47 protein-coding genes, 2 pseudogenes and 3 CRISPR repeat arrays (1 of these 52 running past the window's edge) are annotated in these 57671 nt (G+C 69.7%); of the genes and pseudogenes, 18 read left to right on the top strand and 31 right to left on the bottom strand.

What is annotated here, in order from left to right; translation table 11 throughout:
• Window positions 1-247 precede the first annotated feature (247 nt).
• Window positions 248-886: a CRISPR direct-repeat array (repeat unit 29 nt; unit sequence GGGACCATCCCCGCGGGTGCGGGGAGCAG).
• Between the two features lie 343 nt (window positions 887-1229).
• Together KUM03_RS11180 and KUM03_RS11185 are read right to left on the bottom strand one after the other, a co-directional pair.
• Window positions 1230-1940, bottom strand: a complete 711-nt coding sequence (locus KUM03_RS11180; protein WP_217246885.1) for a hypothetical protein — start codon at window positions 1938-1940, stop codon at window positions 1230-1232.
• A gap of 78 nt (window positions 1941-2018) precedes the next feature.
• A complete protein-coding gene (locus KUM03_RS11185) occupies window positions 2019-4322 on the bottom strand; it encodes a fibronectin type III domain-containing protein (protein ID WP_217246886.1) in 2304 nt (767 codons plus the stop codon).
• A 242-nt stretch (window positions 4323-4564) separates the two neighbouring features.
• A CRISPR array of direct repeats spans window positions 4565-5204; the repeat unit is 29 nt; unit sequence GGGACCATCCCCGCGGGTGCGGGGAGCAG.
• Between the two features lie 394 nt (window positions 5205-5598).
• On the opposite strand from KUM03_RS11185, the gene KUM03_RS11190 reads away from it, so the two are divergent.
• The 3 genes from KUM03_RS11190 to KUM03_RS11200 all read left to right on the top strand — a co-directional run bounded on the left by KUM03_RS11190 (window position 5599) and on the right by KUM03_RS11200 (window position 7973).
• Window positions 5599-5946: a hypothetical protein gene (locus KUM03_RS11190; RefSeq protein WP_217246887.1), complete on the top strand. Its 348-nt coding sequence runs from the start codon at window positions 5599-5601 to the stop codon at window positions 5944-5946.
• Between the two features lie 2 nt (window positions 5947-5948).
• Window positions 5949-7622 (top strand): hypothetical protein, encoded by a 1674-nt coding sequence (locus KUM03_RS11195; RefSeq protein WP_217246888.1) that lies wholly within the window; start codon window positions 5949-5951, stop codon window positions 7620-7622.
• 153 nt (window positions 7623-7775) lie between these two features.
• Complete coding sequence (locus tag KUM03_RS11200) at window positions 7776-7973, top strand: DUF397 domain-containing protein (RefSeq protein ID WP_217246889.1); 198 nt, start codon at window positions 7776-7778, stop codon at window positions 7971-7973.
• A 53-nt stretch (window positions 7974-8026) separates the two neighbouring features.
• Here the strand turns inward: KUM03_RS11200 and KUM03_RS39005 are convergent, their stop codons facing one another.
• Genes KUM03_RS39005 through KUM03_RS11240 form a run of 8 tightly spaced genes read right to left on the bottom strand, consistent with a single transcriptional unit; the run spans window position 8027 to window position 16534 of the window.
• Entirely contained in the window at window positions 8027-8626 is a 600-nt protein-coding gene (locus KUM03_RS39005; protein WP_217246890.1) for a DUF4913 domain-containing protein, read from the bottom strand.
• Window positions 8616-10355 (bottom strand): type IV secretory system conjugative DNA transfer family protein, encoded by a 1740-nt coding sequence (locus KUM03_RS11210; RefSeq protein ID WP_217246891.1) that lies wholly within the window; start codon window positions 10353-10355, stop codon window positions 8616-8618. The genes KUM03_RS39005 and KUM03_RS11210 overlap by 11 nt, the downstream gene beginning before the upstream one ends.
• The gene (locus tag KUM03_RS11215; protein ID WP_308406298.1) at window positions 10352-11914 is read right to left on the bottom strand and encodes an ATP-binding protein; all 1563 of its coding nucleotides are present in this window, start codon (window positions 11912-11914) and stop codon (window positions 10352-10354) included. Before KUM03_RS11215 ends, KUM03_RS11210 begins: the two co-directional genes overlap by 4 nt.
• Window positions 11915-11946: 32 nt before the next feature.
• Window positions 11947-13401 (bottom strand): SCO6880 family protein, encoded by a 1455-nt coding sequence (locus tag KUM03_RS11220; protein ID WP_308406299.1) that lies wholly within the window; start codon window positions 13399-13401, stop codon window positions 11947-11949.
• The gene (locus KUM03_RS11225) at window positions 13398-14975 is read right to left on the bottom strand and encodes a hypothetical protein (protein WP_217246893.1); all 1578 of its coding nucleotides are present in this window, start codon (window positions 14973-14975) and stop codon (window positions 13398-13400) included. Before KUM03_RS11225 ends, KUM03_RS11220 begins: the two co-directional genes overlap by 4 nt.
• Entirely contained in the window at window positions 14948-15751 is an 804-nt protein-coding gene (locus tag KUM03_RS11230; RefSeq protein ID WP_217246894.1) for a hypothetical protein, read from the bottom strand. Before KUM03_RS11230 ends, KUM03_RS11225 begins: the two co-directional genes overlap by 28 nt.
• Window positions 15752-15761: 10 nt before the next feature.
• A complete protein-coding gene (locus KUM03_RS11235; RefSeq protein ID WP_217246895.1) occupies window positions 15762-16055 on the bottom strand; it encodes a hypothetical protein in 294 nt (97 codons plus the stop codon).
• 5 nt (window positions 16056-16060) lie between these two features.
• Window positions 16061-16534, bottom strand: a complete 474-nt coding sequence (locus tag KUM03_RS11240) for a hypothetical protein (RefSeq protein ID WP_217246896.1) — start codon at window positions 16532-16534, stop codon at window positions 16061-16063.
• Between the two features lie 503 nt (window positions 16535-17037).
• Here KUM03_RS11240 and KUM03_RS11245 point away from each other — a divergent pair.
• Window positions 17038-18105, top strand: a complete 1068-nt coding sequence (locus KUM03_RS11245) for an NlpC/P60 family protein (protein WP_217246897.1) — start codon at window positions 17038-17040, stop codon at window positions 18103-18105.
• A gap of 96 nt (window positions 18106-18201) precedes the next feature.
• The gene (locus tag KUM03_RS11250) at window positions 18202-18771 is read left to right on the top strand and encodes a hypothetical protein (protein WP_217246898.1); all 570 of its coding nucleotides are present in this window, start codon (window positions 18202-18204) and stop codon (window positions 18769-18771) included.
• Between the two features lie 22 nt (window positions 18772-18793).
• Here the strand turns inward: KUM03_RS11250 and KUM03_RS11255 are convergent, their stop codons facing one another.
• The 5 genes from KUM03_RS11255 to KUM03_RS11275 form a co-directional block, all read right to left on the bottom strand.
• Window positions 18794-19372, bottom strand: a complete 579-nt coding sequence (locus KUM03_RS11255) for a hypothetical protein (RefSeq protein ID WP_217246899.1) — start codon at window positions 19370-19372, stop codon at window positions 18794-18796.
• Window positions 19369-19605, bottom strand: a complete 237-nt coding sequence (locus KUM03_RS11260; RefSeq protein ID WP_217246900.1) for a hypothetical protein — start codon at window positions 19603-19605, stop codon at window positions 19369-19371. Before KUM03_RS11260 ends, KUM03_RS11255 begins: the two co-directional genes overlap by 4 nt.
• Before the next feature lie 206 nt (window positions 19606-19811).
• Entirely contained in the window at window positions 19812-20972 is a 1161-nt protein-coding gene (locus tag KUM03_RS11265; RefSeq protein ID WP_217246901.1) for a hypothetical protein, read from the bottom strand.
• Window positions 20973-20987: 15 nt separating this feature from the next.
• Window positions 20988-22775, bottom strand: a complete 1788-nt coding sequence (locus KUM03_RS11270; protein ID WP_374225297.1) for a relaxase/mobilization nuclease domain-containing protein — start codon at window positions 22773-22775, stop codon at window positions 20988-20990.
• Window positions 22775-23116 (bottom strand): hypothetical protein, encoded by a 342-nt coding sequence (locus tag KUM03_RS11275; RefSeq protein WP_217246903.1) that lies wholly within the window; start codon window positions 23114-23116, stop codon window positions 22775-22777. Before KUM03_RS11275 ends, KUM03_RS11270 begins: the two co-directional genes overlap by 1 nt.
• 366 nt (window positions 23117-23482) lie before the next feature.
• Here KUM03_RS11275 and KUM03_RS11280 point away from each other — a divergent pair, with 366 nt between their 5' ends.
• The 7 genes from KUM03_RS11280 (at window position 23483) to KUM03_RS11310 (ending at window position 33136) form a co-directional block, all read left to right on the top strand.
• Entirely contained in the window at window positions 23483-23833 is a 351-nt protein-coding gene (locus tag KUM03_RS11280) for a hypothetical protein (protein ID WP_217246904.1), read from the top strand.
• Window positions 23834-25225: 1392 nt separating this feature from the next.
• Window positions 25226-25498, top strand: coding sequence for a hypothetical protein (locus KUM03_RS11285; RefSeq protein ID WP_308406300.1), 273 nt, complete (start codon window positions 25226-25228; stop codon window positions 25496-25498).
• Window positions 25498-26286, top strand: coding sequence for a type I-E CRISPR-associated protein Cas6/Cse3/CasE (gene cas6e / locus KUM03_RS11290; protein ID WP_217246905.1), 789 nt, complete (start codon window positions 25498-25500; stop codon window positions 26284-26286). Before KUM03_RS11285 ends, cas6e begins: the two co-directional genes overlap by 1 nt.
• The gene (cas1e, locus tag KUM03_RS11295) at window positions 26283-27251 is read left to right on the top strand and encodes a type I-E CRISPR-associated endonuclease Cas1e (protein WP_217246906.1); all 969 of its coding nucleotides are present in this window, start codon (window positions 26283-26285) and stop codon (window positions 27249-27251) included. The genes cas6e and cas1e overlap by 4 nt, the downstream gene beginning before the upstream one ends.
• Window positions 27248-27610: a type I-E CRISPR-associated endoribonuclease Cas2e gene (cas2e, locus tag KUM03_RS11300; RefSeq protein WP_217246907.1), complete on the top strand. Its 363-nt coding sequence runs from the start codon at window positions 27248-27250 to the stop codon at window positions 27608-27610. The genes cas1e and cas2e overlap by 4 nt, the downstream gene beginning before the upstream one ends.
• Window positions 27611-27702: 92 nt before the next feature.
• Window positions 27703-28828: direct repeats of the CRISPR family, unit length 29 nt; unit sequence CTGCTCCCCGCACCCGCGGGGATGGTCCC.
• A 352-nt stretch (window positions 28829-29180) separates the two neighbouring features.
• Window positions 29181-32786: a DNA polymerase III subunit alpha gene (dnaE, locus tag KUM03_RS11305; protein ID WP_217246908.1), complete on the top strand. Its 3606-nt coding sequence runs from the start codon at window positions 29181-29183 to the stop codon at window positions 32784-32786.
• Window positions 32783-33136 carry a DUF6300 family protein gene (locus KUM03_RS11310; RefSeq protein ID WP_217246909.1) on the top strand — a complete coding sequence of 118 codons (354 nt, stop codon included), beginning with the start codon at window positions 32783-32785 and terminating at the stop codon, window positions 33134-33136. The genes dnaE and KUM03_RS11310 overlap by 4 nt, the downstream gene beginning before the upstream one ends.
• 20 nt (window positions 33137-33156) lie before the next feature.
• Here KUM03_RS11310 and KUM03_RS11315 read toward each other — a convergent pair whose 3' ends face one another.
• The 4 genes from KUM03_RS11315 to KUM03_RS11330 form a co-directional block, all read right to left on the bottom strand.
• Window positions 33157-37455, bottom strand: a complete 4299-nt coding sequence (locus tag KUM03_RS11315) for a trypsin-like peptidase domain-containing protein (RefSeq protein WP_217246910.1) — start codon at window positions 37453-37455, stop codon at window positions 33157-33159.
• Entirely contained in the window at window positions 37452-37778 is a 327-nt protein-coding gene (locus KUM03_RS11320; protein WP_217246911.1) for a CU044_2847 family protein, read from the bottom strand. Before KUM03_RS11320 ends, KUM03_RS11315 begins: the two co-directional genes overlap by 4 nt.
• Window positions 37779-37986: 208 nt before the next feature.
• Window positions 37987-39144 (bottom strand): ParB/RepB/Spo0J family partition protein, encoded by a 1158-nt coding sequence (locus KUM03_RS11325; RefSeq protein WP_217246912.1) that lies wholly within the window; start codon window positions 39142-39144, stop codon window positions 37987-37989.
• A complete protein-coding gene (locus tag KUM03_RS11330; RefSeq protein ID WP_217246913.1) occupies window positions 39141-40304 on the bottom strand; it encodes a ParA family protein in 1164 nt (387 codons plus the stop codon). Before KUM03_RS11330 ends, KUM03_RS11325 begins: the two co-directional genes overlap by 4 nt.
• Before the next feature lie 290 nt (window positions 40305-40594).
• Between KUM03_RS11330 and KUM03_RS11335 the strand changes: the two genes are divergently transcribed.
• Window positions 40595-41674 carry a MerR family transcriptional regulator gene (locus KUM03_RS11335; RefSeq protein WP_217246914.1) on the top strand — a complete coding sequence of 360 codons (1080 nt, stop codon included), beginning with the start codon at window positions 40595-40597 and terminating at the stop codon, window positions 41672-41674.
• Window positions 41675-41725: 51 nt separating this feature from the next.
• On the opposite strand, the gene KUM03_RS11340 is transcribed toward KUM03_RS11335, so the two are convergent.
• Entirely contained in the window at window positions 41726-42655 is a 930-nt protein-coding gene (locus tag KUM03_RS11340; RefSeq protein ID WP_217246915.1) for a LysR family transcriptional regulator, read from the bottom strand.
• A gap of 115 nt (window positions 42656-42770) precedes the next feature.
• Between KUM03_RS11340 and KUM03_RS11345 the strand changes: the two genes are divergently transcribed.
• Window positions 42771-43301: a DapH/DapD/GlmU-related protein gene (locus KUM03_RS11345; protein WP_217246924.1), complete on the top strand. Its 531-nt coding sequence runs from the start codon at window positions 42771-42773 to the stop codon at window positions 43299-43301.
• Window positions 43302-43393: 92 nt separating this feature from the next.
• Here KUM03_RS11345 and KUM03_RS11350 read toward each other — a convergent pair whose 3' ends face one another.
• The 3 genes and pseudogenes from KUM03_RS11350 to KUM03_RS38220 all read right to left on the bottom strand — a co-directional run.
• Complete coding sequence (locus KUM03_RS11350; RefSeq protein WP_217246916.1) at window positions 43394-44230, bottom strand: NAD(P)H-binding protein; 837 nt, start codon at window positions 44228-44230, stop codon at window positions 43394-43396.
• Window positions 44231-44598: 368 nt separating this feature from the next.
• Window positions 44599-44727, bottom strand: a complete 129-nt coding sequence (locus KUM03_RS38850) for a hypothetical protein (protein WP_302185852.1) — start codon at window positions 44725-44727, stop codon at window positions 44599-44601.
• A 107-nt stretch (window positions 44728-44834) separates the two neighbouring features.
• Window positions 44835-45089, bottom strand: a pseudogene (locus tag KUM03_RS38220) (serine hydrolase); the annotation flags it as partial.
• On the opposite strand from KUM03_RS38220, the gene KUM03_RS38855 reads away from it, so the two are divergent.
• From KUM03_RS38855 to KUM03_RS11370, 3 genes and pseudogenes are all read left to right on the top strand, one after another.
• Complete coding sequence (locus KUM03_RS38855) at window positions 45061-45189, top strand: hypothetical protein (protein WP_302185853.1); 129 nt, start codon at window positions 45061-45063, stop codon at window positions 45187-45189. The pseudogene KUM03_RS38220 and the gene KUM03_RS38855 sit on opposite strands and share 29 nt — an antisense overlap.
• Window positions 45190-45298: 109 nt before the next feature.
• Window positions 45299-45754 (top strand): VOC family protein, encoded by a 456-nt coding sequence (locus tag KUM03_RS11365; RefSeq protein WP_217246917.1) that lies wholly within the window; start codon window positions 45299-45301, stop codon window positions 45752-45754.
• Window positions 45755-45814: 60 nt separating this feature from the next.
• Window positions 45815-46201: pseudogene (locus KUM03_RS11370) on the top strand (transposase); the annotation flags it as partial.
• A gap of 64 nt (window positions 46202-46265) precedes the next feature.
• On the opposite strand, the gene KUM03_RS11375 reads toward KUM03_RS11370, so the two are convergent.
• From KUM03_RS11375 to KUM03_RS11405, 7 genes are all read right to left on the bottom strand, one after another.
• The gene (locus tag KUM03_RS11375; protein ID WP_238697775.1) at window positions 46266-46499 is read right to left on the bottom strand and encodes a hypothetical protein; all 234 of its coding nucleotides are present in this window, start codon (window positions 46497-46499) and stop codon (window positions 46266-46268) included.
• Between the two features lie 86 nt (window positions 46500-46585).
• Window positions 46586-47071, bottom strand: a complete 486-nt coding sequence (locus KUM03_RS11380; RefSeq protein WP_019329405.1) for a helix-turn-helix domain-containing protein — start codon at window positions 47069-47071, stop codon at window positions 46586-46588.
• A 1200-nt stretch (window positions 47072-48271) separates the two neighbouring features.
• Window positions 48272-48844, bottom strand: coding sequence for a hypothetical protein (locus tag KUM03_RS11385; RefSeq protein ID WP_217246918.1), 573 nt, complete (start codon window positions 48842-48844; stop codon window positions 48272-48274).
• A 13-nt stretch (window positions 48845-48857) separates the two neighbouring features.
• Entirely contained in the window at window positions 48858-51032 is a 2175-nt protein-coding gene (locus tag KUM03_RS11390; protein ID WP_217246919.1) for a DUF3289 family protein, read from the bottom strand.
• A gap of 336 nt (window positions 51033-51368) precedes the next feature.
• The gene (locus tag KUM03_RS11395; protein ID WP_217246920.1) at window positions 51369-52352 is read right to left on the bottom strand and encodes a GNAT family N-acetyltransferase; all 984 of its coding nucleotides are present in this window, start codon (window positions 52350-52352) and stop codon (window positions 51369-51371) included.
• Window positions 52353-52712: 360 nt separating this feature from the next.
• Entirely contained in the window at window positions 52713-53036 is a 324-nt protein-coding gene (locus KUM03_RS11400) for a helix-turn-helix domain-containing protein (RefSeq protein ID WP_073732247.1), read from the bottom strand.
• Window positions 53036-53515 carry a helix-turn-helix domain-containing protein gene (locus KUM03_RS11405; protein ID WP_073732248.1) on the bottom strand — a complete coding sequence of 160 codons (480 nt, stop codon included), beginning with the start codon at window positions 53513-53515 and terminating at the stop codon, window positions 53036-53038. Before KUM03_RS11405 ends, KUM03_RS11400 begins: the two co-directional genes overlap by 1 nt.
• A 958-nt stretch (window positions 53516-54473) precedes the next feature.
• On the opposite strand from KUM03_RS11405, the gene KUM03_RS11410 reads away from it, so the two are divergent.
• A complete protein-coding gene (locus KUM03_RS11410) occupies window positions 54474-55178 on the top strand; it encodes an SMI1/KNR4 family protein (RefSeq protein ID WP_217246921.1) in 705 nt (234 codons plus the stop codon).
• Window positions 55179-55228: 50 nt separating this feature from the next.
• Here KUM03_RS11410 and KUM03_RS11415 read toward each other — a convergent pair whose 3' ends face one another.
• Window positions 55229-57671, bottom strand: partial view of a DNRLRE domain-containing protein gene (locus KUM03_RS11415; RefSeq protein ID WP_308406301.1) — the 3' portion only. The gene runs 1352 nt beyond the window's last position; 2443 of the gene's 3795 nt are visible here — the last part of the coding sequence; its start codon lies off the right edge, out of view — the gene reads right to left on this strand; its stop codon occupies window positions 55229-55231.

Below are 57671 nucleotides of genomic sequence, written 5' to 3' on the forward strand. Positions count from 1 at the left end.
TGGGAACGACGCGACGACATCCACGAAGCCTTCCTCAGCCTCGCCATCTGCCTGATCACCCACCGCCACGTCCAACGCCTTTGTTAGGACCTCTTACTGAGCCGGTCCTGCCGGCGCCATTACCGGCACCGACGGGGGCGCCGCCCGAGTGGGCCGCCAAGTGTGGGCGACGGCCAGTGGGGAGGTCCCTACCGCTTCCCCGCCGTGCAGGGAGCAGGAGGCGGGGGGCACTGATCGTCACGTCGCAGGGAACGTCCCCGCGGGCGCGGGGAGCAGACCGCGACCAGACTCGTGGCCGCGCCCTGGTCGGGACCATCCCCGCGGATGCGGGGAGCAGGGCGGCTCCCTCTCCGAGCGCCTGCGGAAGTGGGGACCATCCCCGCGTGTGCGGGGAGCAGTTCGCGTTGTCCTGGAGAGCCCTGATCGCCTCGGGACCATCCCCGCAGGTGCGGGGAGCAGAACTCCCGTTCGGCGATGACAGCGCGCAGGACGGGACCATCCTCGCAGGTGCGGGGAGCAGATCCGGTCTGGGCTCAGGCCGGCGGCCCACGCGGGACCATCCCCGCGGGTGCGGGGAGCAGGGCGAGCAGCCGCTCAGCGTCGGCCGGCGCCGGGGACCATCCCCGCGGGTGCGGGGAGCAGCAGCAGTGAACGCAAAGGGCACGCACGGCGGTGGGACCATCCCCGCGGGTGCGGGGAGCAGATCCGCACCCAGTTGTGCGGGTCCGCCAGCCAGGGACCATCCCCGCGGGTGCGGGGAGCAGTACATGGGATGGAACACCCTCACGATGCAGGCGGGACCATCCCCGCGGGTGCGGGGAGCAGCATCGGCATCGACAACATCCCCCAGGAGTGGGGGGACCATCCCCGCGGGTGCGGGGAGCAGACTGCTTGACCTGGGAGTTTATGGTCGCAGGGGCGTGTTTTCAGTAACTTCTGCAGAATCCGGCAAATAGGGCATGGGTGGCGTGGACTCGGACGGCGTCAAACCGTAGGCCCGGACCAAGACCTGTAGGCCACGGTCACCGTCCCGCAGCGGGGTTCTTAGCCGAAGCAAGCGACCTCACCCGGCTGAGCCTCTCCCCTGCCCCTGGGCCCCGGAACGCAGGCGCCGGACGTGCTGTCGCCGCAGCCCGAAACGTCGGCGTCGTCGGAGTGGCAGCTTTGGGGACGGAACGGCCGTCTCAAGGTTCGCGCCCTCCATGAGCCCGCCGTGTTGCCCGATCCGCTCAGACGCCGAGAGAGGTGCGGATGGCCGCGATCTCGTCGAGCAGCTCCTCCATGCGTTCGAAGCCCCGGTCGACGCAGCTCAGGTCGACCCCGCATTCCGCCTGCCGGGCCCGCAGCAGCGGGTGCAGTGCCACGGAGACCGGGAAGGCGAAGGGATCGAGGTTCGGGGCTCTCTCCTGGAGCAGACCGAGGCTGTCGCGGGTGCCGTCAGAAACGGAGAGCCACCTGTTGAAGCGGTCGTATCCGATCACACCGGCATTGATCCCCTTCGTCCAGGTGGAGAACAAGGCGGCCAGACTGGTGGCCGCTCGAACCGCGTCCCACGCGTCCGGGGCGATCTCATAGCGCCAGATCTCGCCTTCGTACTCGCCGGCCAGCACGAAGGTGTAGACGACCGTGCCGAAGTGGAACAGCGGCAGTTGATGCCGCCAGGGAAACGGCACGCCGACGGAGAGCGACAGGGTGTCGAGTGCCTCCCCGTCGGCCGGCCACGGGAGCAGCTCGCCGCCGTCGGGCAGGAGCCGTTGCGCATGCCACCCCTGGGACTGGAGCCAGCTCACCTGTTCAGCGACATGGTCGACGTCGAAGAGTCGGTGGATGAGGTCCGGTGGAGGCCGCACGCCGGGCGGTGTGTCGGCTGCGGGCCAGGTGAGGCCCGCAGCCGACGCCGCCGCCCGGTAGCCTCTCGCTGCCTCACGCAGCGTCGGCATGTCATCGAGCATTACGCTGCCTTCACGGCGAGGTGCCTTCCGTACGGACTTCTCTTCCGGCTGGTGTGGCCGCCGGCATCACGGGAGTGCCTTGGGTTCCATGCACAGATCGGTTCCGCCCGGGTTGATCCGGAATCCGAAGCTCGGCCCTTTCGCCTCGACCCAGGGCTTGATCGGCAGCACGATGAACTTGTCGGTGTCCTTCACCTTGCACTTGCCGTAGAACGCGGAGAGGTCGTTGGCCTGAGGCATCGACTCCGAGTTCGGCACCGGCTTCAAGGAAGCAGTCAGACCCGACAGGTCGACCGCCTGGTCCGTCGCCCAGAACGGGAACTCGTCGCAGGTCTTCGCGACCCGCCCGTTGCAGACGTTCGGCTGGAACTTCGGGTTCTTGTCGTACCAATTGCGGTCGTAACCCGCGGTCGTCGCAGCCTGTCCCCTCTTGCTGTACCCCGGGTAGAACCACTTGGACCGCGCAGGGGGCTGCGGGTAGCTTCCGTTACCCATGGCCTCCACGATATGAGTTCCGGTCTCCAGCATGGGGGCGCGCCGGTAGTTCGTTCCGCCGGGGACGTAGACGACGACGTCGTCGTCGCATGCCGCGATTCCCTGGGTGCCGCGCTGGGCGGTGCACGCCGCGTCGATGACGCGCTTGAGGTTCGCGTCCTCGCTGTCGTCCCAGGCGAAGGGAAGCTTGTCGCGGCCGGCTATCTCCTTCGTCGTCGTAATCACCTGGGCGTACGCCTTCAGGCTGTTGTACCAATCGCCGTCGTCGAGGTGCCAGTCCTCGAAGGTGGTGAAGTCGTCGTAGTGGTGGATCGGGTATTCGAGCAGTCCTCCGATGGCTATCTCGCTGGGGAAGAGGATCGCCCAGAGCACGCCGAGCGCGATCCCGACGACGATCCCCACGATGGTGACTACGACGAAGGTGGCGACGGCGGAGGTAGCGGCCGCACCCGCTGCGGCCTCGACGGCCACCGTCGGAGGCGCCAGCAGCAGCGCGCAGGCGCTCTGGGCGCACCAGGCGACCGTCTGGACCGCGTCTCCTGGCACGAACTGCGCCCCCACCTGGCCGGTGGTGCCGCTCAGCGGGTCGATGGCCGGCCCCTTGCCGGGCGGGGACACCTCCTCGAGCAGGTCGGTGACGTCGTCGTCGCAGTCGAGCTTCTTGTCCTCGTCCAGCGGAAGGTTGTCCTCGATACAGGTGGCGTCCGCAGCGGTGTAACAGCCCGCGAACACCTGCGTGGCCCCTGCCGGCACCGGAACGTCGGCGCGCAGGCTCGGCGCGATGTAGAAGTCGCCCCCCTGCGCGGCGCACTGTGAGCCCTCGCTGGTCACCTGCTGCGTGACCGCTTCGGGCACTGCGGGTTCGACGGCTGAGGTGATGAACTCGCCTCCGAAATCCCGCACCTTGGTGCCGTCCTCACCGATCGCGTCCACCCGCAACGTGTGCGAAGTGAGCGATTCGAGGGGCTCGATCGGGAATCTGATGACGTTGTCCGCCGTGCACGGATCCGCCGGAGTACCCGCCGTGTCCTCGCAGTACTGCTTCAGCGAGAACTCCTCGTACAGAGAACCGTCGAGGAAGGCCCGGTAGGTGACGTCGTAGGCGGGATCGGGGTGCCAGGTGGCGAGGGCGCCACCCTCTCCCGGATCGAACTCCAGCCCGACGGGTTCCGGCGGCTTCTGAGCGGTGCGGAAGGTCGCCGTGGCGGGCGTCGGCGACTTGTTGCCGGCCAGGTCGACGGCCACCACGGACACCGTGTGCTCGGTCTCCGGCTCCAACCCCGTGATGGTGAACGAGCGGGTGCCGCTGTTCGTGCGGTGCGGGGTGCCGCCGTCGACCGTGACCTCGTAACCGGCGAGGCCGTAGTTGTCGGTTGCCGCGGCCCAGGTCGCCTTCGCCGAGTACGCCGTGATGTCGCCGACGGTCAGACCGGTGGCGTTGCTCGGCGGGATGTTGTCGACGACAGTGACGGAGCGCAGGATCCTCGCGTGCCGCTTGGGCTCGCGCTCGGCGCGGGTGCACACCAGGTTCTCGCCCAGCTCGGGCGGCCGAAGGCGCGTCTGCCACGACGAGGCCCAGGCCGCGACCCCGTCCGGTGGCGGGCCGAGGGTGAAGTCGGTCGTCACCAGCTTGCCGACCGATACGTCGACCATCGTCGCGTGCTTGTGCAGAACGCCGGCGACGTCGATCTTCCCTTCTTCGTCGACGGCGACCTCGGTGCCGTGTTCCGGTGCCTCGAGCCGGATGGAGGGGTGGTCCTCCTCCTGCGGCGGGGTCATGCCCGCGCATGCCGCGGGGACGAGCTTGGCCGGTTCGGCCGCCGCCGCCTCGGGCGCCGGTAGGCCCATCAGCGTCACCGGGAGCGCCAACGACACGGCAACGGCTGTCGTCCGTAACCTATTTCGGAAGTACCTGTTCCGCATTGCCCCCTCCAGTCACATAAATGCCACTGCGTGCCGCGATGGTAGAGGGGCCGCCGCCAGTTGTCATGACCTCGCAAAAATGTTGGGTGGCCTGGATGCTGGCCGAGGCCGCATTCAGGGCCTTGACATGCCGAACCAGTTCGTCGCCGGATGCCGGGCAGGTACCTCCTGAGGCTCCGTACGCCGAAACGACCGGGACCATCCCCGCGGGTGCGGGGAGCAGGCGCTGATGCCCAGGGCCTGGACACCATCGGCGGGACCATCCCTGCGGGTGCGGGGAGCAGTTCGGGCCCGGCGACGTGGGCGATCAGCTCGGCGGAACCATCCCCGCGGGTGCGGGAAGCAGTCGGGCGGGGTGATGGACAGGCCGACGACGCGGGGACCATCCCCACGGGTGCGGGGAGCAGATGCACGGCCATCAGTACGTCGTCATCGACTCGGGACCATCCCCGCGGGTGCGGGGAGCAGGCACTGCCGTCCGCCGGCCAGCCGCTGGAGGCGGGACCATCCCCGCGGGTGCGGGGAGCAGTCCGAGCTCCGGCCCGGGAAGGTCGTCGTGCCGGGACCATCCCCGCGGGTGCGGGGAGCAGGGTACGCCGGCGATCTCGTTGATCCGGTGGATGGGACCATCCCCGCGGGTGCGGGGAGCAGCGCGCTGTCGTCGACGTCGAGGACGGCGAGCAGGGACCATCCCCGCGGGTGCGGGGAGCAGAACTCCTTTCGGAGTGCGCCAAGTTTGGCGTTGGGACCATCCCCGCGGGTGCGGGGAGCAGTGGTTCATCCGTCTGACCAGCGCCATGTTCCTGGGACCATCCCCGCGGGTGCGGGGAGCAGACTCTTCGACCTGCAAGTTTATAGCCGCCGAAGCGTGTTCTCAGGGACTTTGAAAGATTCCGGCAAATTAGGCATTGCAGCCGATAACGCAATGAAGGCCGAGCGAGCTCCGCCCTACGTCAACCTCGCAATGCCCCGCACCCCGAAGGACCGGTGACAACGCGACAGCCTCCCCTCCCCCGCTCTCACCCGAGACGGCCGCTCCCACCTGCAGAGCCTGTTCCTCCGCCTCAACACCCAGCCCTCAGCGTTATCCACAGGGCGCCCCGCGTCGCCGCCACCGAGTGAGACGATCACTGCCTGACTGAGCGAGACAGGGAGTAACGGAGTGTCACTGCCGGACAGGTTGAAGCCCTTGGACTCGGCCCTGGATTCGACGGACCGGGCCCAAGTCATGGCAGCCGCCTGGGAAGCCTTCGCCGTGGCCGAACAGGTGGCGGACGAGGTCGCTTTCGAGGAAGGCGGCGACGAGCTTCAGGCCGTGATCGCCGCGCAGGCGAGTGCGGCGGGCCGGAGCCTGCTGCCGCTGCCCGGAGCCGGACGTCCCGTCGACGTGCCGCCTCTGTCGCCCGGTGCGGAAGGGCTCGCCCCGTACGTGGAGCTGCTGCGTCACGTTCAGGCGACCCTTGAGCGTGCGGCTGCCGAGCCCGGGGCGGAAGAAGACGGCCGGACGGCGGTGCGGGAGGCCGCCGGCAAGGCCGCGACCGCCGCCGGGGCGCTCCTCGCCACACGGGAGCGGTAGACGTGCCCACCACGCTGGGAGAACTGAGCGAGACCGCCAGTCGCAATCTGCGCGAGGTCATCTCCAACACCCTCATGCCGGACGATGCCCGAGAACAGTCCGTCGTGGTCAGACAGCTGGCCGACCTGGTCAGGCACCTGCAGACGACACTGGAGAGCGCCGGGGAGCGGCCCCGGCGGGCGAACCCCGGGCCCGCCACCCACCTGGCCACCGCCCAGAGCGCCCTGCGCCGCGCAGCCGGACGGTTACCCGCCCTCGACGACGAGATCGCCGCCCTGCACCACGACACTCCGCTGGCCCGTGCGGTACGGGCCACGGCCGCCGTCCAGGACCTCATCGCCAGTCACCGCGGGCGGGACGGCATCCCGGTGACGCCGTACGCCCTGGCGTTCACGGAACGACCCGCCCGCGCCTACCTGGTGCACCGCTCGGCCGAGCTGGCATGGGGAGCGGCCCGAGTGGCCCAGGCGCTGGCGGAGACCGTCAGCGGTGACGCCACCGCTGCGCAGCTCTACGTCACGCGCGGAAACCTCGACCTTGCCTCGGTGTTCGGCCGCGCCGCCGAGGGACAGAGGAACCGGGCCATCGAAGCGTTCCCGCTCGTGCCGCCGCTCGAGCCACGTCCCGCTCTGCGCACCGATACGGCCGCAGGCGTCTCCGCGTACCTCGCCGACGACTGCGAGCGCCTGTCCCGGACCGCTTTCGAGGCCCTGCACGGCCGCGGCGAGCGCGGCTTGAGCGGGTCCGACGTGCAGCAGCTGGCCCGATGGCGTGCGATGAGCGGTCTGCTGTCCGGCCGTCTCCTGCTCCACGCCGCCGCGCACGCCGAACCGCATACCGCCGAGGCGCTGCGAGAGGCCGCCGGCCGGCTGCGGACGGCGGCACAGGCCTGGCAGCAGACCGCAGCACGATGGAACCGGGTCGTCGACCTCTCCGACCCCCGCGTCCACCCGAAGCTTCCGCTGCCCAGCTACGACCTCGCGCGCAGCGGCCAGTTCGTGCGGATGCCCAGGACGCCTCCGCATCCCGCCCTGCTCACCGCGCACGCACACGCGACACGCATCGGGCAGCTGCTGTACGGCATGGACTGGAACCCGGAGACGCCGGGCCGCCCGGCCCAGCGGGACGCCCGCGAGGTCCTTGCCGACGTTGGAGGCCTGGCTGAGCTGACCCAGACGCTGTACCGGGTGGCGGCGACCGGGTGGCAGCTCGCCGCTGCGATGCCCTCAGTCGTCCGGCACATCGAATCCACCTTGGTGACCGACAACATCGACCACCGTCCGTCGGAGGCCGTGCACCGCTTCTACCCCCTGCCCCGCCATCAGACGGGACGGCTCGCAGAGCGCTACGAGCACGTCATGGGGGCGGAGCAGGAGGCCGCCGCCGGCATCCTGCGCACGGCGCCCCACACGGGCATGGACACCGCGCGCGCCCGACTGGACGCGGCCGCCCACCAACGGATCCGATCCGGTCAACCGTGGTTGCCCATCGACATGACGGCGACGGCTGAACAGCAGTCGGGCACCCCGCAGCCTTCGGCCCGGGCTGCCCGGTCACGGTCGACCACAGTGGCCGCGGCCTCCCAGCTGCCGACCGCAGAAGGGGCCTCTCCATCACGGCTACGCGAATCGGGGGCCCCGCAGCAACCCCAGCGGGGCCGAGGCCGCCGTGCATGACCTCGTGACCGGCCGAGCCATCCCGCAGTCACGTGTGACGTCAGCTCGCATCCGCCCAACCCGCGCTTCCCCAGCCGCCCCGCCCCTGTTCCGTAGACTCCTCCAGACGGGCAGAAGCCTCCGCCCGCTCCCGGCCACTGTCAGGAGGAACACATGCCGCTCCCGTCCACAGGCTGGCACAAGAGCAGCTACAGCACCGACCGCGAGGACGCCTGCGTGGAGGCCGCCGTCGCCGCCGCCGGCACCGGCGTACGTGTCCGGGACACCAAGGACCGCGGTCGTCGCCCCTTCTCCGTCTCCGCCCGCGCCTGGAGCAGCTTCTTGAATGCCCTGCGTTCCGACGGCATCTGACCAGGCAGCCCCCGTCGTGGCGTTCGCGGCGGACCCGCGTCCGCCGCGAACCCTCAGCCCTCCCCCATCGCCCACGCGCTGGGCACCAGGCCGGGCAGGCGGTGGGCGATCTGGTGCTCGCTCTTCGTGCACCCGGCGAACGGCCCGCTCGAGCCGCGCAGCTCGCGCACGCAGGGGTCGAGGTGGTCGCGGTGCCAGACGCTCGGGCCGGTGCAGCCGCAGGTGGCGGGGTCGGTGAGTTCCTGCCAGGCCAGCCAGCAGGCGTGGAGACGGGCGACGGCGACGGGGTGCTCGAACCACAGGTGGCACCAGCGGGCGTCGCTGGAAGGCTCCGCGAGGTAGCCGGGCACCAGTACGCCCTCGACCCACTCGATCAGGGCCCGCAGCTCGTCGTCGTACACCGGTGGGTCGAGCAGCAGGATGAACGGCGGGAACTTCCATCCCTCCCCCACGTCCTTCTCGCCGGCCGTGTACTCGTCGTACTCGTCGTACGCGTCCTCGGGCGGGGCCTCGCCCGGGTCGGTGCCGGCGTCGACGGCGCTGGTGAGGGTCCTGACCTGGGCGGTCAGCGCGGCGACCTGGGCTTTGAGGTCTTCGAGGTCTTGGAAGAGGCCTGCGGGGACCGCGGAGTCGGGGGCGTCGTCATCGGCCACGGCGGGCCGCCTTCCTCTCCTCGTGGGCGAGGACGGCGCGGTCGGTGATGGCCTTCTCCTCGGCCTTCATCTGCGGGCCGATGTGTGCCAGGGCCTTCTCGGCGTACCAGGGGCGCAGGGAGATCTGGGCGACGGGCATGCCGGTGGACAGGAGCAGGGCGGTGCCCTTCTTCATCGCGCGGATCTCGGCGGGGTCCATGACCTGTTCGCGCTGCTCGCCGACGCTGTAGGAGTAGCCGTCCTTGGACTTGGAGTAGGAGCCGCGTCCGATGAAATGGGCGCCGGTCAACGTGCTGACGTCCTGGGCGAACTTCGCGTCGTCCAGGCCGACGCCGATGAGCTTCTTCGTGGCCGCCGACCACAGGGCGTCCATGCCGACCTCGCCCCACGCCTTCACTCCCTGGCGGTAGCTCTGCAGGATGACGTACGGGGTGATGCCGCGGGAGCCGAGGTGGGAGTACAGGTCGGGCAGGTCGGCGATGCGGCAGATGTTGGCGGCCTCGTCCAGCACGGCGCGCATCGGCTCGGGCAGGCGCCCGCCGTGGCGTTCACCGGCTTCACAGGCGGCGGTGAAGACCGCGTCGGCGAGGGCGGCGACGACCGCGCTCGCCGGGCCGCCCTTCTTGGAGAGCAGGTAGAGGGTGTCCCGGCTGGTGGCGAAGTCCTCGGGGTCGAAGCGGGGGCGGTCCTTGTCCGGTGTCACCCACGCCAGCATCCGCTCGTCGCGCAGCGCGGACACCGCGGTGCGGGCGTTCTGGAAGATTCCGGACTGCGTCTCCTCGGCGATGTTGACGCCGGACTCGACCTGCTCCGCAAGCACCGGCTCGTGGGCGTACAGGATCCGCATCGGGGCCTTCTCCCTCGGATCGGCGAGCCACCTCATGACGTCGCGGACGGTTCCGCCGTCGTGGTAGGCGGCGCGGAAGAGGCCGACCAGGAGGTCGCCGGCGGCCTGGCTCCAGAACGGGTCGGCCTGCTCGCTGGTGATCTGGGTGACGAAGTGCGAGGCGAGGCGCTCGGCGCCCTCCAGGGTCTCCGCCTGGGCGATCATGTCCCACCACATCGCGCGCTCGGTCTGGGCGACGCCCTGAGTGTCGAGGATCCAGACGTGCCCGACGCGGGAGCGGGAGGCGAGGGTGGCCGCGTAGACGTCGGCCTTGTTCGACGTCATCAGCAGGCCGGCCGGGGCCTCTTCGGCGACCGGGACGGCCAGCGACGTGGACTTGCCGGCGCGGGGCGCCATGACGGCGACGTAGGTGTCCTCGTCCGAGCCGCGCAACTCCACGCCGGAGGGCAGGTGGTCGCCGAGGAGTACGCCACGGTCCCTGGCCGGGACGTCCTTGGCATCAGAGTCCTTCAAGGAGGCGCGCAGGCGGGTGGCGGTGCGGGCGGCGGTCTTCGGCGCGAGTTCGCGCACCTGGTGCAGGGTGGCCAGGCTGGAAGGGTTGCGGAACCAGCGGAAGGCCCAGCGCAGGCCCCACACGACGAGGCCGACGACGGCGACGTCGACGAGTGCGGCGCCGATCGCGGAGGCGGTCTGGGAGTGCGTCCACACGCCGGACCAGTCGGTGGCCATGCGGTAGACGGTCAGCGGCGAGGCCGGGGCGGCTTCGTCGCCGGTGAGGACCGCGCCGGCGGCGGCCCCGACCCAGCTGGCGGCACAGAGCGTGACGGCACCGCCGAACACGATCCCGCCGAAGGCCCATGCGCGGTCGGACTCGGTCATCATGAGTCGGCCTCCCTGGTGGTCACCCGGCGCCGGTTGGTGTCCGTGCGGTACAGCCGCTGCTCGGTGGGGGTGAGTTCGAGTGCCGCGGCGATGCCCGGTCGCGTCCCCAGCTTGATCAGGTACTTGCCGCGGCCGGGGTGGCGGACGGTCTCCTCCTCCATGGGCCGCGCGTCGTCCGCCTCGTACGCGGTGGGGTCGATGTCCAGACCGGTGGAGGTGGCCGACGCCCAGGAGCTGACCATCATCACTTCCTGCTCGGTCAGCATCCGCTTGCCGGTGACGCGGCCCAGTTCCTCCGCCGTGGAGGCACCCAGCACCCACGTGTCGCAGCGGTCCATCAGGCCTCGGGCCTTGGCCCGGTCCATCTCGGTGGGCAGGGCCTCGACGTCCAGCAGGGAGTGCGTCACGTAGATCGTGACGTCGTCGGTGGTGCGGTTGAGGCGGGAAATCGCGTCCATCGCGTCGACCAGACCCGGGCCGGAACGCAGGGCGCGCCACATCTCGTCCATGGGCAGGACCAGCTTGCGGTCCATCAGGCCGATGCTGCGGGCGGAGTCGATCGAGCTGTACGTGTACGCCCACGTCGCGATCATCCCGGCGGAGACGACGTCGTTCCCGCGGGCCCGCAGGGCGGAGATGTCCACCGAGACCGCGGGGGCGTTGATGTCGAGCGGCGTGGTCGTCGGCCCGTCGAAAAGGCCCTTCAAGGGCCCGCCGACCAGATTGTCCAGCCCGGCGACGACGGACCGGGTGAGGTCCCGGTAGCGCTCGCCGTCGGCGGCCAGTTTGGCCCGCAGTTCCTCCGGGGCGGCGCGCAGGACGTCGACGACGTCCTTGACGACGGGGTCGCTGCCGGACTCCTGGGCCGCGGAGGCCACCTGCACCGCGGTGTCGAGCGCGCTGCGTTCGATCTCGTCCGGGGCCCGGCCCAGCCCGTGCTTGGTGGACAGCAGCGCGACCAGAGTCTCGAGCCGGCGGCCGTTGAGGACGTCGAGCAGGGCCTCGCGCCGGTCGGCGGGCAGCGACTGCACCCGTCCCTTGAGCGGGCCGGAGTCGAGCGGGTTGATGCGGCCGACGCCGTCGCCGATGCGCACCACGGATCCGCCGAGTTCGCCGATCAGGGTGGAGTACTCGCCCTTGACGTCTCCGGGTACGCACACCATGTGCCCGTACGCCGAGTACACCAGGCAGATCCGTTTGACCAGCGCGCTCTTGCCCGCGCCCGGCTGGGACATCACCCACACGCCCGGGTTGGTGGTGAGACGTCCCGTCCAGCCGCTGGGGTCCATGGCCACCAGCTCGCCGGTCAGCACGTCCCGTCCGACCGGCACACCGCGCGGCGGGAGCCCGCTGCCGAGCAGGAAGGGATAGATGGCGCCGGCCTGCGCGGTGGGGCCGGTGTAGACGGTGCCGCTGTCCTCGACGGGAACGCGCCCGCCGAACCGGCCGCCCCATCCGAGGCGGGGGGCGAACCGGCTGCGGAGCCTTCTCTCCTCACGGCGCTCCTCGCGGGTGGGCGCCGTGTCGGCCACCGGGTCCATCCGCTTGGGTGTTGCCACCGCCGGGGGTCTGGGCCTGCGCGCCATGGCGGTCAGTCCTTCACTAGCGGGTTGTAGCCCAGCGGCAGTCCGGCCGCGAAGACGGCGGCCTGGGCGCCGTAGGCAGGGCGCATGCGGATGCCCCGGGTGGCCTTGACCGCCCGCTCCAGTTCCTGGCGGGCGGCGGGCAGGTCGGCGGTGCGGCGGGCGGTGACGGTCGCCATCAGCGTCCAGTCCACGACCTGGGAGCCGCCGGCCATCTGGGCGGCGGCCTGCTCGGCGCGCTGGGTGTCCGCGCGCTGGGACCACTTGGCCCGGCCCTTGACCTCGGCGGTCGCCTGGGCGCGCTGATGCGCGTGGCTGATCTCCCGTTCCAGCACCGCCTCGCCCTCGTAGGGGTCCAGTACCCGGTAGGCGAGGGTGATGCGGCGCTGGAAGCGGCCGGGCGCGAGCAGGGGCAGCAGCACGCTGTAGGCGATGGGGCGGCGCGGCATCTCCCGCAGCACCCACGAGAGGGAGACCCCGCCGTCGTGGCTGTACTCCTCCCAGCCGTCGTCGGCGGCCTGCGGTCCGCACTCCGACCAGGACAGGTCGGCGAACTCGGCGTCGCGGGCGTGGAACACGTCCGGGTCGTAGGCGCTCCTGACGAGCCGTCGCAGGTCGACGTCGTTCGCACGGCGCTCGATGTCGGTTCCCGTGCCTGACAGGTCGAGCGAGTCCACTACCTTCAGCGCCTCGGCGACCTGGTCGGACAGCTCCTGGGGCGGGTTGGCGCCGGCGGTCGGGTCGACGACGACGGTCATCCACGGGGCCACGCTGGCGGTGGCGTGCGGGGTCGTGCGCACCAGCTCGGAGACGATCTGCTTGGCGAGCCGGGGAGCGCCCGGGTCCTGGCGGGCCTTCACGTCGTCGCCCAGGGCCTCACCGGCGCCGGGGGTGATCTGGATGGTCACCGAGGCACCCTTGACCTGCTCGTCGGTGGACATGGCGTCCAGGACCGAGGACCAGGTGCGCAGGCTGCTCTGCACGGTGCCGGTCGGGGCCATCAGGCTTCCACCGGGCGCCAGCAGGGTGGTCACGGCCATGTGGCCGCCGGCGCGGTCGTGGACCACGCCGACGTACTTGCCGGTGGTCGGGTCGTACGCCTTGATCAGGGTGGAGGACGCGCCCACGCCCGGCAGGTCCAGCGCGTACGGGTGCGGGAGCAGCACCCGCCGGTAGGAGGTGGCGTCCATGCGGGCGGCCCGCCGCCACGACGCCTTGGCCCAGTAGTAGGACAGGGCGGGCATGCCGTGGCGGCTGGACGCGGCCAGCGCAAGGATCGCCAGGGTGACCGGGACGGTCACGAGCAGGGAGACCGGTGCCTGGGTGCCGATGATGCCCTCGGCGACCAGGACCGCGGCCGCGATCATCGTGGCGCCCTTGCTGAGCCCGCCGAAGCCGAAGCTCCGGCGGGTGCGGAACCCGTCGACCGTGAGGGTCCTGGGTACCTCGTGCTGGGTGCTCACCGCGAGTTCCCCCCGTTTCCGATCTGTCGGCTGGAGTCCTGCAGCGTGTTGTTCACGCCGTCGAGGACCTCGATGGCGATTCCGGCGCCGCCGGTGACCGCGGCTCCGCCACCGGCCGCCTTGGAAGTGCCGCCGGCCGTGGAGCTTCCTCCTCCTGGCAGGCCGGGGATGTTGCCGGAGGGGGCGCCTTGCCCGGTGGTGGCCTGGCCGGGGACCCGGTTGGTCTCGTTCCGGGCCGCGTGCTGTTGGGCGTCGCGGCCTGGCGCGCCATCGGGGCCGTTCGGGCCCCTCCTGTTCGAACGGTCCGGGTCGTCCGGGTCGTCCGGAGGCTGCCGGCTGCCCATGGACTGCTCGACGTAGCGCGCGTACTCGAGGGGTGTCATGGGAGCGACGCCTCCGTCGCCCTTGCCGCCGCCGTCCTGCTGACCCTTGAAGTAGCCCCCGGCCGCGGACAGCGCTCCGCCGACGCCTCCGGAGGCCATGCCGCCGCCGACCGCCTCGCCGAACGGGGCGAACAGGCGGGTCAGCGGGCCCGGTGCGAGGATCGCGAGGATCAGGGTGGCGCAGCCTCTCAGCCACTCGGCAAGAGTGCCGGCATGACCGAACTCGCTGAACCCGACACAGATGATCACCGCGAGGATCGGCTTGTAGGCGATGACCACGAGGATCGAGGTGATCAGGCGGGGCGCCCACTGCCGGGTGGTGTCCCCGCCGACCCGGCCGCCGCCGGCCACCGGCAGCAGCAGGCACTGGACCGGGATCGCGGACTGCCGCAGGAACACCAGGATCAGCTGGACGAAGCCGATGAGCAGCAGGATCGTGACCACGCACAGCATGGTCACCGGGTTCGTGACCCCTGCGGGCACCATGACGCCGACGATCGCCTCGTAGGCCGCGCCGTCGTTCTCGAAGGTCCCGTGCACCAGCCCGGTGGTCAGCGCGTCCCCGGCGGTCAGCAGCAACGCGATCAGGGCGACACCGATCGCGGAGAGGACGGTGCTCTCCACCCACCCGAGCATCGCCCGCCCGATGTGCTTGGACTGGCCGGTGACCGCCATCCTGCCGATCTGCCACATGGCTCCGGCTGTGGCGAAGACCAGCCCGAGCCAGGTCAGCATGCCAGCGAGGGTGACGTCGGAGTTCTCGCCGAAGAGGCCCGTGCCCTCGAGGTCCACCGACGGTCCCAGCAGCGCGACGGTCAGGACCTTCTTGATGGTCCACTTCGTCACGTCGGCGGCCGAGTTGATGACGTCGCCCAGGACGCTGTCCCAGACGGCTTTCCAGGCTTCCTTGACCTTCTCCTCACCGACCTCGCCGACCACGTCGCAGCCGCCCCAGCCGGTCAGGCTGCCGGGCGTTCCGGGTGCCCTCCTGATGTGGCCGCCGGGCATGACCGTCCCGAGGATGGACCCGGTGGCGAATCGGCAGCCGCCTTCGAGCATGTCGCTGACCGGCCCGTCGGCAGCCCGGGCGGGCTGCGGCACGGACGCCGGCACTCCGAGTACGGCCACGAACGCCAGCAGCAGGGCGGCCAGGCGGCGCCTGATCACGACGCTGCCCGGATGGCCGTCCATCCGGCCTCGTTGAAGGCGGCATCACCCGGAGCGACCATCTTCGGCTTGTCGCCCTCCTGTACGACCCGCAACGCGCGCTGCGTGGCCGCACCGGACAGTCTCCAGTCGCCGTCCTCCCACTCCACGGCGTTCAGGATGCGGCCGTAGGCGATGGATTCCTTCGCAGTCTCGCCCGCCTTCTGCGCCGTGCGGAACAGGAGCCACACGGCAACCTCGTTCTCCGACGCGGTGACGACCTTGTACCCGATGACGGTGCTGCGCATGTAGGCGCCGGAAGGCAGCGGAGCCCCCGCCTTCACGCCCATCTCCCGGTGCAGCAACTTGTCGGTCTCGATCGCCGTCAGTTCGATCTGCTCGGCGTTCTCGTCACTCCGGTCGGCCTCGGCGACGTACGAGTGGTAGAGCCGCAGTTGCTCGTCGACCGTCCCCCGGTCGCCTTCGATACTGGTCGTGTTGGCGGCCGCCGCCATCGCCACGGCGCCCTCGGTCGTGTGCGGGAAGCCGGTTTCACTCCCACGCTCGTCGGTTTCCGCGCCTCGCGGCAGTGCGGTCCAGCGTTCCGGCTCGCTCCAGTCGTCGGGCTGGGTGTAGCCGGACGTCGGACCCGATGTGGCCGTGCTCGACGCGCTCGGCGGCGTTTCCCTGCTCTTGCCCGCCGCCTGACCGTCGTCGTCGCCTGCCAGGACGGCGTACCCGGTCAGGGCCAGCACCGCCGCGAGGGCCGCACCGGCCAGCCAGGTGCCGCGGGTGTTCCAGGTTCCCCTCGTTCGTGACACCGCGCGCCGCCTAGCCCGCGATGCCGTTGAGGATGGTGATCAGGCTTCCGGCCAGCAGAATCGTCGCGACCCCGCCGCCCATCCACTTGAACGGCTCGGAGCCGCCGCCGTGCCTCGACTTGTCCGCCACGGCCAGCTTGTAGACACCGAAGCCCGCCCCTCCGGCACCCGCGAGGATCAGCAGCCACAGGCCGTAGCCGAAGATCTTCGAGACCGGGCCGTCCATGCCGGGGATCTTCGTGGGCTCGGCCCCGGGGATGATGCCGGCCAGCGTGACCAGCTCGTTGGCCAGGTGCAGGTGCATGTTCGTCAGTTCCCTTCCATCTGCCGCCGCAGCTTCACGGCTGCGGCCGCCACGTCCTTGTGCTCCACGGCCTCGTCGGCGCTTTCGACCGTGCGCAGCACCGGCAGGTAGGGAACCCGCGAGACGCCGGCCAGACGGCCGCCCAGTGCACGGATGCGGTAGCGGGCGGCGGCGACGGGCCGGGCGGGGGCGTCGGAGATCAGCACCAGCCACGGACGCGGCAGTCCGGCCGTCCAGTTCCGCAGCATGTGCTCGACGCAGCTCGCGCCGTACACGGTCGTCTCGGCCAGCAGCACCGGCCGGGCCCCGTACGGAATCTGCTCCTGAGGGTGAAGCAAACGGGCCGCTCCCCCCGTTTCCGGGTCCAGCATCCGGGCCACAACGGCGCTGGCGATGCCGTGCCCGTGCACCGGGATCAGCGCGTAACGGAGCGCGACTGCCGCGCCCGGCTGCGGCTGCACCGCCCCCACCTGCGTCATCACGCCGCAACTCCCCCATGTCTGCCAGTGGTTGCCCAGCTTCGATCTTGGCTTGCGAGACCCCTGAGGCTAGCGTGATCCCTCGACCACGTTGAGTAACGCCCGCATCGGCGAAAGGACTACAGGCAGGTGTCGTCGTACGACGGGAGCCGGGCGCTTGCCCGCACCATCGCCCGGGCGCACGGAGTCCCGGTCGGCGAACTCCGCGGCCTCGGGCGGTCCATGACCGCGTACGACGACCGCGGACCACTCGGACTACCCACGCCCGGACGGCGCCACGAACCGGCGTGGTGGACGCCGGGGGCCCTCCCCGGTCGAACGCAGAGTCGCCGGGGTACGGCCTGCCGTTCCCCGGACGGTCGCCTGCGGAGCGGCCTCGAGCAACGCCTGCGGAGCGACCTCGGGCAACGGCAGTGCGCTCACCTGACGGCTCGCGTTCCAGTCCGGCAGAGGGCCACAGCCCGGACGCGCCGACGCGGAGAACAGTCGACGGGAACCGACGCGTGAAGGCGCTCACCAAAGCGACCGTTGCGGCGCTCGCGCTGCTCGTGCTGGCCGTCACCGGCCTGCTGGCCCTCGTGCTCGTCGACCACGACGCCGAGGCCACCGAGGTGTCCGGCGGCGGAGGCGGCGGCCTGCGGGGAGTGCCCGAAGAGTTCCGGGCCTGGATCCTCAAGGCCGCCGAGGAGTGCGGGGAGCCGGAGCTGACTCCTGCGCTGCTCGCCGCGCAGCTCTACCAGGAGTCGAAGTTCAAGACCTCCCGCGAGGAGGCCACCAGTTACGCCGGGGCCGAGGGCCCCGCCCAGTTCATGCCGGGTACGTGGGCCACCTGGGGCAGGGACGCCGACGGCAACGGCCGGGCCTCGCCCTGGGACATCGGTGACGCCGTCATGGCCCAGGGCCGCATGATGTGCTCCCTGATCAGGCAGGCCAGGAGTTCCGGATATCCCGGCGACGTCCGTGCCCTCGCCCTGGCCGGCTACAACGCCGGATGGGGCCGCGTCGAACAGTTCGGCGGCGTGCCGCCCAGGTCGTTCGCGAACGGCCAGACCTACCACTACGTGCGGACCATCCTCTCCACCATGAAACGGTTCGAGGGCCCCGGGCTGCTCCAGGTCGAGGGGTCCGGCTCCGGCGCCGACGCCCTGCGCAAGGCCGCCGGACGCCTCGGCACCCCCTACGCCTACGGCGGAGGCGGCCCCGAGGGCCCCTCCCTCGGCTTCTGCGAACCGGGCGCCGGCTACCGCAACGGCACCTGCGTCGCCGACGACACCGTCGGCTTCGACTGCAGCTCCCTCGTGCAGTACGCCTACTGGCCCGACCTGAAGCTGCCGCGTACGGCCGCCGCCCAGTACGGAGCCACGAGTGACCGGGCCGTCTCCCGCCGGAACCTCGAGCCGGGCGACCTGCTCTTCTGGAGCCACGGCGGCTCCGGCGCGATCTACCACGTCGCCCTGTACGCCGGAGACGGCAACGTCCTCCACGCCCCGCGCACCGGCAAGACCGTCGAAGTCGTCGCCCTCGCCGACGCCATGCCCGGCGCCGACTACTACGGGGCCACACGGCCCTGACCGCGCCCCGAAAACACCGCATCACCCGCACCGGCCAGGCCGGTCCAGGCCGGGCCAGCCCCCACGCGGGCACCCGAGCGAAAAGGAGAAACCCGCATGTCCCTGCACACCCGGCGCACCGGCGTCGCCGCCCTCGCGCTGCTCACGCTGAGCGCCCTGTCGTCCTGCTCCAGCGACACCGAGTCAAGCCCCGCCGCCGACCACAAGCCGACGACGGCACCGCCCGGTCCCTCCGACGACAACCTGGTCGCGAAGAACGCCCACGCCTACATGGTCGCGTGGCATGCCCACAACCCCGCCGATGCCAAAGCCATGTGCGAGCTGTCCACGCGGGCGCACCGCCCCAACTTCGACGACGACGGCGGCACGATCGCCGGCTGCCGCAGCTCCTACTGGAAGGACATCGGCGCGAAGGACGACGACAGCACCCGCGCTCCTCTCACTATCAGGATCAGCCACGTCCAGGATGTCCCTGCCTCCCTCACCCACCCCGCTGGTAAGGGCGTCCTCGCCACCGGGCACCGAGCCGGCGAGGATCCGTGGCGCGACGTACTCCGGCTCGTCGAGGAGGACGGCGCGTGGCGCGTCGAGCAGGTCGAGGACGACGACCCCTACTTCGCGCACACGGCCGACCCGGTCGCCGCCATCCTCGCCGGCAAGTCCTGACCCAGAGGTCGCGGTGTCCGGACTACCGCCTTCCCAGCCCTCCCGTCTCCTCACGACCCGACCCGACGAAGGCCTCGAGGCCGCCACGATCGTCCTCGGAGGGCAGGCTCCACTCGCCCCTGCCAGGGACGTAGACATGCGGGCCCTTGTAGGCCTCCGCCGCCGCTGCCAGCACTCGTCTCGCGAGCGCTGGTGAACGCAGCAGTTGCAAGATGTCCCGTCCCTCGTGGTAGGTCGAGCAGATCTGACACGAGCGGACGTGACTCTCGATCCCCCGCCAGGCAGACGGGCCGCAGTCCTCTTCCCACGACACGACAGGGCCCAAGCGGCTCAGTCCCGGACAAGCCACATCAGGAGCGAGCGCCGCAACCAGCCGAATCCGCACCCGCAGGCCGAAGTCCTGCAGCGCCTGTTCCCGCATCGGCGAATCGTCGTCCTCGTTGCTGAGCGCGCCGAACGCCCGCCAGATCAGCGAAGCATCGATGTAGTCCAACGTGCGAGCAACGAGACGGTCGTGGAACTCGTCCGCAGCCGTCACTTCGTCAACGACCTTGTCGTAGCAACGCGGCTCACCACGTTTCGCACGCCGTCGACTCGTCACCGCGCGTTCCCTCCCTCAACCGCCGCCTGGTCCTGCACCACGGACGTCGCACCCGGCGCCAGGGGGCGCTGCAACGCAGGCCGGCTGTCCCGCAGTACCCGCATCACCTGCTCGGTCACGACCGGAACGTCCTCCGGCCGCGCCCGGTCCAACGCCCTCCTGCCGAGCAGCACGATCGCGACCACACCGACCACAAGCACCAGCGTGCCGCCGAGCACAGCGACGACCCCCATGCTTACCTCCATCTGCATTCACTCTCTGCCCGGGGAACGCAAAAGACCCCCGAGCTGTGCAGCTCAGGGGCCGAATCGGTTCCGGAAATGACGAAAGCCCGCCGAATTGGCGGGCTCTTGTACGAGGACACAGCTGTGCCCAACGGGTCTCAGAGTACGTTTGACGAGCCGTCTGAGGCAAATACGCCGGCCCGTGAGCAGGAGCGCTACCGCGTGCTGTCGCGGGTCGGCTTCGAGTTCTCCCCCGCCGTACGGTGAGCCGCAACGGCCGGCTCGACGGACGCTGGGCCCGTGACCGCCGTCTGCCGCTCAGTCGGATCCATGCTCGTCGACCGAGATCGGGCGGCCGCGGCGTCGACCCTGCTTCCCGGACCGGCGCCGCCTGCCTCCGGTGCTCGGCGCAGTGCGTCGTCCACGGCGGCCACCAGCCGAGCGCCGAGCTGAGGACGCGGCCCCTGCTGCAGCTGCCACGAGGCGTCGTTCGTCAGACGCGTGAGGCGCTCGCGCACGGGTACGCCCTCACTCTCCATCTTCGCCATCCGTGCGGCCACCAGTGGCCACCGGCGTGCCGACAGCAGCAGTCCGGCCTCCTGTTCCCGCCCTGGCAACGCCTCCCGGACCCACCGGCAGTAGCGCTCGTTCTCTGCCGGGGAAACGGCCAGCTGCCGCAGGGCTCGTGCTCGGTCCGACAGGTCGAGATCCCTGGGCACGTCCAAGCCGGTTGTCAGCGGCCCGTACGACAACATCACGTACCGGCTGGCGACCGGTGCCGCGTCCGCTCCCAGGACCCGCGCCACTGCCCGGTCGACGACGACACCCTCGTCGTGCGCGGTGGCGAGAACGCGGCGAACGTCGACTCCACGCTCATCCAGCCGTGCCATCGTCGCCGCGATGTCCGGCCACGTCGGCGAGGACAGGATCGCCTCGCGCACCGGTCCCGCCGGCAGCGTCTCGCGCAGCAGCCGCTCCCACTCCCCCGTGCCCTCCCTGGACACCCGGGCGGCGTTCTCGGCGAGCGAGTCCCGCACGGTCACCGCGATCTCGGCAACCCGTGGGAGGAAGTCGTCGAGGTCTACGCCCGCGCGCCGGAGTGCCGCGATCCGCTGAGCCGTCTGCGGCCAGTCCGCACCGCTCATGAGCGCCGCCGAGATGTCGGGCGGAAGCACCTTCTGGACGATCGGGGCCACCCTGTTCACCGCCTCCTCGGCGGGCGGCAGTACCTCCTCCTCGTCCTTCTGCCGCCGCTGCCGGTGCCGGCGCACGGCGTCCGCCACGGCCGTGATCAGCCGCCAGGCGTCCACGGACGCCCCCACCGCCTCGCGCATCGCGTCGGCGAACGGGTCGCCTTCCTCCCTGGCTGTCGTCATGCTTGCTCCCTCGTCTCAGCGGGTCCGCTTCGGACCCTGGCCGTGCCCGTCTGCGGGTGTGTGCCGAGTCGGCGCGGGCGCCCCCGTCTTGCGCAAGGGACCGGCGCGGTCCGCCCCGGTCGCGGGCGCGGTCGCGGCGGTCCCAGTCGTAGGCGTGGACGGCGGACCGTCGGCGGCTGCCGCGCCCGGGCCGCGATGCTTCCGCCACCCGTCCAGGCGCCATGCGAGCACCTCCGCCACGCTCTGCGCCGAGGACAGTTCCCGTTGCGCCGCGACCGCCGACAGGACCTCCACCGGGTCCTCCCCCGCGCGCCCGACCTCTCCGAGGCGCGCCCGCAGCGCGGGCCACGCCGGGTCCGCCAGGATGGTCCGGGCATGGGAGGGGACAGCCTCCTGGACAATCTCCGCCATCGACCGAACGCCTGGCATGGTCGCCACACGCTGCCCTGCCCGAGGGCTCACAGGTGCCCTTTCCTGCCGCGGCCTGCTGCGGCGCGCCGCAGCCGCGCCGGCGGTCACCTCGACGGCCTCGCGCAGAAGTCTTCCGGCTCGTCCGGCAGCGTGCGCCTGGACCCGGAACTCTTGCGCTTCGTGCCATCTGCGGGAGGCGTCCACGGCCATCACCAGGGCGGCCAGCAGGCCGAGCACGGCTCTGGTGTCGCTGCGCCCCGCACCGGCGATCGACCTCGACAGCGTCGACGCCGAATCGCGGTACAGCTCGCGCGCCTGCCCTTCCAAAGTGCGCGCCGCCGACGCCCGGGAGGCGCGCTCGAACTCCCGCGCCGCATCGCGAATCAGCTCCCGCACCTCGCGTGGCGAGACCTGCGCGACGACCACGACCAAGTCACCGAGTGCGGCGACGTCCCCGGCTCCCTGCTGCAGTCCTCCGGCGCCCAGGTGGGCGCCTGCCTGCCGCACCTTCCCCTCAGCCACACGCCACGCCTCCGCCGGCGTGAGCGCTCCGCCCGCAACAGGCAGGGCCCACCGCTCACGCGCCCGGGGAAGTGAGAGGTCCGGGGCCAGGCGGGAGCCGGAGAACCACACCGGCTCCTGACGCCCGTCCCGGTCCCCGGGCAGCGCCACCGAGTACCCGGTGACGCTCCCGTCCTGGGCGATCCGCTGCTGCACGCGTACTCCGGCCGCGCCGATCCGGGCGAAGAAGTCGCTGTCGTCGGCTGCAGCCGCGGCCGCTTCCCGCACGGCCCGCTGCAGCGTCTCCCGGGCCGTTTCCGGCAAGCCGCGCCGGGTGGCCTTCTCCGCCTCTCCGGTCTTCGACCACTTCCGTGGGGTCTTGTCGCCGTGCGTGAGGCGACGTAGCCCGAACTCCGCCTCGAAGCGGCGCGCGACGTCGTGCATCCTGACGATGTCCTGGCGCAGGTTGGGCTGCCGTCCGTCCTGCCGTGCTGCCGTGGCCACGATGTGGATGTGATCGGTGGCGTGGCGCACTGCCAGCCACCGGCAGCCTTGTCCGTCGCCGTGCGGATCGATGCCGGCGGCCGCCATCAGCTCGCGTGCCACACGTGCCCATTCCTGGTCGGAGAGCTCGCGGTCCTCGGGCGGGTTGCGCACGGCGACGTGGTAGACGTGCTTGGTCGGCTTCCTGCCGAGGAGCGCGTGCACCGGAGCGTCCAGGAGCAGAGCGAGGTCGGAAAGCGTCATGCCCGGCGAGCGGGCCGGGTCCTCGATGAAGGGGTCCCACGCCGCCACCATGCGGGGGTCGACGTGCTCGTCCCGCTTGCCCGGTCCGTACAGGTAGTGCAGCAGGCCCGAGGTGTCGTTCCCCTCTCGCGCCTTCTTCGGCATCACGACCGCGACCGCCGTTCACGCATCAGTGCGAGGGTTGCTTCGTCCACCCGCCGCACCGCCGCCTGCGCGTGCGCCAGGACTGCCTTGATCCGCTCGTCGGTGACGCCGCCGCCGGAATTCAAAAGGTGTGCGACTTGGTTGAGGCTTTCGTCAACACGTCGCAGCTGTCTACGGGACTGAATCAGCTCCTGGAGGACTTCCTTGGTGTCTCCGGATACCGGCACGACCTTCTCAGCAGCCACCGCCAGAGCCGCGCCACCGACCCACGAAGCGACCGCTTGACTGTCCCGCTCCGCGGCCTCACGGACAATCGTCAGTTCAGCGTCGTTGTAATTCACCTTGATGCGCTTCGAACGGACTCCTCCGGCCTCCCGCGCCCGACGTCGCACACGTCCTCGCGGTGCGCTCCCCGACGCTGCTGACTCGTCCACGAACTGCTGCTTCCCTCCGCCTCCGGTCCGTCCTCGGGCCCGAGATCATGGCCGCCAACCCTAGTGCAGAACGACCATCGATCTCCGCTCACTGGGCCCAGTAAGCACTAACTCGCTCACAGCGTTTACTGTCGCCTCAAAAATCCACGCGTGTTCGTGACATGCACTCAAACAAGCTTTCGTCAGCCGTAATAGACCGCTATTCAGAGAACCGCAGGAGAGCGCCGACGCTACGATCACCGAATGCCAAGCGCTGAGGAAATCTTGCGGAAGATGAGGACGCTCCAGGAACGCCGGGAAGCGGCCGCGGGCCCGCTGGTCGACGTCCTGGCCAAGCGGAGCAGCCTCCTGGAGCAGCTCGCCGCACTCGACGAACCGTACGGCAAGGCATACGCCGACGCCGAAGCGGCGGGCTGGACGCAGGAGGAGCTGACGAAACTCGGCGCGGAAGAGCCGGCGAAGCGACCGCGGGGCCGCTCGAAGCGGTCGCGGTCATCGGCGAGGAAGGGCAACGGCCAGTCGTCCGGGACTGCTGCCGAAGCCCCCTCATCGACGGGGACGATCCCAGCACAGGAGGGGGCAGCCACGGCCTCGACGTCGGCAGGAAGCACTGCCTCCTCCTGACCGGACCGCTCCCCCGACCCAGCCCGCGAAGGGCGCCGCGATGCGCGGCCCCTTTCGGGCGGTCTCTTGTCCTACCTCCTGTCGGTCGGCGTGTGGTCTTCAGCCGGTAGGCGGAGTTGTCTTCCGGGGGCGAACGAGGTGCGCAGGAGACTCTGGTCCCGACTTTGGAAGCTGCGAAGCCGATTTGATTCAGGGATGCCTTCGGTTGTTCTCCCAGCCCTTTCCGGCGGCGCGGCCGGACCCTCAGCCACGACGGTGCGGACAGGGCTGACCAGCTCGACGGCCCGAGCCCCATCGCGGCAGCAGCTGCTCCCCCTCCGCCACGACCGGGCGGCGCGATCTGCTCACGCTCACGCATCTGCGACGGCGGCAGTACGACGCCCCGCCACCGGGCAGGCGAGCAGACGGCACCCGGGACCCAGCCGACCTCCCTCCCCTCCCCGTCGGCCTGTCCACGAGCACAACAGCGATGCCGTCGGACGGCATTCGGCCCGCCATGTAAACCCCGGCGGGATGCCGCTCCACCGAGACCGGCACTCGCATCATCAACAGGGACCGCTATGCCGGAAGAGCAGGCACGGAAGCGGCAGCAAGCCTTGCTGGGTCGGGTGAGCGCAGCGCGTCGGTTAGTCGCCGTGATCTTGCGCCGCTCCCACGGGATGCAGACGTGCACGGCGTCGTACAGGACGCTGATCCGGGTACGTGTCCGGGACCGCTCGAGCGGGATCATCCCCGGCGGGTACGGGGAGCAGACGCCGGTCGTCTTGTCCGTGACGTAGAGCCAGGGACCATCCCCACGGGTGCGGGGAGCAGGGACCCCAGGACCCCATCGCGACGCCCTTCTTGGGACCATCCCCGCGGGTGCGGGGAGCAGTGAACTACGCCCCTCAGGCTGGGGCCATCCCCACATGGGTGGGGAGCAGTGATCGTACGACACGAGGACTCGTATGCCATCAGGTTCAGGCTGTTGTGCAATGCACACGGATGGCTTGCCGTGGTGCGTAGAGCCGGTCTCAGAGCTCTTTCGACAGGTAATGACTCCTCTCTGCCCAGCGGCCCAGCGGCAGACCAGCCACTGCCGAGATCGCACTTGCCAACCCTGTGGCGATTCCCCACCTGGCGGCGTCGTCTTCAGGGCCCCCTAACGGGAGCCAGCGGCCCATCAGGAGACCTAACCAGAAGATGACTATGACTGCACCGATGACGAGGACCCAACGGACCCAGCTGCTCAAGACTCAACTCCCCTTAGACTGTTCTCTTGTTGGCCCGGATACTCTAGGGCAAGGGAGGCACATGTTGCGTTGCTTACCCGAAGTCGCTCCGTCGGCCCTGGTCACGCTGCCCCTTGGCCAACGACATGCCTCTGAGCGCACCGGAGTGAGGGACTGCTGCGTGCCGTGGCAGGCCTCCGCCTGGTACCGCAGACGCCACCGGCCCCCGCAGAGCCTGACCGTGCTGCGCGAGACCACCGCCACCGAATCCGCCGAGTCGGCCGACGTCCTGCGCGACCAGCCGGTCAGCTTCGCCGCCGCCCACCGCCGGCACGCGCTGCGCACCGTCGTCACCACCACCGTGCCCACTCCGCTTCCCACCGGTGACGGCAGCCCGCACAGCGCACACGACCCGTTCGCAGCCCTCGACGTTCTGGAGAATGAGAGCGCCTGATGTTCCTCTCCCGCTTCCGCGTCAACACCGCGCGGCCCGGCGCTCGCCGCCTGCTGTCCTCACCCCAGGCCATGCACGCGGCCGTCATGTCCTCCTTCCCCCACATCCTGCCCTCCGACAGCCCGCAGCCCGACGCACCGCGTGTGCTGTGGCGCCTGGACCAGCGAGCCCGCGCAGAGGTGCTGCTGTACGTCGTCAGCCCCGACCGTCCCGACCTGACGCACCTGGTCGAGCAGGCCGGATGGCCCGCCGTCGCCGGCCCCGAGAACCCCGGCTGGCAGACCCGGCCCTACGCCCCACTGCTCGACCGCCTGGCCGTCGGCGACCGCTGGGCGTTCCGGCTGACCGCGAACCCCGTGCACACGGTCCGCCGCAAGGAGGGCGAACCCCGCAAGCTCACCGCCCACCTCACTCCCGTCCACCAGATGCGCTGGCTGCTCGACGAGGAACGCCAGAAGCGTCTCGGTTTCCGCGTCTGCGAGAAACCGGCCGACCGGCGGCTGCTGCCCGACGGCACGACCCACCACAAACAGCCCCACCCCGGCGACCGCTACGAGCTGGCCGTACAGGACACACGGTCCCTCGCCTTCGACAAGTCCCGCGGCTCCGGCGGCCGCCGGGACAAGCCGGTCACCGTCGTCACCGCCACCTTCGAAGGGCGGCTGGAAGTCACCGACCCCGCGGCGCTGCGCCGCACCCTCACCCAAGGCATCGGCCGGGCCCGCGCCTACGGCTGCGGCCTCCTCACCCTGGCACCCGTCGCCCAACCCACCCACACACGGTCATGAGCACTGTCTCCCGCCGCCCGGCGCTCACTCCCAGGCAGCTCACCCGCACCGGCGAACGCCTCTCCTTTGTCTACCTGGAACGCTGCACGGTCCATCGCGACGCCAACGCCATCACGGCTCAGGACGCGGAGGGCACCACCCACATCCCCTCGGCGACCATCGGCACCCTCCTCCTCGGCCCCGGCACCCGCGTCACCCACCAGGCCATGAGCGTGCTCGGTGAGACCGGTGCGGCGGTCTGCTGGGTCGGCGAACACGGCGTGCGCTACTACGCGTCCGGCCGCGCCCTCAGCCGCTCCTCCGCCCTCATGGAGGCCCAGGCCCGGCAATGGGCCAGTCAACGCAGCCGCCTCGCCGTGGCGCGAGCGATGTACCGGCTGCGCTTCCCGGACGAGGACCCCGCCGGCCTCACCCGGCACGAACTCCTCGGCCGCGAGGGAAAGCGCGTCAAGGACTGCTACCGGGCCCAGGCCGCCCGCACCGGCGTCCCCTGGCGCGGCCGCCGCTACACTCCCGGCGACTTCACCAGCGGCGACGCCGTCAACCAGGCCATCACCGCAGCCGCCCAGTGCATGTACGGCATCGCCCACGCCGTCGTCACTTCCCTGGGCTGCAGCCCGGCCCTCGGTTTCATCCACTCCGGACACGAACTGTCCTTCGTCCTGGACGTCGCCGACCTCTACAAGACGGAGATCGGCATCCCGCTCGCCTTCGACGTGGCCGCACAGGACGAAGAGGACACCGGCCCGCGCACCCGTCGCGCCCTACGGGACCGCATCAACGAAACGTCCCTGCTGAACCGATGCGTAGACGACATCAAACGCCTCCTGCTCCCGGACCCGGCCGGCTCCATCCCCCTCGGCGACGACCGGGACGTAGTCACCCTTCAGAGCGACCGCGGTCACCAGGTCGCCTCAGGCGTCAACTACGACGGTTCAGAGGACTACGGAGACGAGCTCTGGTGACCGTCATCGTCCTGACCAACTGCCCGGCCGGCCTACGCGGCTTCCTCACTCGCTGGTTATTGGAGATCTCCGCCGGCGTGTTCGTGGGCAACCCCTCCGCCCGGGTTCGCGACGCCCTCTGGGAAGAGGTCCGCCAGTACGCAGACCAAGGCCGCGCCCTGCTGGCCCACACCACGAACAACGAGCAGGGCTTCACCTTCCGCACCCACGACCACGCCTGGCACCCGACCGACCACGAAGGCATCACCCTGATCCACCGCCCAGCCCCGAACGCACCCACCGCCGACCCAACTCCCCGGAACGGTCCGCCATCCGGCTGGAGCAGAGCCTCCAAACGCCGACGCTTCGGCAGAGGCTGATGCAAAGCGAGCCCCCTATGCCCTATTTGCCGGAGTCGGCGAAAGTACTCAGAAACGGCCCCCAACGCCAGTGAAGTCGCAGGTCACCCAGTCTGCTCCCCGCACCCGCGGGGATGGTCCCCGCGCGCCCTTCCGGCCGCTTGCCGAATCTGCCTGCTCCCCGCACCCGCGGGGATGGTCCCGACGTCGACCCGGTCGAGGTCGAGCCGACGCCCTGCTCCCCGCACCCGCGGGGATGGTCCCCGCCGGTAGCGGTCGCCGCGCGCGACCTGGTTCTGCTCCCCGCACCCGCGGGGATGGTCCCCTGTACGTGGAGAAGTTCGCCACGGACTCCCACTGCTCCCCGCACCCGCGGGGATGGTCCCTCATCTGGGACGAGGTACAAAAGTCCATGGGCCTGCTCCCCGCACCCGCGGGGATGGTCCCCTGCGTGAGGACTCATCCCAGCGCTCGCGCATCTGCTCCCCGCACCCGCGGGGATGGTCCCTCGATGCTCCGGCCCTGCGACGCGTGCTTGTACTGCTCCCCGCACCCGCGGGGATGGTCCCTGTTCCTGCGACTCGGGCAGGGGCTTGGGGGGCTGCTCCCCGCACCCGCGGGGATGGTCCCCCCTTCAAGTTCTGAGAGGCGGTACCGAGATGCTGCTCCTCGCACCCGCGGGGATGGTCCCCCGTCGCCTGCAGTGTCCTGGTGGTCGTGACCCTGCTCCCCGCACCCGCGGGGATGGTCCCGGAGCAGCCATGACAGCCATCTTGAGGAGGCTCTGCTCCCCGCACCCGCGGGGATGGTCCCGGCGGCAAGTTCCCGTACAGCTGGCGGCTGCACTGCTCCCCGCACCCGCGGGGATGGTCCCAGCTCCCCCACATTCGCCGTGCGGCCATAATCCTGCTCCCCGCACCCGCGGGAATGGTCCCGGCAAGGGCGGCCACTGGACGCCCTACGGCGGCTGCTCCCCGCACCCGCGGGGATGGTCCCATCGCCCAGATGATGGCGCTCAAGGCCGTCGGCTGCTCCCCGCACCCGCAGGGATGGTCCTCCGCCAGTGGAGATGGAGACGGACTTGGAGGTCTGCTCCCCGCACCCGCGGGGATGGTCCCGCTACAACCCCGGCCGCCACCGAAGCACGGAGCTGCTCCCCGCACCCGCGGGGATGGTCCGCCAGGGCGCGCGCGGGCATGGCCAAGCTGGGCTGCTCCCCGCACCCTGCAGGCATGGTCCCCACTGAGCCAGGCACCCGGGACACCGCTGGCCTCGCACCCCGCCGCACCCCGCACCCCCCCCACCCCCCAGAGGAAAGCCCCGGCAGCCTCAGCTCCACAAACCCGGCCTTCGCCCACTCCTCGCACCTCCAGCAGCCGACAAGCGATCAGTAACCGCGCCTCCTGGCGACCGTCACTGGCAGGTCATGCGCGACACGCCGAGCCGACATTTTCTCTCTCAGGCGATAGGCCAAGGCCCCCAGCACTGCCCCCAGTTGATGCGGCCGGAGCGGCAGCCGAGGACCCCGAGATGATCTTGTTTCAGGGTTAAGGTGCGGCTTCACGAGACTGCTCTCGGAGGTGCTCGCCTGGTGGCCGACAGCTTTGTTCACCTGCACAATCACACCGAATACTCGATGCTCGACGGCGCTCAGAAGCTGAAGCCGATGTTCGCCGAGGTGGACCGGCAGGGCATGCCGGCCGTTGCCATGAGCGACCACGGCAACATGTTCGGCGCCTACGAGTTCCAGCAGGTGGCCAAGGGCTTCGGCTCGGTCAGGCCGATTATCGGGATCGAGGCGTACGTGGCCCCCTCCTCGCGCCGGAACCGGCGGCAGGAGTTCTGGGGGCCCGGCGGTCAGCGGGCCGTGTCGGACGACGGCGAGGGGTCGAAGGACGTCAGTGGCGGTGGCCGCTTCACCCACATGACCATGTGGGCGACGGGGGCGCAGGGGCTGCGGAACCTCTTCTACATGTCCACGGAGGCCTCGTACACGGGTCAGTTCCCGGCGGGCAAGCCCCGTATGGACATGGAGCTGATCTCCGAGCACGCCGAGGGCGTCGTCGCGACGACCGGTTGCCCGTCCGGCGCCGTCCAGACCCGGCTCCGCCTGAACCAGTACGACGAGGCCAAACAGGTCGCCTCCGCCTACCAGGACGTCTTCGGCAAGGAGAACTACTTCCTGGAGCTGATGGACCACGGCCTGCCCATCGAGCGGGACGTGCGGGAAGGGCTGCTGCGGCTGGCCAAGGAGCTGGGCATTCCGCTTCTGGCCACCAATGACGCGCACTACATCCACGAGAGCCAGGCCGACGCGCACGACAACCTGCTGTGCATCGGCGTGGGCAAGAACAAGGCCGACGAGAAGAGGTTGCGCTTCAGCGGCAGCGGCTACTACCTGAAGACGGCGGCCGAGATGCGGGCGCTGTTCGCGGAGCTTCCCGAGGCCTGCGACAACACGCTGCTGATCGCCGAGCGCGTCGGGTCGTACGACGAGGTCTTCGACAACGTCGACGAGATGCCGCAGTTCCCCGACGTGCCGGAGGGGGAGACCCAGGAGTCCTGGCTGCGCGCGGAGGTCCTGAACGGACTCACCATGCGGTACGGCGATCCCGTCCCGGTCGAGGTGCTGGAGCGCTTCGAGACCGAGATGTCGGTCATCGGTCCGATGGGGTTCTCCTCGTACTTCCTCGTGGTCGCGGACATCTGCAAGTACGCCCGGGACAACGGCGTGCCGGTCGGCCCCGGCCGTGGTTCGGCGACCGGCTCGATCGTCGCGTACGCCACCCGCATCACCGAGCTGTGCCCCCTGGAGCACGGTCTGCTCTTCGAGCGGTTCCTCAATCCCGAGCGGATCAACCCGCCCGACGTCGACCTCGACTTCGACGACCGCCGGCGGGACAAGATGGTCCGGTACGTCACCGAGAAGTACGGCGACGAGTACACCGCGATGGTGAACACGTTCGGCAAGATCAAGGCCAAGAACGCGATCAAGGACTCGTCCCGGATCCTCGGCTACCCCTTCAGCCACGGTGAACGGATCACCAAGGCGCTGCCGCCGGACATCATGGGCAAGTCGATCCCGCTGGACGGGATCTTCGACCCCGCGCACCCGCGCTACGGCGAGGCCGGCGAGATCCGGGCGATGTACGAGAACGAGCCGGACGTGAAGACCGTCATCGACACCGCCAAGGGCGTCGAGGGCCTGACCCGCGGCACCGGCGTGCACGCGGCCGCCGTCATCCTGTCCAAGACCAGGCTCACCGACCGCATCCCGCTGCACATGCGCGCCTCCGACGGCGTGAAGATCACCGGCTTCGACTACCCCAGCTGCGAGAACATGGGGCTGGTCAAAATGGACTTCCTGGGCCTGCGGAACCTGGGCGTCATCGACCACGCCATCCAGAACATCCGCGAGAACCGCGGCGTCAAGCTCGCCACCGTCGACCCGATGGACGGTGACGGCGGCACCGTCGTCATCCCCCTGGACGACAGGAAGACCTTCGAGCTGCTCGGCCGCGGCGACACCTTCGGCGTGTTCCAGCTCGACGGCGGTGGCATGCGCGCGCTCCTCAAGCTGATGGAACCGACCCGTTTCGAGGACATCGCCGCCGCCCTCGCCCTGTACCGGCCCGGCCCGATGGCGGCCAACGCGCACACGAACTACGCGCTGCGGCAGAACGGCAAGCAGGAGCCCGACCCGATCCACCCCGAGCTCAAGGAAGTCCTCGACCCGATCCTGGGCTCCACGCACCACCTGCTCATCTTCCAGGAGCAGATCATGGCCATCGCCCGGACCCTGGCCGGCTACACCCTCGGCGGCGCCGACATGCTGCGCCGCGCGATGGGCAAGAAGAAGCCCGAGGTCCTGGCCGCCGAGTGGGAGAAGTTCCACGACGGCATGGCCGCCAACGGCTACTCGGAGGAGGCCGTCAAGGCCATCTGGGACGTGATGCTCCCCTTCTCCGGCTACGCCTTCAACAAGTCCCACACCGCCGGCTACGGTCTCGTCTCCTACTGGACCGCCTACCTGAAGGCCAACTACCCGGCCGAGTACATGGCCGCGCTACTCACGTCCGTCGGCGACGACAAGGACAAGGCCGGCATCTACCTGGCCGACGCCCGCAAGCTCGGCGTCACCGTCCTCCCGCCGGACGTCAACGAGTCCGTCGCACAGTTCACGGCCGTCGGCGACGACGTGCGCTTCGGCCTGCGCTCGGTGCGCAACGTCGGCGACAACGTCATCGACACGGTCGTCGCGGCACGGAAGGCGAAGGGGAAGTTCACCAGTTTCGCCGACTTCCTCGACAAGGCCGAACTGCCGGCCCTCAACAAGCGGGCCGTCGAATCGCTCATCAAGGCCGGCGCCTTCGACTCGCTCGGTCACACCCGCAGGGGACTGTGCGCCGTGCACGAGACGGCCATCGACGCGGTCGTGCCGCTGAAGAAGGCGGCGGCCTACGGCCAGGACGACCTGTTCGCCGGGCTGGGCGGCGGCACCGGCGACGGCGGCGACGGGTCCGGCTTCGGCCTCGACGTGCCGATCGACGACGGCGAATGGCCGCGCAAGCAACTCCTGTCCACCGAGCGCGAGATGCTCGGCATGTACGTCTCCGCCCATCCCCTGGACGGCACCGAGCACATCCTCGCCGCCCACCGGGACACCACCATCCCCGACCTGCTGGCCTCCGGCCGGACCGAGGGAACGGTGCGGCTGTCCGGCCTCATCACCAGCGTCCAGAACAAGGTGACCAAGCAGGGCAACGCCTGGGCCATCGTGAACCTCGCCGACCGCGACGGCACGATCGAGGTCCTCTTCTTCCCCGCGACCTACCAGCTCGTGCTGGGCGCGCTGGTAGAGGACAGCGTGATCTCCGTCCAGGGGCGCATCAACGACCGGGACGGCGCCATCAGCGTCTTCGGCCAGGAACTCCAGGTCCTCGACGTGACGGCCGCCGAGCGCAGCGGTGCGGCGCCGGTTCAGCTGGCCTTCCCCTACCACCGCGTCAACGAGCCGATGGTCAGGGAACTCAAGCGGATCATGGGCGCCCACCCCGGCGAAAGCCCCGTCCGTCTCTTCGTACGCGGCCCTCGGAAGACCACGGTCTACGTCCTTCAGCCGATGGTGAACGCCGCCACGATCGCCTCCGACATCAAGGGCTCCTTCGGTCAGGACACGTGGCACGGTGTGGCATGACCGGCGGCGACGAGATCGCCGTCCGGGTCGGCGAGGTGCCGCCGTGCGCCCGCTGCGGAGGCGCGGCGCTGCTCCGTGTCCGGTTCGGTCATTCATGGACGAACAACGCCGGGCGGCCCGTCCACGGCTTCCGGGAAGCGGACCTGTGCCCGGCCTGCGACAGCGGTGACACGTCGGCGGACGGCCTGTTGGCACTCCTCGCCGTCGCCGGGGACATGCCCCTCTCGCGGGTCGCCGACTTCGGCGGCCACGTGGCCGCCTGGGTCGAGGCGGTACGGCAGCGCGGAGTCGACATGGGCCGATGGCGCAGTGAGGAACGCGCTCACCGGATCGACGACGAGCTGCCATGACCGACGCCGGGCGGTCGCCGTCAGGGGCATGTCCGGCGGTACGCGACTCCGTCAGGGACGTAACGGTGCCATTCCTGTTCGGTCAGGGACCGGCCGCCGATGGCGCAGGCCTGGTCCGTGAGGGTGGCGAGGTCGTTGAAGGCGTCGGTGTTCCACAGCCGTATGGTCCCGTCGTCACCGCTGGTCGCGAGAGTGTTCCCGTCCGGGGCGAAGAGTGCCGAGCGCAGGACGCCGGTGTGGCCGGTGAGGAGGGCCAGTTGCTGGTGAGTCCGGAGGTCCCACAGCCTGACCGTCCGGTCGTTGCCGGTGGTCGCCACGGTTTTGCCATCGGGACTGACGACGACCGACCAGACGATGCCCGTGTGGCCGCTGAGGGTGGCAATACGGCGATGGGTGCTCACGTCCCACAGCCTCGCCGCGGCGTCCCGGCCGCTGCTGGCGAGCGTCTTCCCGTCCGGGGTGAAGGCCACCGACTGCGCGGCGGCGGTGTGCGCCGCGAGCGTTGCAGTGAGGCTGCGGTCCCGCACGTTCCACAGCCGTAGTTTGCCATCCCAGCTCGCCGTGGCCAGAAGGCTGCCGTCCGGGCTGAAGGCCAAGTCGCTGAGCATGCTGGTGAGTCCGTCGAGGGCGCCGAGGCGCTGGTGGGTCCGTGCGTCCCACAGTTGTACGGACGATGGCTCGCGGCCGCCGGTCACGAAGACCGTGCCGTCCGGGCTGAAGGCCATCAGGGGACTCCTGCTGGTGAAGGACGCCAGTTGCCGATGGGTCCGCATGCTCCACAGACGGGTCGTCCCGTCGATGTAGCTGCTCGTGGCGACGGTTCGGCCGTCGAGGCTGAAGAGGATGTCCCGCACCGGTCTGCGGTGACCGTCGAGGGTGGCTATGCGGCGATGAGTGCGTGCGTCCCACAGCAGGACCAGTGAGTCGTCGTTGCTGCTCGCGGCGACGAAACGGCCGTCCGGGCTGAACCGCACCGTGTTCACCTCGCCGGTGTGTCCCCTGAGTCGGCCCAGCGGGCGCCGCGTGCGGACGTCGTGCAGGTGCACCGTTCCGTCGCCGGCGCCGGTCGCCAGCACCTTTCCGTCCGGACTGTAGGCCGCGGGGTCTCCCGCACCGCCCGGCCCCGCGAAGGAGGCGTGCGGCCGTCCGGCCCGCATGTCCCACAACCGGACGGAGGCATCCATTGACCCGCTGGCCAGCATCGTGCCGTCCGGGCTGAACGCGAGCGCGTCAACGTCTCCCGTATGGCCGTTCAGTACGGTCACGGCGGTCCGCTCCCGAACGTCCCACAGCCATACGGTGCGGTCCTGTCCCCCGCTCGCCAGGGTCCGGCCGTCCGGACTGAAGGCCAGCGCGAACACGGTGCCGCTGGGGCCGGTGAGCGTGGCCGTCGAGCGGCGCGCCCGCACATCCCACAGGCGCGTCGTGGCATCGCTCGCGCCCGTGGCCAGCGTGTCGCCGTCCGGGCTGAACGCCAGTGAAGTGACCTGTCCCGTGTGACCCTTCAGCGTGGCAGTGCGCCGCCCCTCCGTCAGGTCCCAGAGCTGCACCTCGGATTCGTCGCTCGCACTGACCCCGGAGCCGATGATGCTTACGGCGAGGGTCCTGCCGTCCGGGCTGATGACGAGGTCGTGCAGCGAGACCCCGTCGTCGCCGCGGTGGACCTGGAGTTCGCCGGTCTTCCGGTGGGTGCGGGCATCCCAGAACAGGACCTTGCCCTGCCGGCCGCCCGTGGCGATCGTGTCTCCGTCCGGGCTGAAGACCACCGGGCTCCCGGCTCCAGCCAGAACTGCGGTCTGCCTGCGTGTGCGAACGTCCCACACCCGTCCCTTCCAGCCGTCGTGGCTGGTGACGACAGTTCTGCCGTCGGGGCTGAACTCCGCGGCGAGCACCTGGCTGCCTCGGCTGTCGAGTGAGGCCACCTGCCGACGCCCCCGCACGTCCCACAGACGGGCCGTGCCGTCGTACGCACTGGTCAGGAGAGTCCTGCCGTCCGGGCTGAAGTCGACCGCCGCCACCTCGGCCGCGTGCTCCGTGAGCGTGGCCCGCAAAGGCGAGGACACTGCGGCCAGCAACCGGGCACGGGTCTGCGGAGTCGGGGAGATGCGCTGAGCAGCCAGGGCGAGGCGAGCCGCCAGCGCCGGGTCGGCGGTGGCCTGCTGACGACTCTGCTCCGTCAGGCTCCGGCCGGCCGCCAGGGCCCGCTGCTCACTGCTGTCGCGGGCGTTGCGGGTGGCCAGGGACACCGCGACGAGAGCGAGTACGGTCACCATGGCGAAGCCGGCGAGGACCAAGCGGCGTCGACGGGTGCGACGCTGCTGGACCTGCACACTGACCTCAACGAACTCGGCTTCCTCGAGGGGCACTTCGGTGGCACGTTCGTCGACCCACCGCCGCGCCTCCGTGACCTGTTCCCGGCCGAGGACCAGTGTTTTCGGGCGGCCCTGCTCCTGCCACGTCTGCAAAGAACGCCGCAGCCCCTCCTGCCAGCTGCGGAACTCCCGGTTCTCCTCGACCCAGCGCCGCAGCCGCGGCCACGTCTCCACCAGCGCCTGGTGCGCGAGCTCAGCGGTGTCACGTCCCGTCGGACGGCGCGTGACCACGACCAGCCGCGTGCTGGCCAGCCGGTGGATCAACGCCCAGTCGCTCTCGGAGAACTCGGTGCGGGCGGCGACCCGGCGGGTGTCCGGGCCGCGCTCCCCGGCGTCCAGCTGCTCGCCGGGACGTACGAGCTGGATGAAGATCCGTTCCAGCGCCTGCCGTTCGGTCCTGTCCGCCCAGGCCCACAGTGTCTGCTCCGCGCCCTTGGCCAGGGCCCCTTCCACGCCACCGAGCTCCTGGTACGCCGTGGTGGTCAGCCACCCGCGTTCCTGCCGCTCCCACAGCCGGCTCAAGGCGTACTCCAGCATCGGCAGCGCCGCCGGACCGGGCGGGGCGTCCCGCAGCATCCGCTCGACCAGGCCGTCGGCGAACCGGATTCCCGCCCGGCCCTCCAGCGGACCGGTGATCACATCGGCCAGCTGGGTCCGCATCATCGGCTGCACCACCACCGAGGTGGCGTCCCATGCCGTACGGAGGTGGGGGAGCTGCTCGATCTGCCGGAGGAAGTCGATACGGACGACGACGACGGCCTGGACTCGCCGGCTGCCGTCGGTGCGGCGGTCCGTCAGGACTCCCAGCATGGAGTCCAGCCGGCGGGCGGTGTCGGGCGCGTCGGTGAGCAGCGTTTCGAACTGGTCGGCCACCAGCACCAGCCGGGCTCGCCCGCCGTGGCGGGCCAGCGTCTGCTCCACGGCGGTACGGATGCCCTGCTCGTCGGTGAGCTGCCGGGCCAGCGCCGACCAGCGGTCGTGCCAGTCCGACTGCATGGTGTCCGCGTCCCCCGCCGAGGCCAGGGCCCAGGCCAGCAGCTCCTCGGCGGTCAGGCGCAGCCCCAGCGGGATACGGGCGATCACATAGCGGCCGTGGTCGAGACTCCCGAGCAGGCCGGCGCCGACCAGCGAGGACTTGCCGACGCCGGAGGGGCCGAGCACGGGCAGGAGGGGTACCTGCTGCTGCTCCAGGAGTTCGAGTAGTCGCTGCGTTTCGTTCCCGCGGCCGTGGAAGACGGCACGGTCGTGCTCGGTGAACGGCAGCAGTTCCCGGTACGGGCTGTCCGCCAGCAGCCTTCTGCGCAGCTGGGGCCATTCCCGGGTGAGGGACTCCACGGTGAGCGCGTAGCCGGTCCGGCGCCGCTGGTCCCCCTCGACGGCGACGACGACGCCGATGACGCCGCCGTACTCCTCGTCCCACACCGGCGCTCCGCTGAAGCCGCCGGCCAGCGGGAACGGAGTCCTCTCGTCGCAGGTCAGCTGCCACCAGCCAGTACCCTCGCGGCCCTCTACGGTGCCGCGGGTCCAGATCCCGGCGTCCTTGCTGCCGCCGCGTCCCGGGTACCTCGGGAACCCGAAGGCCCGCCAGCGGTGCCCGGCCAGGTCGTCCGCCTCCACGATGCGCAGCGGTACGGCACCCGGCGGGGCCTCGCCGGTCAGCTGCAGGACGGCGACGTCACCGCTGCTGTCGCCGGCCACCGGCACGCTGAAGTGCACGGTGGCTGCGGCCTCGGGGCACCCGGGCAGCAGGGGGAAGTCGACGGTGACCGGTAGGAGTTCCGGCAGCGGTTCGCTCTCCGGCAGGCCGGCCGTGGAGGCGACGACGTGGGCGCAGGTGAGGAGCAGCCGGTCGGGGATCAGGAACGCCACCCCGACCGGACGGCCCTCGTGCAGCACCCGGGCCGTTCCGCGCTCCCACGCGATGCCCGGCTCGGCCGCCGGTGTCACGTACCGCCCTCGGTCCGGCCCCACTCCAGTTCGAGTTTGATGTGTGCCTCCCCGGAGCCCTTCGCCACGACGAGACCCGCCTCAGCCGTCACCCGGAGTCCGAACTCCGCACGGACGTGGTCGGGGCTGCGCGGCAGATCAGCCAGCCGCTCCAGCATGGTCGCGGCCACCCGCTGCACCCGTGCCATGCCCGACTCGAACGTTTCGGCGGAGGTCTCGAAGAGCTCGTCGCCGCGACTGGCCCGGATCACCCCGGAACCCTGCTCGTCGGACAGCTCGACGACGAAGGCCTCGCCGTCCTCGAAAGGGACACTCAGGTACACGCGGCAACCTTCCTGCTGAGCCGTCAGTTCACTTATGAGTTCGGTGAGTTGTGCGATTCTTCCCGGCCCGACATGGTACTGCGGCCTCCGGCGACGGCTCCGGTCTTCGGTGCGGAAGCACGACCGACCACGCCGGCAGACGAACGGACACGGCCCCGCCCGCCGTCACGAGGAAGGCGAACGGGGCCGTGGGGCGACTGCTGGTCCGCTACCGGGCTCCCAGCTCGGCCAGCAGGGCCTTGTACTCGTCCGGGTGCTGCTCCCGCAGGATGTCCATCCACACCCGGGCCCCTTGGACGAACGTCTCGGCCGTCATCTTCTGGTGGAGATGGTGCACGCAGTAGAAGGCGTCGTCGTAGGGGAGCCGCTTCGGCTGCTTCGGCTGCGCCTCTTCCGCGTTCGCCTGGCCGGGCTCCGCCGCGCCGGCACGCGGTACCGGGATGGACTCGGAAGCCGTCTGCTCACGCTCGGCGGGCGCTGTCGGTGCGCTGGGCCCAGGCGCTGGTGCCTGCGACGCGGCCGACGCGGTAACCGGCGAAGCGGAAGGAGAGGGGGCGACCTGCTCGGCGGGCGTCTCCGGGATTATCACGCCGTGATAATCGGCGGGGCCCGCTGAACGCTCGACGGCCTCCCGCGCCGCCTGGGCCTCCGCCTTGGCGCGGGCCGCCTCCGCCCGTTCGTCCGCCTTGGCCTTCTGCTCCTCGGCGGACAACTTGCCGAGGTTGCGGACGTGTTCCACCTTCCGCGCACCGGTCACCAGGTCCTTCTGGAGCTCTGGAGTGAGCTTCAGCAGGGACAGCTTGCTGGAGATCGTGTTCTGCGGGATGCCCAGCCGCTTGGCTGCCTTGGTCTGGGAACCGTAGTAGTCGACCAGCGTCTCGAGGGCGTGGGCCTCCTCCAGGTCCGTCATGTCGTCGCGGTGGTAGTTCGCGACGAACGCGGCCTCGAGAAGCGCCTCGTCGGTGGCGACCCGGCCGTTGTCGACGCGGACGGGGATGGTGGCCAGGCCGACGCGGCGGGCGGCCTCCAGGCGCCGGTGGCCGTCGACGACGATGTACTTCGCGCCGTCGTCGAGGTCGCCGGCGCGGTCCGGCCGGCTGCGCAGGTAGGCGTCGACCGTGGCGACGGCGATGGGGATGATGATGCCGACCTCGCGGACGCTCTGCACCGTCTCGTCGAGGTTGCGCAGGTGGTTGCGCGGGTTGTCGGGGTTGTCGCTGATGAGGGTGACCGGCAGCTCCGTGATGGCCGCCGTGGTCGACTCCTCTCCGGCGATGGTCTTGTCGATGAGGTTGCGCCGGGAGGACCGGGCGCCGCGGGCCGCGCCGAACGCGGGGGCCGATCCCAGGGTGTCCGCCTTGCTCACCGGGTGGCTCCCCTCGCTACCTGCCGCATGGCTTCCGCCTGGTCGCTCTGTGGCGCGTAGCTCAGCAGCGGCATCCGCTTGCGGACCGCTTCCCGCTGTTCCTTCAGGTCGCCGATGACGGCGAGGACCTTCGGGTCGCCGAGCGACTTCCAGTTGTCCAGGGAGGATGTGGCGACGTAACCGCGGCGGGAGTCGTAGAGGTTGACGACCAGGCCGAGGTAGTCGATCTCGAGGGAGAGGTCTTCGCAGAGGTCCTCGATCTGCTGGGCGAGCATGCCGTAGGCGGTGGCGGAGGAGTCCTCGGCGAGTACGGGGATGACGACGCCGGAGCCACCGGCGGCTTCGCCTCGGCGCCGGCGCCCGTAGTAGAGGGCGGCGTCCATGGCGATGCCGAGGCTGGGCGGGCAGTCGACGATGATCACGTCGTAGTCGGCCTCCAGCGGGCGCAGCGCCAGCTCGAGGGCGGCCTCCTTCTGGAAGCCGCGCTTCTGCGTGGCCACGACGGCGATCTTGGCGTCGAGGAGGAACCCGTCGAAGCAGGCGGGCAGTACGTGCAGGCGCTTCTCGAACCGCGGATCCTTTATCTCCACGACGAGATCGCGCAGGTCTCCGCTGCCGTCGCCGCACATGTGCGAGACCAGGCTGTCGTGGTCGGGTTCGATCTGGGGGACTCCGAGCTGTTCGCTGAGGTGGCCCTGCGGGTCGAAGTCGACGATGAGGACGCGCTTGCCCGCCTCGGCGTAGGCCTCGCCGATGCCGGCGGAGATGGCGGTCTTGCCGACCCCGCCCTTCTGGTTGCCGACGATCTTCCGTTCGGGTTCGGTGCCGCGGGCGCCGTGCTGGGGGGAGGGGTTGGCGTCGAGCCAGCCGCGGACCGACTGGGCGAGGCCCTGGGTGTAGGAGACGCCGCGGTCGGTGCACGTCTCCTTGAACTGCTCGTACAGGCCTGGCGGAAGCCACGTCGAGAACGACCGCGCACCGGCGGTGTCGACCTCGGCGCCGCCGGTGGTGCTGTCGCGCCAGTCGTTGATGGCCGCCTCGACGGCGTCCTGGATGTCCAGGCTGAGTTCGGCGGCGCGGACCTTGAGCGCTTGCTGGAGCGCCGAGGGCAGCTTGGACGCTACCTTTTCCCGGTCTCCGTCGGGGTAGGGGGAAGCCATGACGTCAGCATACTGACTTCTGTTGGCGTGATGACAACCGCTTTGCAAGTTCTGACGTGGTTTCACCCGTTGGGCGTCCGGGCCGGATTATCACGCCGTGATAATTGTCGGCTCCGCCGGGACCATGTCTCTGCGATGTGCAGGCAGTCTCGCTCGCCGTCACGCGTATACGGCTCGGTCCTGGTCAGACCATCAGACGGGACACCCGGAGCCCTTGGTTGACCTTCACCTTGGGGGAGCCCGCAGCATCAGGGGGCCGGCGGCGTGTCCGGCATGAGGAGGGCACGGGCATGGAGTTGCTGACCATCGGGACGTTCGCGAAGGCGTCCCGGCTGTCTCCGAAGGCGCTGCGTCTCTACGACGAGTTGGGCCTGCTGACTCCCGCTCGCGTCGACCCGGTGACCGGTTACCGCCGCTACGCACCGGAGCAACTGGAACAGGCCCGGCTGGTCGCCTGGCTCCGGCGGCTCGGGATGCCTCTCGCCCGCATCCGGCAGGTCTGCGCCCTGGAGGCGGGCCCGGCGGCCGAGGAGGTCCGTGCGTTCTGGGCCCAGGTCGAAGCCGACACCGCCGCACGGCGGGACCTGGCCACCTTCCTCATCGACCACCTCTCCTGGAAGGACCCCGCCATGTCCCCGACCGCCAAGCCCCTGGCCATCCGTTACGCCGCGCTTTCCGACACCGGCCGTGTCCGCGAGAGCAACCAGGACACCGCCTACGCGGGGGACCGCCTGCTCGCCGTCGCCGACGGATTCGGCAGCGGAGGCGCCCCCGCCAGCGCCGCCGCCGTCAACGCGCTCAAGACCCTCGAAACCGACAGCATCCCGGCGGGCGATCTCCTCAACGCCCTCGAAGACGCGATCGACCAGGCGAAGCAGGCCGTGCACGGCGTCTCCGGAGACGGCCCTTCCTCCGACGACGCCGGGACCACACTCACCGCGATGCTCTGGACCGGATCGCAGCTGGCCCTCGTCCACATCGGCGACTCCCGCGTCCACCTCCTGCGGGACGGAGAGCTGTTCCAGATCACCCACGACCACACGCTGGTGCAGTCGATGGTCGACGAAGGGCGCATCGGCCCGGAGGAAGCCGCCTCCCACCCCCAGCGGTCCCTGCTGATACGCGCCCTGGGCCAAGGAGCCGACGCCACACCCGACATACGCCTGCACGACGCCCGGCAGGGAGACCGCTACCTGCTCTGCTCCGACGGCCTGTCCACCGTCGTGCCGACCGAGGAGGTTCGCCGCGTGCTCTCCGATGTCAGCGAGCCCGAGCAGGCGGTCCGCGAGCTCATCGCCCTCGCCAACGGCTCCGGCGGCCCCGACAACGTCAGCTGCGTGGTCGCCGACGTCATGGAACTGGAGCAGTAGCAGCGAGCGGCATGCCCCACGAGTCGTAGTCGTAGTCGTACCGGGGGTCGGTCAGCAGGCCGCCCAGTCCGGAGCCCACACATCGCCGGTGGTGCGGGGTGCCGAGGCTCGCAAGTGCTCGCGCAGTTCGGTCAGCACGGGATGCTGCTGGTCGGTGCGCGTGAGCAGCGCGTGCGGGTAGACCGGCGTCGGCTCGCGCAGCGGGATACGCCTCAGGCCATAGCTCTCCGGCCACAGATACCGGTCCCCACTGCCCACCAGGGTCGCCAGCGAACCCGAGTCGGCCAGAGCGTCCATGAGGGCCTCGTCGCCGAAGTTGGGGCCGAGTGCGTCGATGCTCAGACCGAATGCCTCCGACAGCGACCGGTAGAACCGCTCCCACTCCGTGCCGGTCCTGATGCCGGGGATCCAAATGCGGTGACCGGCCAGGTCCGCGGGCCGGACCCACTCCTTGCCCGCCGACGGATGACCGGGTCCGACCAGGAGCTCCAGCGGCTCGTCCAGGAGGCGTTCGGCTCTGATCCCGGCCGGGACCTGTTCCGCGGGCAGGGCACGGAAGGAGACGTCGACGGTTCCTTCGAGCACGGCCCGGGCGGCCCCCGCTGCGTTCTCCTCGCCGAGAGTGACAGTATCCAGGCCGGCCCCGGGGCGGGAGCGGTAGAAGCGGTAGACGGCCTGGGCCGGTGCGATACGCCGGTTGAGGACGTCCACGCGCAGGGGGCGGCTCCCGGGACGTACGGCCTGTTCCGCCTCTTCGAGCGCGGCCAGGACCTTCTTGGCGTGCGGCAGGAAGACCTGCCCGTCCAGGCTCAGCCGGGAGCCGTGAGAGGTGCGCACCAGCAGTGCGACGCCGAGGCTCTTCTCCAGGCCCATGATCCGCTTGGAGACCGCCTGCTGGCTGATCCCGAGCTCGTCGGCCGCGGTCTGGAACTGTCCGGCCTCAGCGACGGCCACGAGGGTGCGCAGCGCTTCGATGTCCACACCACCCACCCTACGAACACAACTGACGGTTGTGGCTGGTCGGGGCGGAGGTTGTTTGATCGGGCCTTCGCCCAAGTGCTGGGATCAACGCATGTCCACACGCACGGAACAGGTCATGTACGTCCGCACCCCCGGGTTCGCGCGCTATGCCGAGCGGATCGCGCAGGTCACCGACGCGACCTCTCGGCTGAACGTGCTGCCGTTCAGCGACACCGAGGGCCGCGACGAACTACTGGCGGTTGTGTTCGGCGGTCCGCTGCCGGAGTCGGTGACGATCTACCCGCCCTTCTTCACCGAGTACGGCCTGGGCACGAAGTTCGGGACGAACGTCTTCGTCAACCAAGGCTGCACCTTCATGGACCACGGCGGCATCAGCATCGGCGACAACGTCATGATCGCCCCGAAGGTCAGCCTCATCACCGGCGGCCACCCGCTGCCCCTGGCAGAGCGGCGCGCGTACGTCACCAGCGCCCCGATCGTGATCGAGGACGACGTCTGGATCGGCGCGGCCGCTGTGGTCACGCAGGGTGTGACCATCGGCGCCGGAGCGGTCGTGGCCGCCGGTGCGGTCGTCACCGGTGACGTGCCGGCCGGCACCCTGGTCGCGGGCGTGCCCGCCCGGGTGGTCAAGGGCATCGACTGCTGACCAGAGACGTCATCTACCCCGACAGCCGGCCACCCCGGCCACCTCGGCCACCCCCTGCGAGTACGCATGAACGTGGCTCGGGGAGGGGCTGCTCAGCGGAAGGCGGCGACATTCTCCAGAACCCACTGGCGGAACGGCCTGGCGGCGGTTCCGGTGACCCTTGAGACCGTGTCGCGCACCGTCAGCAGTTCGTCGTTGACGTCCCCGCCCGTCAGGTCCAGCACCGCGTCCGCGGCCTCGGCTCCCAAGAACGTCGACATGTGCCGGTGGGCCTCCGCCCGGCTGATCTCCGCGAACGGCACCTCCCGCCCCAAGGCCGCCGCGATGGCCTCCACCTGTTGCCGGGCCGTCACACGCTCCGGGCCGGTCAGCGCATACGTCCGCCCCTGGTGACCGCCGGGCTCGGTCAAAGCCACGCGCGCCACGGCCGCGATGTCCGCAGGGTGAATCGTGGGCAGCCCGGTGTCCGCGTACGGCACACGGACCGCTTGGTGCGCACGGATCGACTCCGCCCACCACAGGGCATTCGAGGCGAACTGCGTCGGCCGCAGAACCGTCCAGGCCATGCCGCTGTCCTTGAGCAGCCGCTCGACAGCCAGGTTCTCGCGGGCAGGGCCCAGATCCGGATGCGTCTGGACGGTGATGGAGGACACGAGCACCACATGCTCGACAGCCGCCTGCCGGGCGGCGTCGAGGATGTCGGCATCGGAGCCCATCCGCGACACGAGAAACAGCGAGCGCACTCCGTCCAGCGCGGACTTCAGGGAAGCCATGTCGGCGAAGTCCCCCTCGCTCACCTCCACCCCTTCGGGGAACGAGACCCGCGCGGCGTCACGGGTGAGCCCCCGCAGCGGCCCGGCACCGCACGCGTGCAGCTCATCGAGCAGAGCACTTCCTATGTTCCCGGTGGCGCCCGTTACGAGAATCACGCGTCTTCTCCAGTCGTCAGGTGATCGGCCGTCAGGTGATGAGCCGAAGAAGACGCTAGAACTTCAACCATGCTTGAGGTCAAGGAGATCGCTGGCACGGTGCCTGCTTCAGCAGCGTCCGGTCGGGATTATCACGGCGTGATAATCGCGTGCCGCGGCTGATCCGTGACGCTCCTCTGATTCGCACGCGGAGAAACGATCCGACTCTGGAGTCGGATCGGCTGGCGTGGTGTCCTACCCAGGCCTTCCGCAGTAACCCTGCTGGAAGGAATCCCAGAAGTCCTCATCGATCTCGGTGTCGGCGAACGAGTTCCAGTTGGTGTGGGCGACGAGTTGGTCGCGCCCGTCGCGGCTGTTGAGGACATAGGTCAGGAACCGGGTGCGCTGCCGCCGTGGCCGTACGCACAGCCGCAGCTGGTGGCGTAGACGTAGATACCCAGGCCGTAGGCGACAGCGGGCGGGGCGCTGCCGGTTGTGGGGATCGTGTCGGTGAGCATCCGGCGAAGCATGTCTGGGGGCAGGAGGCGTCCTTGCAGCAGGGCCGGTAGAAGCGTGCGATGTCGGCCGCGGTCGAGACGAGGGCGCCCGATGCGCCGGCCTCCGACGGGCTGAACGCGGTGATGTCGAACCGGTCGGCGTCCGGCGCGTTCGGCAACAGGAACGAGATGTCCGCGTAGCCGTGTACATGGGCCCCGTCGATGGTGGTCCGCGCCAGCGGGTACGAGGTGTCGCGCAGCCCGAGGGGGGCGAAGATGCGGCGTTCCAGGTTGGTGCGCAGGTCGCGGTCGGTGATCCGTTCGACGATCAGGTCGAGCAGCAGGTAGTTGGTGTTGAAAGGACTCGCCCTGCACACGCACATCGACCCCGACGGCGCACCGAAGCCGGCGATCCTCGCCGCGCTGGACGACCAACTCGGCCGCGTCTTCGCCGGAACCTGCCGACGCGCCCAGCTCGGTTAGAGATCCGCAGGGCGGCACCCTGGGACACGATGGCAGCATCAGGCCCAGTACTGCTCAGAGCCGGGGATTATCTCCTGTGCCTCTGGGCTGCTGTGTTTCATCATGGGGGATGACTGCTTTCTACCACGTGTGTTTCGCGGTCCCGGACATCTGGCGAGCGATGCGGGACCTGCAACGCTCGGCTGGGGTTGAGTGGAGTGATCCGCTGTCCGACCGGCTTGGCGAGTGGGAGTACCGCATCGCCTTCACCACGGGCGGGCCACCCTTCATCGAGCTCATCGAGGGTCCAGAAGGCTCTCCCTGGGACGCGTCGGCGGGAGCCAGGTTCGATCACATCGGCTTCTGGTCCAGCGATGTTGAGCGGGGGTCCCGGCGCCTGGACAGAGAGGGGGTTCCCGTGGACTTCTCCGGCTGTCCCTACGGCCGACCGTTCGCCTATCACCGCATGGACAGCATTGGCGCACGCATCGAACTCGTCGACGTCAGCCGACAGGCCGCGTTCCTCAACAGGTGGCATCCGGATGGGGAGCCCATGCCCGTCATCGACGAGCCCACCGGAACTTGAGTTTGTGCTGCACGGTCCGACCCTCGAACGTTGTACCGAACGCGGCCGAAGGCCGTGAGAGTGAGTCCGCTGCCTGATGCTGTCCGGGGGGGAAGCGTTCGCGGAAGCGTCACGCTTCCGGGGAGAATTCTACGAGTGTCTGAGCGCCCGGCGCGACGAGTTGTCCGAGCTGGCGGACGCGGTGCTGTGTGCGGACGGGGCGGTGAATCTTCGGTGGACCTGACGCTGCTGCCCGAACATCGACGTGGGCATGGAGCGATGTACGGCGGCTCGAACCACGGCCGGATCGACACCGAACGGCTGCGGACGGTGCTGACCGGGTTGCCGCTGCCGCGGTTCGACGGCGAGCGCCTGGTCCTGACGGTCGATGTGTCCCCGTGGCTTCGCTCGGACGCGCCGTGCTCGGCGGACCGGCTGTTCTGCCACGTACACGGCCGCGCACAGTCCGAATGACGAGAGAGGCGCGAGAGACCGTTGAGTCTCTCGCGCCTCTCCCGACTGGTGTGCTTGCTCAGCCGGTCGGTCGGTTCAGCAGGGGGACGACGACCTGCCGCGCAGTCGCTGCTTCGCCCAGGCGGAAGAACTTCACCTGCCCCATGGTGTGCGTGCACTCCAGGTAGCCGGCCGCCTCGAGCTCGCGCCGCGCCCGGGAGAAGTGCGGTGCGGGTACGCCGATCAGCTCGGCCAGCTCGGCCGCGGTGCGCTCGACGCTGTTGTCCAGGCCGCCCAGGATCGCGTAGGTCATCAGTACGTTCTGCTTCAGGTGAGAGAGATCGCTTATGCGCGCCTGCAGGGCTTCGAGCTCTGGGTATGGACTGTTGCGTGCCATGGTCAGGCCCTTCGTCGCTGCGCCGGACGGCCCGGCAGGGTCGGCAGGTGGTAGGCGGCTGCCTCTTCGGATTGTTCCCGTCCGGAGAGACTGGAGACGATGTGCGGAGTCACCCGGTACTTGATGGTCCGGCCGATCACATCGGCCACCAGGAGCATCTTGTGCTCGGCGAGCTTCTTCGCCATCCTCCTCGTCGCCTGCGGGGTCAGTCCGAGGAAGTCGGCGGCCTCCACTGCTGTGGCACCACCCTTCCCGTTGTACGTCATGATCCCGCAGTAGAAGAAGAGCCGAAACTCGTTGCCGGTGATTCCTGAATCAGCCGCGAGCATGGCGAGGACTCGTTCGAAGCTGAACTGCCCGTGCCGTCCGCCGAAGGCGTAGGACCGGCGTGGGGCGCCCTCGTCCTCTGGCTCCAGCAGCTCGTGGACCTCACCAGTCGCGGTGTTGACCAGCGCACGGCTGCGTCCACTGCGGCCCTGATTTGGCACTTGCGACCCCTGACCTGGGCTTGTCTCTGACAACCGCGACATTACCACTGGCGACATGTCGTCTGGGGTAACCGAAGGAACCCGGCGTTTCCTTCACATACCCGCACCGACATGTCGCCGAGGGTCGTCGAAGGAATCCTGAGGTTCCTTCGACGACCTACTGCGTCATGTCGCCATAGGTCGTCGAAAGAACCGCCCAGTTCCCTCGATGACCACTGACGACATGACCACTGGCGACATGTATCGGCATCCTAGTGTGCTCATATCGGCATCTCAGAGTGCCGATATGAGCATCCCAGGATGCCGATATCGGCATCCCTCGGTACCGATCTACCGGGTGTTTTCGCAGGTCAGAGCATCGCGGAGGCTACGCACTCTCCATACAGGGAAAGGACCCCGGCAAAGGAACCCGCCGTACGGGAGGCCCTGCGGTACTCGCGCAAGCGCTCCGTTCCTCGGGCTGCCCCTCTGGCCGTAGGTTCTCCTCAGTCTGGTGACACTTACCGACCTCAGCAGTTACACAGCGTGGCGGAGGTCCGGGGTGGGTTCGCAGGCATACGCGCGCCGGCTCGGGAGTCTGCAGGTATCGCCTTGGCGGGCTTTCGCTGGTTGAGGGCATCTGAGCGCGATAGTCGGCAAGGCAAGGTGGCAGTCGGGAAAACCCGCCCGGGGTACTTTCAGAGTCCGTCGCCAGGCTCCCGGCCCATGACCAGCGGTACGGGGCTCACGTGCGGGTGCTGCGGGGCCCATCACCCGTAGCTGCCGATGAACTACACGGCCGAGGCCCCTGCCGTGTGGGATTCAGCTTTCGCCGAGGCGTGAATCGCCAGTCCCGGTCGCGCTCGCAGGCCTGAGCCGCAGAGCCCAGCGGTTCATCGAGGCGGAAGGCGTCCGCGTCTACCGGCGGGATGCCGGACGGCACCGCGTCGCATGGCTCGGGCTCGAGATCCTGCCGCGGCGATCGACCGCGCTGCTGCCTTCCAGAACCGCTGGGGCGGCCTCGCCCTGCCGCTGGCTGTCCCTCGGGGATGTTGGTCCCCGCGGAGGCTAGGGTCTGGCCATGGGATCAATGGGGGATAGTCCCCGGAGCCGTTGGGCGTTCGTGGGTGCGACGTTGGCCAAGCGTCCATGGCTGATCGTGAGCTGTCTCGCGCCTGCTGCTTCCCTGCTGCTTTCCGGCGAAGCGTTCCGCGAGCCCTCCTACGGGAACTGCTTCTCCTCGCGGCCGATGTCGTCGATCGGGCCGAGGATCGTCCAGCCAGGTCCGAGGGGGCGGGTGGAGCGGAAGCCGTGGGCGGCCGCGTACTCCTCGGCCTCCTCCGCGGTGTCCTCGGGGGCGCTCATGATCGTGTAGCGCGGGGGGTCCTCGTGGTAGAAGCGGTAGAAGGTGCGGCCCTCGTCCTTGGACTGGTAGAGGATCACGCTGACGCCCCAGAGGGCGTCGTACACCTTCTGGGCGCGCGGGGGCGTCGTCGTGCACGTGTCGGAGGGGCGGCCGGGCTCGCGGACGCAGGTGCGGTACCCGCTCCAGTCGATGCGTTCGGCGCGGGGGTGTTCCGCGATCAGCTTCCGCATCCGGGCGTCGGCCCGGGCGAAGGCGTCCTCGCGGCGGTCGTACTCCTGCTCCAGCCGGTTGAAGCGCTGCTCGTCGAGGCCGCTGCCGAAGTGGTCCTCCAGGCCCGCGAGGACGGCGACCCGCCAGGCCAGGTACCCGGCCGTCACGACGAGCAGCGTGACGGCCAGGACCCGGCCCGGTGAGCGCCTGTGGGGCATCAGGTCGGCGAGGTCAGAACGTGCCGCTGATGGGGATCTCGATATCCGCCTGCGCGATCGCCGGGGGGTACTTCCCGTCGAACCGGTCATAGTGCTGGAGCGTAAACCAGTCGATGAAGCCGTACTCCGTGATCTCGTCGTCCGGGTCGAGACCGAAGTGGTCGTAGGAGTGGAAGACGAGCTTGCCGGAGAAGGAGTTGCCCTCGACCTTGTAGTCCTTCAGCGCGATCGTGTGGCCGTGGAACTGGTGGATCGCGATGGAGAGGGCGCGCTGGTTGGCGTCCCAGAGCGAGAAGTCGTACACCGGGTACTTCAGGTCCTGGCGGAGGAACTCCTGGAAGAGGAAGTTCTTGGAGAGGTCCTCCTGGACCTTGAGCTGATCGGTGCGGCCCTTGTTGTCGATGAGGGACTGCTTGATGATCTGGATGGCCTTGTCGGTGTACGCCTTCTCCTGCGGTGAGTCGCCGACGGCGCGGGAGAGGGCCGTGCCGGAGCCGCGGTAGAGGAAGCGGCCGGGGTCGAAGTTGTCGTCGATGGTGACCGTGCCCGCGCTCTGGCCGCCGCGGCCGTAGCGGAAGGCGTTGCGGAGGTCGTCGACGGACTGGGCGTAGTCGGCGTCGGCGCCGAGCTTGCCGAAGTTCATGATGTCGTTGAACTCGGCCCACATCCAGGACTCCGGCGTGATGCGGGCGACCCAGAACTCCCAGCTGAGGTCGGTGAGTTCGTCGAAGTTGTAGTCGTTGAAGGTGAGGTCGTCGGCGACGCGCGGGTCGGCCGGGACGGGCGGGTGCTGGGGGTCGGGGGCCTTGCGGCGGCCCTCGCGGAAGGACGACTGGTGGATCAGCATGTCGGTCGGGGGCGGCTCGACCAGGTCACCCGAGTCTCCGCTGGCGCCGGGGCCGTCGGAGAGGATTCGCTTGCCGGGGGCCTGGGGACCTGCCTTGTCGAAGGCGTGGCTGTCGAGGACGACGTACTTGGCGGAGCCGTCGGCCGTGGCGGTGGCCGTGATCGTGTTGCCGCTGCGCTGCTGGCCCGACTGCTTGACGAGGTGGCGGGCCTTCTCGTCGTAGCGGTAGAGGGCCGGTGCGGTGCCCTCCGTACGGTCGGGGTCGAGGCGGAAGGTGAGCCTTGCGGTGCGGTCCGCGGGGGCGGAGACCTGGAAGCCGTTGCCGAGGTAGCCCGGAGTGGACTCCGGGAACTCCCGCTGCTCGGCAGGGAGCCTGGTGACCTGGAAGCCGCCGACCTGCTTGGCGCGCAGGCCTTTGAGCGTGGCCTCGGCGGCGGTGGCGCCGCCGTCCGCGCGGCGGGTCACGTCGAAGGCGGAGTTCTTGGTGCGGGGGGAGGCGTTGAGCCTCGTCTCCTCGCCGTCCTGGACGCCGTCGCCGTCGGTGTCGGCCTTGGTGGGCTCCGTGCGCAGCTTCAGCTCGCGGGCGTCCGCGAGGCCGTCCCGGTCGGTGTCGGCGCGGGTGGGCGTGGTGCGGAGTTCGAGCTCGCGGGCGGCCGTGAGGCCGTCCTCGTCGGGGTCCTCGGCGCCGTCCTTGGTGCCGTCGCCGTCGGTGTCGGCCTTGAGCGGGGTGCTGAAGCGGTAGCCGAGCTCGGCGAAGTCGGAGAGGCCGTCGCCGTCGGTGTCCTCGGACTTGGGGTCTAGCTTGGCGCGCACCTCCAGGTCGTCGGGGAGGCGGTCACCGTCGGTGTCCTCCGTCGGCGAGATGCCGTGCTTGGCGAAGGACGCCCAGGTCGGGGCATCGGCCTCGGCGCCGGGCTCGGCGCGGTACCAGACGGTCTCGGTCCTGCCCGGCTGGAGGGTGTTCGTGGGGCCGAAGCCCTGGAGCGTCGTGCGCGCGTCCTGGGGGGCGGCGAGCTTCGCGGCGGAGGTGTCCGTGATGCGGTCGGAGAGCTCGAAGGTCAGCGACCATTTGGAGACGGGGTGATCGGAGACGTTCTCGAGCTGGAGCCGGGCGACGTACGAGCCCTCCGTCGCTCCGCCGCGCAGGGCGGCCGGAACCTGGCTCCACGCCGCGTCGCCGGGGGTGACCTGGCGGTAGGAGACGTCGACCGTGTTGTCGCGGTAGAGCGTCGCCCCGTCGGTGGCCGCGCCGTCGCCGGGGGGTCCCGCGGCGGCGGGCACGGCCGTACCGAGGAGAAGGAGCAAGGCCGCGCCGAGGGGCACGGTGGCGCTTCTGTTCATGGGGCCTCCCATGTCTGAAGCCATGTCGGAAGACATGCCTGTTGTCTCGAAGCTGCGGTTGTGTCACAGCAGTTCGGAACCAAACGGGGGGAAGCTAACAGACGTGGAGGATGGTTCCCAAGGTGTGGTGGAGGCGAGATTGAGACGTTTGTCGGGAGATTGGTAAGCCCTGTTCCGCTTGTGTTCCTGCTCTGCCCGCGGGCCGCGGTGGTCAGCGTCATCAACCCTGGTCGGCACGGCGCTCAGCCGTGCTCTGCACGGTGGTCCTGGCGTACGGGCTGTGGCCGGGCAAGCCGCCTCGCCCGGACGTCCTGTGGACAGTCCGGTGACGGTCGGTCAAGCGAGAGGCTTGCGGTATCGGACGTACTCGTTCTGCCGCCGGAACCCGACGCTCTCGTAAAGGTCGTAGGACCGGTGCGGATTTGCCGTGCCCGTGTACAGCCTGGCGGTCGTTGCACCCTGCTCGCGAAGGCTTCGCAGCCCGTCCAGCAGCAGGGCCCGGCCGATCCCGAGGCGTCGCTGGTCCGTTCGGACACTCAGCTCTTCGACCTCGCCCACGGTGTGGTCGTGACGGCGGATGGAGCAGAGGGCGACGCCGAGCATGTCCTGCCCGCTCCAGGCAGCCCTCCAGCATGCCGGGTCGGCGGTGTCGACGAAGTCCTGGAAGAGCCAATCCTGAGTGAAACCGGTGTCCGCATAGGAATCGACTACCGTCCGCCAGGCCGCACGGTAGTGGCTGGTCCCGATCGGCCCCGTCCGTATCCCCGCCGGCAGTTCGCCGGCCGGCTCGGGCAACTGCCGCAGATCTCCCAGCTCCAGCTCGACCAGACTGAAGACGCGTCGATAACCGGCAGCGAGTAGAAGCGCCGTGGCGTCCTGCTCGGAGGCCATGGCGTTCGCGCCGATCACTGCCGTCCGAGCCGTTCCATGTTGTTCGACGAGCCGGCGGATGCGCTCCTCGGCCCAGCTCAGCATGGTGGAGCCGATGCCCTGGCCTCGATGCTCGGGCAAGAGGTAGCCGCGGTGCAGGTAGAGCCACGTATCGTCCCGCTCTTGCCACCACCGGATCGTCGCGTAGCCGACGACGCTTCCGTCGTACGCCACCAGGATCTGGTTCTTGGACGGCTCCTCCAGCTTGGCAGAGGCTTCGGCGATCTCGGCGGCGGTCGGGAGCCCTTCCACAACGGAACGGGCGTCGACCCGGTCCGGTTCAGCGCACCCCAGCCGCACTGCGGCCATGGGGCCGTGGTCTTCGTCGCCGAGATACGGCCGGAACCCGAAGCCGGCCGGAAGGTCCTGTCCTGGTGTGTCATCCGACATGATCGGATGATCCCTGGCTGTGAGGCAGACACGCCATCCCATTCATGCCGCGAGCGTCCTTGGCCGTTCGACGAGTCGGCCGCGTTCGAAGCGGGCTCCGGCGCGGCCGAGGGCGACAAGGTGGGGTGCCGTCGTCGTTGAATCAGTCACACGAGGATCGAACTCTGGCTGGCTGGAGGCGCCGACACACGCTTCTTTCGTCTTCCCGGTGACCGTGACACCTCAGTTGGAGGGTACTGCGGCACCGGATTATCACGCCGTGATACTTGCCTGCCGCAGCAGATCCATGAGGCCCCCACTGCTTCACTCATGGAGAAACGATCCGACTCCAGAGTCGGATCGCTTCACGGCATCGCCCCTTCAGCTGCCGACGGCTCGCAGGTGACGTCCGGCCTGACCTCGGTCCTCGAAAAGTGCCGGGTTGAGCCGGTAGTGCTTGGCGCTTCCCACACTGCCGGTCACCTCCAGCCACCCCGCCTCGAGCAGTTCCTTCCGGGTCCGGGACAGCACCGGTGGCGTCATCCCCGCCGTGGCGGCCAGTGTGCTGGCCTTGATCATCACCGTGCCGTCGGGACGCTGCTCCGAGGACGCGTAGAGCATGACGACGATGCGCTGGTTCGGGCTGAGGACCCGCCCGGTCTTCTTCAGCAGGTACTGCACGTCTGCCGCGTCGTGAATCCTCATCAGGCCTCGCCCTTCTTCCCACGCCGACGGACACGGGGCTCGCGCACCTTGGTCTCCGGAGGGTTCCAGTCCTTCACGGCCTCGCGGTGGGCGAAGCCGGTACCGATGAATGCAAGGTAGGGCGTGCACCTGTAGAAGGTGGTCCGCCCGAGCCCGCCCGCCTCGACAAGCAGCCGAGCCCGCTTGAGTACCTTCACCGCTCTCGACAGAGCATCCGGGCTCATGCCCAGCTCCTCAGCGATGGCGGAGCCCGTACGCATGACGGCTTCCTCGCTCGTCTCCGTGGCGAACCAGTACCAGACCAGGACGCGAAACTCCCGGTCGGTCAGGCCCGAGGCCGCCGAGGCGAGTTCCCGGCCCTTGCGGATGCCCACGTTGATGTGAGCCCCGTCGAACGCGTAGTTGGCGCGGTGTACCTCCTCGAACTCTCCCGTGTCCTGATCGACCAGGGCGAGGATCTTTCGCGCCTGCTCTGCCATGTGGGGGCCGTCCCTGCACGTCGGTATGGGGGCGGTAGGCGATCAGCCTCTGGGGAACGGATCACTTACCGGGAAGAGCATTACCACATTGCTAAGTGATCCCGCTGCACAGTCGGATCGGTGTGCGATGTGCGCACAGGGTCAGTGTGTGCACATAGCTAACCGATCCGATTCCAGAGTCGGATCAATCCGATCCTGGAGTCGGGTTGATCCGACTCTGGAATCGGGTAACCCGACTCCAGGATCGGCATACCCGATCCTGGAGTCGGATCGTCTAGCGCGTTTTCGCAGGTCAGATGCGTCTTCGGGGCTACGCTCTCTTCATGCATGAAAGTGCCCAAGGTCTCGCGCCCATCGGAGTTCCTCACGCACGTCGGAACCTCCGGTCCTCGCGCGTGTCGCGCACGAGCCGTCATCGACGCGCGGGTTGATCGGGGCTCAGCTGACATAGCAGCAGGAAGGCGTGGCTGGTCAGGTCTGTGGCTGAGGTGGCACACGCGCGCCTGGATGGTCGGCGCCCCCGACGTCGTGGTGGACTGGTTTGTGGCTGGGGTGTTCATGTGGTTCGGGGCCGGGACATCGACGACAGCGGGTACCGGAGCACAGTCGGGCCGCGATCAGTGGGCGGGGGCTACCGGTCGCAGGAAGCACGGCCTCCGAATTAGGCGCCGCCCCTGCCTCCTAATCGACCACCGGCCCGGCGACACGTACGGCAGTGTCATCGAGGTCGACTACGAGGGGAACGAGGTCACCGCGGTCCGTTGGAGGAGTCTCGAGGAGATGATCCGGCTGATGGCCGAATCCTTGGAGTCCGGGCTGCCGATGCCATCCCCTTCACCGGTCGGCCCCCGCCTCATCCTCCCCGGACGTCAAGTCGCCACGGAGTGCCCATACATGTGGCAGGAGAGCCTGGAAGAGCGGGGTCCATCGAAGAGTCCGCCGATTGTAGGTTGGAGGAATGAACGATCACCTCGTGGGAGACGAAGCGGCTGCACAGGTGCGGGCGGCCTGGGCCCGCATCGAGACGTGGATGGCCGCGCATGCCCCCGGCTCGCTGGCGACGCTGCGTCCGGCGGCGACCGAGAGACAGATCACCGCGGCCGAGACCGAACTCGGGTTGAGGCTGCCGCCGGCGTTACGTGCCTGGTACCTGCTGCACGACGGATCCGTCGGCACCCGTACGGACGACTTCCAGGACGCCACCGACGGCTCTCTCGTCACCGCTCTCGAGTGGCGCAAGACCGCTTGGCTGCCTCCTGGTTACGCCTGGTACCAGCTCGACCGGATGGTCACCAAGTGGCAGGTTCGGACCACGCGCGAAGGCGGCGGCCATGACCGCGCCCACCTTCCGCTGGCCGTGACGGCGGGCGACACGTGGTCCGGGCTGTTCATGGATGCTGACCCCGAGCGGGCCACGTTCGGCCGGATGGCCACGTGGAGCATCGGAGCCCTGGACCACGTCGGCACGTCGGCTTTCACCCTCCCGCAGTGGTTGGAGGAGATCGCCTCCGCCCTGGAGGCCGGCCGGTGCCTGCGCGACACGAACGGCGAGGAGATGAGCGACCTGTGGCCGCATCTGGACGAGGAGGACGGCGCGCTGGCCTGGGGTGACCCGGAGGTGATGGAGGAGGAGGACTGGACAGTCCATCGCGGGCCCCGGTGACACCGGGGGGTGGTCCCCGCCGAGGGCGGGGACCACCTCTTGTGCGGGGTTCAGGGCTTGGTCATCGTGCAGACGAGGTCGGCCTTGGAGGTGTCGCACTCCCGGAACCAATCGTTGCCCGGATCGAGCAGGTAGCGGTCCTCGTCGATGAGGCGCAGCTGCCTGGCGAACTTGCCGAACGGGCTCATGGAGCCCTGGTTGACCTTGCCGGACATGGAAGACCGGCCGCAGTTCTCGGTGAACGCAGGAGGGTCGTAGCGGGTGTCGTCGAGCAGGTGCTCAGTGCCGTCGTCGGTCCGGGCGGCAACCGTCTGGATGCAGTCCGCGCCGCCGTTGGGCGCCGGGTTCTTGCCAGCGGGGATCTTCATGCCGGCGGACTGGTAGGTCGAGGCGAACGGGAACTCGTCGCAGTTCAACTCGTCGTCGATCAAGGGGATCGTGTGGTACAGCGCCGTCCTGGGGTGCGGGACGAATGTCTTGCCCGGCACCCAGCCCGTGTCAGTGGCCTTCTTCCCGCGGTACCTGCTGCAGATCGCGTCGCGGCTGGTGATGTCCGGGGCGTAGCCCAGGTGGTTGCGGCCCTTCGGAGGAATGTACTGCAGGGGGTTGCCACGGGTCTTGCCCATGCCCGTGACCCCTGACTTGTTCTGGATGAGCCAGGCGTGCGCGGCGGCGGCCGGGAAGTTGGCGGTGTTGAACTTGTAGGTGGGGACGTAGAGCTTCTGGACGCAGCCGGGGTCACCGTAGGAGGCGACCTTGTCGCAGCGCACCTGGATCCCCGCCTGGGTGAGCGGCATAGGCAGCTTGTCCTCCCAGGACCGCTTGGTGCCGTCGGGCAGCGGAGGCGGGTCGATGTCGGTCTGGGGGTAGATGACGAGGTAGACCGGCATGTCGATCGACTTGTCGCGGTCCGTCTGGCCGGTGGTCCGGTTGGTGTTGCCGTTCCAGGTGTGGGTGACGCTGCCGGTGGCAATGTGGTTGTCGTTCGGTGTGCTGCCGTTCATTCCACCGTCCCACGACAGGTCGCCGAAGAAGTCGATGTTCTTGGAGGACTGGCTGCCGTCGTCGCACCCGGTGCTGAAGCAGAACGAGTCGATCAAGGCCTCGGGATCGCCGTCGCCGAACAGCACCGCCCGTTCCTTGTCCGGGAAGGTGTTCTTGATCTGCTGCAGCTGGACCCAGGTCTTGATCTCGTTGCCGTGCAGGTCCGTCTTGGCCTGCCAGGCCAGCTCGAACTGTGCACCGTACGTGGTCGTGTCCACACCCGGAATGACCTCGGTGCTCCAGCTGATGTCTATCCGGTAGTACACGCACGCCTCGGTGCGGGTGATCAGGGACTGCTGGGTGGACCCCACCTTGGGCTTGCACCAGTCCTGTTTCACCACCGGATCGGGCGGGCTGTCCGCCATGGGAGACAGCTGGCGGGCGGCCATGTCGGTTCCCTGGGGCGAGCGCGCCTTCTGCGGAGTCAACTTGATCGTCAGATCACCGGAGCGGATCGTCTGCGGCTGGGTCTCCTCGAACGGGTACGGCTGCGGAGGGGCGCTCGGCGCCGGCTGAGGCGCCGATGTGTCCCGGTCGGGAAGCGTGATGTCGACGGCCTGCGGACGGTTGTAGTCGCGGTTGCCCGCGGTGAACCCGTAGTCCTTGATCGGGCCGACGTTGTCGGCGCGGTCCACGGAGCGGGTCTGCAGGGTGTGGTTGCCTACCTCGGCCGGCGCCAGCGAGAACGAGGCCGTGTTGCCTGCCGCGGCGGCACGGGTGACCGTCGTGGTGGGAACTGTCCGCCAGCCGGCATCGAGAGGGTCGTCGTCGTACGGGTCGATACGCCACTGGACGTCCCGGGCGTCCGACTCGCCGGTCTCGACGTCGAATACGCCCGTGACGCCCTTGTCGCCGCCGCCCCAGTTCTCCGGGTAGGTCGCCGAGGAGATGCTCTTCGGCTCGTCGGGGGCGGTGGTGTCGACGACGAACTGGGTCCAGGGGGACCAGTTGAGGTTGTAGTGGGTGCCGTCGTAGGCGTTGGTGCGGAACTTGTACGTGCGGCCGTCCTTGAGCTGCCCGGCGGGCACGGTCACGGACAGGGACTTGCCCTGGTCCCCGTACGGCGAAAGGAGCAGTCCTTCGCCGAGGGGGGTGGTGATGGGGGTGTTGGTGGCGGCGTCGTAGACCTGGAAGGTGCCGTTGACCTGGTCGCCGTCCGGGTCGGTGAACGTGTCCCGCAAGGTCGGGGTGGTGGTGTTCACCGCCCACACTCCGGCGTAGGACTTGAACGGTGCGCCGGCCTGCCGGTTCGTTCCGTCCGAGGGGCGGTAGTTGTAGGTGACGGTGAGTTTCGGCTGGTTGGCCGCGTTGTTGGCCGAGTTGACGCGCTTCCACTCGTGGATGTCGGACTCGCTGGACGCGCGCAGTCCCATGCCGGCGTGGTCCCACTTCTTGCCCGCCCAGTACTGGGCGAGGGTGGTCACGTCGGCGGTGATCCATCCGTCGGCT

This window comes from Streptomyces sp. AC602_WCS936 (assembly GCF_019049125.1).
Classification (GTDB): domain Bacteria; phylum Actinomycetota; class Actinomycetes; order Streptomycetales; family Streptomycetaceae; genus Streptomyces.

Bases quoted from the DNA above. Each gene is read 5' to 3' on its own strand.
- KUM03_RS11180 (WP_217246885.1), bottom strand. From the start codon at position 1,940: ATGCCGACGCTGCGTGAGGCAGCGAGAGGCTACCGGGCGGCGGCGTCG.
- KUM03_RS11190 (WP_217246887.1), top strand. From the start codon at position 5,599: ATGGCAGCCGCCTGGGAAGCCTTCGCCGTGGCCGAACAGGTGGCGGAC.
- KUM03_RS11200 (WP_217246889.1), top strand. From the start codon at position 7,776: ATGCCGCTCCCGTCCACAGGCTGGCACAAGAGCAGCTACAGCACCGAC.
- KUM03_RS11210 (WP_217246891.1), bottom strand. From the start codon at position 10,355: ATGATGACCGAGTCCGACCGCGCATGGGCCTTCGGCGGGATCGTGTTC.
- KUM03_RS11225 (WP_217246893.1), bottom strand. From the start codon at position 14,975: ATGGACGGCCATCCGGGCAGCGTCGTGATCAGGCGCCGCCTGGCCGCC.
- KUM03_RS11235 (WP_217246895.1), bottom strand. From the start codon at position 16,055: ATGCACCTGCACCTGGCCAACGAGCTGGTCACGCTGGCCGGCATCATC.
- KUM03_RS11240 (WP_217246896.1), bottom strand. From the start codon at position 16,534: ATGACGCAGGTGGGGGCGGTGCAGCCGCAGCCGGGCGCGGCAGTCGCG.
- KUM03_RS11250 (WP_217246898.1), top strand. From the start codon at position 18,202: ATGTCCCTGCACACCCGGCGCACCGGCGTCGCCGCCCTCGCGCTGCTC.
- KUM03_RS11260 (WP_217246900.1), bottom strand. From the start codon at position 19,605: ATGGGGGTCGTCGCTGTGCTCGGCGGCACGCTGGTGCTTGTGGTCGGT.
- KUM03_RS11265 (WP_217246901.1), bottom strand. From the start codon at position 20,972: ATGACGACAGCCAGGGAGGAAGGCGACCCGTTCGCCGACGCGATGCGC.
- KUM03_RS11270 (WP_374225297.1), bottom strand. From the start codon at position 22,775: ATGCCGAAGAAGGCGCGAGAGGGGAACGACACCTCGGGCCTGCTGCAC.
- KUM03_RS11280 (WP_217246904.1), top strand. From the start codon at position 23,483: ATGAGGACGCTCCAGGAACGCCGGGAAGCGGCCGCGGGCCCGCTGGTC.
- cas6e (WP_217246905.1), top strand. From the start codon at position 25,498: ATGTTCCTCTCCCGCTTCCGCGTCAACACCGCGCGGCCCGGCGCTCGC.
- cas1e (WP_217246906.1), top strand. From the start codon at position 26,283: ATGAGCACTGTCTCCCGCCGCCCGGCGCTCACTCCCAGGCAGCTCACC.
- KUM03_RS11310 (WP_217246909.1), top strand. From the start codon at position 32,783: ATGACCGGCGGCGACGAGATCGCCGTCCGGGTCGGCGAGGTGCCGCCG.
- KUM03_RS11330 (WP_217246913.1), bottom strand. From the start codon at position 40,304: ATGGCTTCCCCCTACCCCGACGGAGACCGGGAAAAGGTAGCGTCCAAG.
- KUM03_RS11335 (WP_217246914.1), top strand. From the start codon at position 40,595: ATGGAGTTGCTGACCATCGGGACGTTCGCGAAGGCGTCCCGGCTGTCT.
- KUM03_RS11345 (WP_217246924.1), top strand. From the start codon at position 42,771: ATGTACGTCCGCACCCCCGGGTTCGCGCGCTATGCCGAGCGGATCGCG.
- KUM03_RS38850 (WP_302185852.1), bottom strand. From the start codon at position 44,727: ATGCTCACCGACACGATCCCCACAACCGGCAGCGCCCCGCCCGCTGTC.
- KUM03_RS11365 (WP_217246917.1), top strand. From the start codon at position 45,299: ATGACTGCTTTCTACCACGTGTGTTTCGCGGTCCCGGACATCTGGCGA.
- KUM03_RS11375 (WP_238697775.1), bottom strand. From the start codon at position 46,499: ATGACCTACGCGATCCTGGGCGGCCTGGACAACAGCGTCGAGCGCACC.
- KUM03_RS11385 (WP_217246918.1), bottom strand. From the start codon at position 48,844: ATGCCCCACAGGCGCTCACCGGGCCGGGTCCTGGCCGTCACGCTGCTC.
- KUM03_RS11390 (WP_217246919.1), bottom strand. From the start codon at position 51,032: ATGAACAGAAGCGCCACCGTGCCCCTCGGCGCGGCCTTGCTCCTTCTC.
- KUM03_RS11395 (WP_217246920.1), bottom strand. From the start codon at position 52,352: ATGTCGGATGACACACCAGGACAGGACCTTCCGGCCGGCTTCGGGTTC.
- KUM03_RS11400 (WP_073732247.1), bottom strand. From the start codon at position 53,036: ATGAGGATTCACGACGCGGCAGACGTGCAGTACCTGCTGAAGAAGACC.
- KUM03_RS11405 (WP_073732248.1), bottom strand. From the start codon at position 53,515: ATGGCAGAGCAGGCGCGAAAGATCCTCGCCCTGGTCGATCAGGACACG.
- KUM03_RS11410 (WP_217246921.1), top strand. From the start codon at position 54,474: ATGAACGATCACCTCGTGGGAGACGAAGCGGCTGCACAGGTGCGGGCG.